This is a genomic window from Achromobacter sp. ACM02, assembly GCF_014851605.1.
Taxonomy (GTDB): domain Bacteria; phylum Pseudomonadota; class Gammaproteobacteria; order Burkholderiales; family Burkholderiaceae_B; genus Achromobacter; species Achromobacter aegrifaciens.
In genome coordinates this window covers 1-57,671 of record NZ_JACUZY010000001.1, presented here as the reverse complement: position 1 = coordinate 57,671, position 57,671 = coordinate 1, and the positions used below count along the sequence as shown (strand labels likewise).

The following is a 57,671-nucleotide window of genomic DNA, read 5'->3' as shown; positions in this document are numbered from 1 at the left end:
CCAGAACCTGATCGTCGACGGCGGACTGGTGAAGGGTTGAGCCGCGCTGCGCCAACACGGCGCGCCGCGCGCTATGCCTGCAATCGTCTTGCGCTGATTTCCACTGCGGCGTACTTGATGCCCTTGAGCGCGGCGTCCTCGCTCACGAAGGCGGAATCGCCCACGCCTATCCGCGTCCATTCGCGGCCTGGCGCGGTGCGCACCCAGGCTTCGTAGCCTTGCTGGGACGCAAGCGGCCTGAGTTCGTATTCGAGCTGATGCCCGTTGAGCCTGATCACTCCGGTTCTCATTGTTTTCTCCCCGGCGCCTCAACGCTGGCCCGCGATGGCGCAGGCGCGCATCAGGATGTGCCCAGGCCCCGCGGGCGTTGCGCGGTAGTCCTGCGCCCGCACCACTTCTGACACGCGCTGCCCGTCCGCCATCCATTGGCGGGCGACGCTGACGACATCGGTGAACTCGGGTTGCGGCCCGTCCAGCAACCAGCCGACGATGGGGACGCCAGGCATGACGGCCACACCAGGAGAAACCTGATCCAAATCAAGGGGCTTCATACTCCTCTCCGTTCAGGGAACTGTAGGGAGCGTAGACGCCGGGTCAATTCTCAGGCATTAGAAAACCGCAAAAAATAGAACATTTTGTGTATTCCCCGCCAGCGGCGCGAAGCAATCATCCCTGGCTGAGCACGCCACGCCGGGTGGAAATAAAAATTCACACATAAACTATCTGGGTGGCGCCGAGGAACGGCTGCCTCTCATTGCGCGGCAGCCAGCTCGGCGGGCGCCAAGGTCGCCGGATCGCGCGCAACCGTCGTTTCGATTGCCACGATCTGGCCATTCTCCATCCGTATCAGGCGGTCGGCCAGATGGAAATAGCGGTCGTCGTGGGAGATCACCAGCACCGCCTTGCCGCGGGCCCGCAACTCCGGCAGCAATTCGCGGTAGAACACGTCCTTGAACAGCGGGTCCTGATCGGCCGCCCATTCGTCGAACAACAGGAAAGGCCGATTCTCCAGGTACGCGACCACCAGGGCCAGGCGCTTGCGCTGCCCCTGCGACAGGGCTTGCGTGGTGAAGGCCCCGTCGCGCACCTGCACCTTGTGCTGCAAACGCAGCTTTTCAAGCAAGGCGTTGCCCTGCGCGTCCAGTTCGGCGGACGCGGCATCGAGCGTATGTTCGAACAGGTGAAAGTCGGAAAAAATGGCCGAAAACGTCTGGCGATAGCGATCACGGCTGCAGTCGTCCACCGGCTCGCCATTGAGCAGGATGGCGCCCTGCTCCGGCCGATATAGCCCGGCAAGCAGTTTGGCCAGCGAGGTCTTGCCGCTGCCGTTCCCCCCGACCAGATAGGTGATCTGACCCGGCGAAAAATCCAGGTCTACGGGCCCCAGGGTGAACATGTCGTCAGCCCCTTCGTGGTAATAGCGATGACAAACGCCCCGCAGCGCCACACTCGTCAAACCCAGTGTAGTCGCGGGGGCGCCATCGCCCTCATCATGTTCAAGCTGCGAGGTGATTTCGTCGATGCGCGCACCCGACACCTGAGCCAGATTGGCGCGCGGCAAGGCGATCAACAGATTTTCCAGGGGCCCCACGATGTAGACGAAGATCAGCGCGAAGCCGGTCATGACGCTGGCGCGGTCGGGCACATCGCCCACCAGCGCGAACAAGGTCAAGCCGATAAAGCCGTAGAGCAGGAAATTGCCCCAGGCCGACGACACCAGAAAGATCGACATGCCCAGCGCGCGTTCGCGTCGCACGGTCTCGATGGAGCGGCCCAACACGTCGTCGGCAAAGCGGCGGCGCTTGACGGCGTGCAGACGCAGTTCCTTGGCCCCCTCCACCAGCGAACGGAAATGGCCGAACAAGCGGTCCTGCTCCTTGGAAGCCACCTCCAAATGCCGGATCGCGCGCAGATGCGCCAGATGGTACCCAAGAGAACCGAGCCCGATGACGGCTACCGCCGCCAGAAACACCTGCCAGGATAGCCATGCCATATAGGCCAGGCATCCCGCCACGATGATGGCGTTGACCAGGATCGTCGGAAAGCTCACAAAGAACTCGGCCACCCGCGCGCTGTGTTCCGACAGGGCCGATTGCACCTTGGGACCGCCGATCTCCTCCAGCCGCCGGTAATCCGCGGCGACAACCCGCGCCGAGATGAAGCGCCGAAGGTCGGCATGGGCGCGTTGGTTCAACCGCTCGAACAGCACCGAGGCCGTCATCTGGCTCAGCATGGCCGCCACCGCGAAGGCCGCGAAGCGCCATGCCAGCGCCGCGCGCTCCGCCGAAGAGGCCGCGGTCAAGGCCGCATTGATCTGAGTGAGCAGCAGCACGCCGCACACGCCCTGGGCAATGCTGGCCAATGCCGCGGCCATCAGCAGCTTGCGCGACTGTCGAATCAGGTAAGAAAGCAAGGGAATCGCCTCGGACTGGGATGGAGAGGGACGCGGGCACGGCTCGCGCGGCCATGGCTTCGGGAACCATCTACACCTAGACGAGCGGCGCGGCCATATGTTTACGTGAGCGATGCGCCAACGGCATCAAGGAAGCAGACGCAACCGCTCCAGCGCAGGATCCCGCTCGATCTCCTCCTCATTGAATGGGAAAGACAGCCAAGCCTTGCGGGCGTACCGCAGCACGGGCCCCCAGCCCTGACCGTTGGCCACCGCGTTCTCATCCTGGCCGTGCGCCAGCAGCGTATGCGCCTGCATGCCGGACGGGCTGAAACGCACGACCTGAAGATAGCTGTTGCCCAGGGTGTCCGGGCCCATCCGGGCACCGCGATCTTCATTGCAAGCCACGGTGAAATAGCCCGCCGAGTCGCATCCGCCATAGAGGGGAAGGTGTCGCCCGCCGCTGGTCACAAAGCGGCGCGTTCCCAGCGCGCCATCCAACAGCCAACCCTTGTCGCTGAACTCGAGCACGGTCGCCGCCAATGCCCGGGCCGCCGCGCCCCGCCCCGCGCGCGGCTCGCGAGGAGTTTCCAGCGGCGATTCGCTGGCAAACGCCACCTCATAAAGATCGTCCGCCTGAATCCGTTCCAAGCGGGCCCAAAGCGCCTCCCACAGCAAGGCGCCCCGGTCATGCGCATCAGCCTTGTTCGGCCAACGACGCAGGATTTCGCACGCTGGCGCTATGTCGACCTTTTGCGAGACCGACTCCCCTTTACGCAATGCTCCCGGCTCCCCAGCCGCCAACGCATCGGCATCCAGCTCGACCTCCGACCGCACGCAAGCCTGGACCAGCACCTCGTCCTTGAACAACTCGGCGGCATGGTTCCTGGGCACGAGCACCTCCCGCATCAGTCGCCGGCTCAGGGCTTCCGAGGACTCGGCCTTGTCTTGAATCAGGTCGAGCGCCATGCGGTGCCCCAGTCTCCCCCGCAGCCCCAGCGGCTGGCGCTCTCCGCCCAACACCGCCGCGTATCCCTCCAGCGGCTGGGCGACATTGCTGAGCCAGTAGCTGTCGTTCATGTTCGCCACATAGTCCTCACGCAGCAGCGAAGGCATTGCCGCAGCCGGCATCGCGCCGGCCTGCGCCGCCGCCGGATCCGACTGCCATTCGCAATCCGAACGGCTGCCGTCGAGAACCGGCGTGATAGGGTCCACGCTGGCGAACGCTTCCGCCAGCGCCGTGACGCACGCTTTGCGCAGCGCATCCGGAACATTTGGCGCCGCGCCGACGTCTCCAAACCAGACCCGGCCGGCCCCACGCCCCTCGCCACGACCTATCGCCACCGTGTTGACCCAGGGAATAGCCGCCTCGCGGCGTTGGATGCCGATGAAGTCGTCCAGCGACTTCGCCTGGTTCCAGTAGAAGAAATTGCGAAAGATGCGAAAGTTGTCGGCGTTCACATCGCGGATCGCCAATGCGTGCGCCGTGCCCCAGCCAAATGCCGCGTGGTGTCCGCCCAGATCCACCACCGGCCCGTATCGGGTCCGGTAGAAGGTACGCGTCAGGCGCTGCGCACTTCCGTCTTCCGCGCGCACCTCGACGGCGACTTCGCGTGTCGTCATCGCCTCCATCTTGCCGTCGACCCGGTAGCGCGTCGGATCCGCCGCATCCAGCGCCAGGTCGAACAATCCGAAGCGGCGCGCCTGTGACACCGTATGGCTCCAGGCCACATCGCGGTTGAAACCTATCATGACTATCGGCAAGCCCAGAAAGGCCACGCCCGCCACGTCGAGCTTCCCAGGAATCGTCAGCTGCATCTGGTAGAAGCGATCCGGCCCGCCCCAATACCAGTGCGGGTTGCCGAACAGCACCGCGCCGTCGCCGCCGGTGGCCGCGCTTCCAAAGGCCAGTACATTGCTGCCGATGCCGGGCTGCGCACCGATGGTTTGAGCCAACCGGCTGCGCAACGCGGCGCGTCCGCCCGCCCCTTCCTGCGGCACGGCAGCGGGATCAGCGGGCCTGGAGTTGGCCATCTCTGTGACGAACTTGGCATAACCGGCGGCGATCTGGGCCGCATACATGCGCCGATGGACGTCGTCCGCCGAAATATCGCGCACCCAGGGCTGATTCAGACAAGGACGACCGACCGCCAACGCCCGACCGGCGCGGACATCGGCCAGGTAACGGTTGTAGCCCGCGGCGAACCCTTCGACGAGCTGGTTCAGTTCGGGCGGCTCCTGCTCCCGATAGCGGGCCAAGACCTCTCCATCGGCGTAGGCGCGAAAGAAAAAATCCAGATCGACGTTCTTCGGCCGCCCGAAGGTGGAGTCCCGCGCCGGCCGCTCTTCGGCGCCGAAGAACCACGCCCGCCTGCCCTCGTAGGTCACGAACGCTTCGGCCAGGGTGCACAGCGCATCCTGGGCCTGCGCGTAGCCGACGCCGACGCCGAGCCCTAGCCAGCTTTCCGCGCGAACATGAGGGATACCATCGGTGGTGCGTCGAATCTCGACGCCTGTTGCTTGCGCTCGAACTCCAGGTTCATCCGCCTTTGCATGGGCGCCGCCGGCCAGCGCCAACGCGCCGCCCAGCATCAATCTCCAGACACACGCAATGATCTGGCGCCGTTTCGCCGCAAACCGGTACGCGAAGCCCATCCTTCAAATCCTTCCTGTAGGTATGGCGCGCCGATGCCGACCATCCGGCTTCGGCGCCCTGAGGCGTCATGCCGCCAGCATCGCCGCCATGTGCGCCAGCCCCTGGCGCAGGGCCGGAAACAGGCTGTTGTTGAAGTTGTTCCAGCGCAGTTCCAGGATCGTGTCCCGCGGGTCGATGCGCGTATTGAGCACGTCCAGAATCACTTCGCCTGAATCGATGCCATTGTCGACGTAGTGAAACGACGCTCCGGTCATGTCCACCACCGGCACCTGCTTCGTTTCGCCGGTCTGCCAATCCACGACCTTCTGTCCGCGAGCTCCATGCAAGGCGTCCAGCGTCGCGTAGGCTCCTCGGCGCTCATAGGGCGATTCGATCCTGGTGATGCCAGGGTGGATGTTGACGATCTTCCGATGGAACGGCGCACCAGGGCGCACCAGTTCGTCCAGTATGACCAGCAGGCCATCGAGCACCACCAGTTCGGCGCCCAGGACCAGCAGTTTGTCCAGCAGGCGCGCCTCGAAGGCGCACTTACCAGCGGGCCGGTCCGCCGCGTCCAGCGGCAGCCGCCGATAGGTCGATGGAACCGAACAGAGCAGGTCGTTCACCCGCCGCCCACCCACCTCGAGCGCAGGCGGATAGAACCATTGCCCGCCGGGCCGCCATGAAAAGCCATAGTCCCCCACGCTCTCGCGGTCCCGGACCGAGCCCTCGTCGTCGTCGAAGATGACCGCTTCCAACGAATAGGCATCCCCCAGCTCGGTCCCGTTCAAGGTTTCAGCCAGGTACTCCAGCGGCGACTTCATATAGCGCCGTCCACCCTTGTACTCAATGTGCTGCCCGGCCCTGTCGGCCGCGGCATTTCTCAAGGACCAAACGTAAACCAGCTTCGTCTTCGTCATCTGCGCCAATAGAAAGAAGATTTGAAAAGCCACAAGACCCCGCACGCCACGCAAACAAGACGAAATAACCACTCGCTTGTTTAGCAGCAACTTCCCGGCCCGCCCTTCCGCGGTACGTCCCGGGTAAAGCTGGCTCGGCCCGCCTAAACAAAACCCGATGCGCAACGTCTAGTTCGCTACATCGATGCAGCCAGCGAACTCGCGAACCTACCCGCCGACGCATCGCCATTTCAACCGTCAAAACCAAAATGATGAGAATCCACTATCCGCTGCGTAACAGCGAACCGCCGGCGCGGCCTCTCGCACCCATAGCGCGCGTCGCCCAGGCCGGCCTATTGACCATCGCCGTCACCGGCACATCCCTGGCCCAAGAACCAGGCCAAGCCGACATCGTGGTCACTCTCCCCACAGTAAGAGTGGAGGCAGACCGGGATTCCGCCACCGGACCGGTGTCCGGCTATGTTGCCGAACGCAGCCTTACCGGCACCAAGACCAGCACGCCGATCACCGAAGTACCGCAGTCCATTTCCGTCATCGGCCGAGACGAGCTGGATGATCGTGGCGCCTTGTCCGTGGTCGAGGCGCTGCGTTACGTACCTGGCGTGGCCAGCCAGACGTATGGCGCGGACATCCGCGGACAAGACGACTGGATCAATCTGCGCGGTTTCTCGGGCTACGGCACGTCGCTATACCAGGACGGCTTGCGGATGAACACCAACGCAGGCACCTTTGCGAGTCAGCGCAGCGAATCCTACGGTCTGGAACGCATCGAAGTCCTACGCGGCCCCACCTCGGTGCTTTATGGAAAAGGCGACGCGGGCGGAATCGTGAACCGCGTCAGCAAGCGCCCCGCCGCCGACTCGCCGCGCGAAATCGAGGTCCAGATCGGCAACGAGGACCGGCGCCAGCTTGCTGTGGACGTGGGCGGCGCGCTGGACCAAGAGGAACGGATCCTGTATCGGATCATCGGCCTCGGGATGAACGCGGACACGCAGGACAGGTATGCCAGCGGTGATGAAGTCTCGAACACGCGCCGCTATCTGGCGCCATCGCTTACCTGGAAACCGACCCCGGACACCTCGCTGACGCTGCTGTCAGAATTCCTCCGCGATCGCAACGACGGGTTTGCATTCCGCTATGCACCGCCCGGTGCGTCGACCCGGAAATCCGCGTCGCTGCTCGAAGGCGAACCCGGGTATTCGGGCTTCGATCAGGACCAGGCTACCGTCGGCTACCTGTTCGAGCACAAGCTGAGCAGCGCCTGGACCCTGCGCCAGAACACGCGTTTGTCCGAGGTCGACGTGACCTATCGTCGCATCATGTCGCTCAGCCTGGAGGACGATGGCAGGACCATGCAACGCCAGGTACGCAAGTTCAAGGACGAAAACCGACAAATTGCGATAGACACGCAGGTCGAAGGCCAGGTCAAGACCGGCAGCATCGCGCACACGTTGCTGTTCGGCCTGGACGCAGAAAGGCAGAACAATGCCAGGCGGGTCTACACGGGCGAGACGGGACCGCTCGACATCTACGACCTCGTGTACGGCCAGCCCGTGACGGTGTCGCCGATCGCGGACTTCGACGACTCCAAGCAGCGCTTGCGTCAACTCGGGCTGTACGTGCAGGACCAGATCAAATTGACGCCACACTGGCTGATCACGCTGGGTGGACGCATGGACTGGACAACGTTGAGATCCCTCGATCGTCTGGCGGAAACCGATACCACGCAGAGAGACAACAAGTTCACCAAGCGCCTCGGGATCAGCTATCTCACCGGCACGGGTTGGACGCCATATTTCAGCTATGCCGAGTCGTTCCTGCCGACCGTCGGACGCGATGCCGACAATACGCCCTTCAAGCCTACGGAAGCCAAACAATACGAAGTGGGCCTGAAATTCACCCCCGACAACGGACGCAGCTTGTACACGGTCGCCTTGTACGACCTGCGCAAGACCAATGCGCTGACGGTGGACACGACGAACCCCGACTATCAGACACAGAACGGCGCCGTGCGGTCGCGGGGCATCGAACTGGAAGCAAAAGCGGCCTTGGCCCCCGGCATGGACCTCATCGCCACCTACACCTACGGCGCCGTCAAGATCACCGACAGCAACGGCCCCGATAAGGGCAAGGTGCCGACAGCGACGCCAAAGCAGATGGCATCGGCCTGGTTGAACTACCGCCTGCCGGACTCCGTGCTGCGCGGCCTCGGCATCGGGATTGGCGTGCGCTATGTCGGATCCGTCTACAACGACGAAGCCAACACCTGGAAAACGCCGTCGTTCACACTCTTTGACGCCGCCCTGCAATACGACACAGGACCCTGGCGCTTCGCGCTGAACGTCCAGAACCTGGCCGACAAGGAGTATGTCGCAACTTGCTACCAGTCGGTCGGCGATGGCAGCCAGTGCCAGTATGGCCAGGAACGGACCGTCGTGCTCAACGCACGGTATCGCTTTTGAGCCTCATCATGTCCGGAAAGCGGCGATGATTCCCCTGCTTTCCCCGTTGTTCCATGGTGACTGGGCGGCCTACGCAGAGGCACTGCACTGCGCCCCTGAATGGCCGGCAGGCGCGGTTCCCGTTACGCGCCTACTGGGCCGCGACCCGCTTTTTGGCGACACGATACGACGGTACGCCGCGCACCTGAACGTCTCGGGCAACGATTTGCGGGCCGCCGCCTCGGCCTGGAGCCTGGACTACCTGTGGGCCCTGTTGCCAGCGACTGCCGCCGCGGCGAACTTCTCTACACACGTTGGTTGCGCGCGGGCACATGCAAACGCATCCTTGCGGATGCCACGCTGATCGAGTTTGCTGCGCGGCAGGAGATGCAAGCCGCGCATGGCGGCATGGCGTCAATGGAGGCAGACGTGGCGAGAACAGGCCTGAAAACTAGGCCTTGCCGCCGAGGTCCTCGGCGCCCGGAACATCGATATCGTTCGCGGAAGGAACCAGACCCGCCATCAACCACAGGCGGCCAGCCTTGTCGTAGGCCTGGCGATGTGCCGCATCGGCGGCGAGCCATTGCACCAGCTCGGCTTCGTCGGTTGCATCGAAACTATCGTGCTCGTGCTGGCGCAGCACCCAGGACCAGGCAACATCCCAGACCGGGTCTTGCTTCGAATTGATGTCATCGCCCATAGGCTACCTTGGGGGCTAAAAGGCTGGTTGGCGCTATGGTAAAGGAAAAGGTTATCCACGATAACCTCTCTGAGGGACGACACGCTGTCCAAACCGCATGCCTGCGCCCACCTGGCCCAAGGGGCAACTGCGCAGCCTGATGCCTGCGGGCTCAGGCCTCCAGCAAATCGCGGCAGCTGGCGACGGCTTCGGTGGCATCCCGGAGCATGAAGTTCACAAGCGTGGCTGAGCAGCCCATTTGCCGCGCAACCTCCCGCTGCGTCAAACCGCCGAGCCTGTAGAGTTCGAAGGCGCGCCGCGTCCTGGGCGGCAAGGTGCCCAGGATCTGGTCAATGGCATCGATCACCTGCCGCTCCTGGAAGCGCCGGTCCGGCACGCAGCCGCCGGCGACCTGCGGCAACTCCCCGTCGTCGGTATAGATGCGATACGTAGATTCGACGGCCTGACGGCGACAGTGGTCCAACGCCAGATTGCGAACCACTTGGCAACAATAGCTATAAGGTTTGCTGACATCGCGCGCGCATGCCCCTTCCATGAGTTTCAGGTAGGCGTCTTGCGTGACTTCGTCCGCGATCTCCGGCGTGCCCACGATTCTTTGCGCGATGCGACGAAGCTGCGCCCGATGCGCAATGAATATGTCTCCAAGCCCCACTCCCTGCGTACCCATGGACATTGAAGCGCCTCCGCGCAAAGATTTATGGTGACTTGTAATAACTCAATCTATTGCGAAAAATTATCATTAATGAAAAATCGAATGTCTATCGCCGCGCCCTCGTTTTCGCCCTAACCTGGCGCTTTTTACAGGGATTCGAATCTGCTCCAGATTGCTTGCGGCACGAAGCCTCGAAAGCCTCTACGTCAACTTCAGAATGGACAGCCCGCCGGCTCGGGCTGCGCGGCCACGGTATCATCTGCGTCTGTCCCCGGCGACCGCCGACCACGCCCCGGATGTATGGCCAGATGATTAACTGGAACCGGGACCGTGGCAGGCGACGCCGCCGCAAGCCGCATGAATGAACGGTCTACAAAAACCATGAAATTAGCCACCTGGAACGTGAACTCCCTGAATGTGCGCCTGCCGCAGGTGCTGGACTGGCTGGCAGCCAATCCCGTCGACGTGCTGTGCATCCAGGAACTCAAGCTCACGGACGACAAGTTCCCCGAGGCCGCCTTCACCGAAGCCGGCTACCATGCCGTCTGGGCGGGCCAGAAAACCTATAACGGCGTCGCCATCATTTCGCGCGTGCCCGGCACGTCGATGGTGCGCAACATTCCCGGGTATGAGGATCCGCAGCAGCGCGTCCTGGCGCTGACTTTCCCCAGCCCTGAAGGCGATGTGCGCGTGGTCTGCGCCTACTGCCCCAATGGCCAGTCGGTGGGTTCGGACAAGTACGCCTACAAGCTGGACTGGTTCGAAGCCATGCGAGCCTGGCTGGCCGACGAGATCAAGCAGTATCCGCGGCTGGCCGTGCTGGGCGACTACAACGTCGCGCCGGCCGACGAAGACGTGCACAACCCCGAAAAATGGGAAGGCCAGGTGCTGGTGTCCGAGCCGGAGCGCAAGGCTTTCGGCGCCCTGCTCGACCTGGGACTGGCGGATTCCTTCCGCCTTTTCGAGCAACCGGAGAAATCCTTCAGCTGGTGGGACTACCGCCAGTTCGCGTTCCGCCGCAATGCCGGCCTGCGCATCGATCATGTCCTTCTGTCCGCGCCGCTGGTCAAGCGCTGCACCGCCTGCGTCATCGACAAGGAGCCGCGCCGCAACGAACAACCGTCCGATCACGCCCCGGTCGTTGCGACCTTGGCATTCGCCTGATTTTTTGTTCGGCGGCATATTGCGCAGGCCAAGAACATTCCTGTATAGTCTTGGTCTTGCTTCATTGGGGCGGTAGCTCAGCTGGGAGAGCGTCGCGTTCGCAATGCGAAGGTCGGGAGTTCGATCCTCCTCCGCTCCACCAAAATTCCCGCCAAGACAGGGCACTACATTTAACGATGTAGTGCCCTGTCTTGCTTTATGCGCCGGGTTCCGGCATCTGCCGAATCTCGATCCCGCAACGTGCGGAAATCGACTGGCTGCCAAGGCGCCGCCCACTTATCGTAGAAGTCCGAGCAACGCGGCGCGAGCGACGGCTGCAGTCCGATTCCGGGCGCCGAGCTTGGAAATGGCGTTTTTCGTATGGAATCTGACCGTCGACTCGGCAATCGCCAGTATTTCGGACACGTCGCTGCTGGTCTTGCCGTCCGCCGCCCATTTTAGAATTTCGGTCTCGCGACGCGTCAGCGGAGTATCTGGCGTTAATTTAAATCGCGGCAGCAAGACCCTGCTGAGCGCCAGGTGCGCAACGGTCACCAGCCATCGCATGCGCAATTCCTTGCTGAGCAGTTCCTCATCGGAGAGTTGCTCCTTCTGCCTGGCCAGCGTCAGCATTCCGCCGGTTCCGTACGCGTCCAGGTTCGACTGGGCCCATCCCACACAAAGCCCGGCTGCCTGCGCCTCGTCCCAAAGCTCTGGCGTTTTGGCAAACACCCTCTCCGACCAGACGATAGGCAGCGCAGACTGGCTGCAGTGTTTTACGGTAGGGTCGACTTCCACGTAACGCGCCTGCGCGTAGCGCTCCTGCCACACAGTCGGATAATTGCTGATCATGACGACCTGAGGGTTGGTAAACGGCAAGGCCGTCCCCACTGCATACCCGCAATAAGTAAACCCCAAATCCAATGCAGCGGCTGCCACCTTCGTGAAAACAGCTTGCTCAGTGGTTGCGCTATTAGTCGCCAATAGAAGGTCTTGTGCCCACGGCTTCATTCTGAATTCCGTCCCCGTGCATTTGCATCGCAATCATTTGAAAATCGCACGGCTGAAATCAAGAAAACGCCGCTGTCGCAATATAGTTAAACTCCTGAAATATTTCAAAATATAAACAAACATGATTACTTGTTTATATTTTATTTATTGACTGCCGGCATTCAAACGCTTGCGTCGGCGCGCACCGTCGTCGCAGCGACTCGCAGCGCATCCAGGAACAACGATGCCGCAGCCGCGGCGCGCGCATCTCGCCGCGTCATGATGCCCACGGGATGCAGCCGCGCCTGCAAGGCCAGCGGCAGGATGGCCAGTTGCCCGTTTGCCGCCAGAGAGCGCGCCACACGCAGCGGGATGGCCGACAGCAGCGAGGTCCGCTGCAACAACGAGACGATGGTCAGGATGGCGCTGGATTCGATGGCTACCTGCGGAAAGCCTGCGCCGCGCGCCGAGACGGCGGCGGCGACCATGCTGTAGAGCGCGGCGTTGCGCGACGGCAGCACCCAGCGGCAGTTGTCCAGCGCGGCGCCGCTCAGGCGGCTGCGCGAGGCCAGCGGATGGGCGGGGCCGCAGACGACTGCGGTAGCCTCGTCGTAAAGGATCTCGCATTGCAGATCCGCGTCCGCACCCTCCACCCCCAGCCGTCCCACGACGCAGTCCAGCTCGCCCGCACGCAAGGCGGGCAGCAACTGCTTTTCCAGGCCCTCGGACAGCTCTATGCGCAGAGCTGGATGGCTTTCTTGCAGGCCTTGCACCGCAAGCGGCACCAGCAGGTGCGCGACCACCGGAAAAATGCCTGCCCGGACCTTGCCGGTCGCGCCGTTGGCGGCCGCCGCGAGTTCGGCGTGCGTGGCGTCCAGCTCATTCAGCAGCAGACGCGCGCGATCGATCATCAGCAGGCCCAGCGCGGTCGGCGCGACGCCGTGATGCGAACGCTCGAACAAGGGCTGCCCTGCCAGCGCCTCGGCCTCGCCCAGGAGCTTGCTCAGCGCGGGCTGGCTAAGGTGCATGGCTTCGGCTGCCCGGTGCAGATTGCCGACCCGTCCCAGCTCGTCCAGCAAGACCAGGTGGCGGATGCGCAGGCGCGATCGCAGCTGCTGCAAAGTGGCGATTTCCGGCATGGAATGCGTCCGGCGAGTTGGTTATCGATTGATAAGGAATCGCAATTATCCAGTTATCGCCAACACGCCCATACTAGGGTCATCCCGCTAGCCGGGCGATATCCAGAAAAAAGGGGAATAGCCATGTTTCATCGTCTTGCCGCGCTGGCGCTGGCCTGCGCCCTGGCGCCTGCCGCCGCGTCCGCCGACATCCGCATTGGCGTGATCGCCAGCAGCACCGGACCCGGAGCCTCCATGGGTTCGCTGTACCGCAGCACCGTGCCGCTCCTGCCCAAGACGCTGGGCGGCCAGCCGGTGGAATACATCGCGCTGGACGATGCGACCGATCCGTCGTCCGCGGTGAGGACCGCCCGCAAGCTGATCACCGAAAACAAGGTGGACGCCATCATCGGCCCGAGCAACGTGCCAACCTCGATGGCGGTCACGGAAGTCGCCCGCGAAGCCCGCACGCCGCAACTCTCGCTGGCACCCATCGCGGTCAGCCCGGACCGCGCCGAATGGATCTTCGTGGTGGCCCACGGCATAGACCTCATGGTGGACTCGCTGACCGCCGACATGGTCAAGCGCGGCGTGAAGAGCGTGGCCTACATCGGGTTTTCGGACGCCTGGGGCGACGCTGTCTACCGCGCCTTGCAGGAATCGGCCGCCAAGCGCGGCATCAAGGTGCTCAGCAACGAACGCTATGCGCGCACCGACAACTCGGTCACGGCGCAGGTGCTGAAGATCGTCGCCCTCAATCCGGGCGCGGTGCTGGTCGGGGGCTCGGGCACGCCGGGCGCCCTGCCCCATCTGTCGTTGCGCGAACGCGGCTATCAGGGCGTTCAGTACAACACGCATGGTGTGATCAACAAGGATTTCCTGAAGCTCGGCGGCAAGGGAGTCGATGGCGTGATCGTGCCCAGCGGGCCCGTGCAGGTGGTGGAACAGCTGCCCGCGGACAGCCCGATCAAGCCGGTCGCCACGCGTTACGCCCAGCAGTATGAATCGACCTACGGCGCCGACTCTCGCAACGCCTTCGCGCCATATACCTACGACGCCTATCTGCTGCTGGACGCGGCCGTGGGCAAGATTCCGGCGGGCACCCAGCCTGGCACCCCGGCCTTCCGCCAGGCGCTGCGCGACGCCCTGGAAAGCCTGCAGGGAACCGTCGGCACACAGGGCATCTACATGATGTCGCCCACCAACCACAACGGCCTGGACGAGCGCGGCGTCGTGCTGATGCAGGCCCGTTCGGGCGCCTGGCAGTTCCTGCCGTAAGCCGCCCATTTGCAGCAGGAGTCCGCATGACCGGCGTACACATTCCTTATGGCGCGTATTGGAGCACGCCTTTCTCGCGCTGGCAGGGCAGCCTGTCACGCCTGCACAGCCTGCGTTTCGCGGCCTGGACCGCGAGCCGCGAACTGGAACGCCGCGGCATCGCGCCCGCGGCGCTGCAGAGCGCGGTGCTGGGCTGCTCGGTGCCGCAGCAGGGCTCGTTCTACGGCTTGCCCTGGGTGGCCGGCATGCTCGGCGCGCCCCATCTGGCGGGGCCGGTGGTTTCGCAGGCTTGCGCCACCTCGGCGCGGGGCCTGGCCACGGCCGCGGCCGAACTCATGCTCGGCAACGCCGAGACCTCGCTGGTCCTCATGGCCGACCGCGTGTCCAACGGACCGCAGCTCTACCATCCCGATCCCGCCGGCCCGGGTGGCTCCGGCGCGCATGAAAACTGGGTGCTGGACAATTTTTCCCACGATCCCTGGAGCGGCCTGTCCATGCTGCAGACCGGGGAGCGCGTGGCCGAGCGCCACGGCATTTCCACGGACGAGCAGAATGCGGTCACGCTGCGCCGCTACGAGCAATATGCGCAGGCCTGCGCCGACGGCCGCCGGTTCCAGCAGCGCTACATGACGCTGCCCTTCCAGGTGCCCGACGCGCGCTACGCCAAGACCGCATCGGTGCTGGAAGGCGATGAAGGCATCCACGCGACGACGGCGGAGGGTCTGGCGCGGCTGACGCCCGTGCTGCCCGGCGGCACCATTACCTATGGCGGGCAGACGCATCCGGCCGACGGCAACGCCGGCATGATTCTGGCAACCGCCGAACGTGCGCGTGAGTTGTCGCAACGTCCTGAAATCGGCATCGAGATACTGGGCTTCGGCCAGTCGCGCACCGAAAAGGGCTACATGCCGCAGGCGCCCATCGAAGCCGCCGGCCATGCGCTGCAACGCGCCGGCCTGGCCGCGGCCGACCTGCATGCGGTGAAGACGCACAATCCCTTCGTGGTCTCCGACATCGCGCTGGCGCGCGCCACGGGGTTGGACGTCATGGCCATGAACAACTATGGCTGCTCGCTGGTGTGGGGCCATCCCCAAAGCCCGACCGGCCTGCGGTCCGTCATCGAGCTTATCGAGGAACTGGCCGAGCGCGGCGGCGGACTGGGCCTCTTCACGGGCTGCGCGGCCGGCGACAGTGCAATGGCAGTGGTCCTGCGCGTGGACGCTGGCGGAGCTGCACGATGAGCCAATCCAGCCTCGAAGGCGTCCTGCGCATCCCCGCGCTGCTGGCCCGCGCGGTGCGCGACTGGCCCGAACGCACGGCCTTGGTCTGCGGCGCGCGGCGCGTCGATTACCGGCGCTATGCCGCCGAAGTCTGGGCGACGGCCCGCCGTCTGCAAGCATGTACGGTGTCCGGCGCGCGGATCGCAACCCTGCTGGGCAATTCGGACCTGGCCTGTGTGGTGACGCTGGCGTTGCAGTGCTCCGGTAACCAGCATGTGCCGCTCAATCCGCTCTATACGGCGCGCGAACTGGAATTCATCCTGCGCGACGCGCAGCCCGCGCTGCTGATTGCCGATGCCGCGTCCATCTCCGTTGCGGCGCCGCTGGCTGCGGCGCTGGGCATCCGCTTGGTCGCGGAAGACGAAGCCCGTGCGTGGCTGGAGCCTGGCATGGACGATGCGCCGCTGGACGATGCCGAGGCCCAGGCGCCGGCCCTGCTGCAATACACCGGTGGCACGACCGGACATCCCAAGGGCGTGATCCTCGGACGCGACGCCATCGCCACCAATGTGTTGCAGCGGGAACTGGCGCTGCCCACCCGCTACGGCGCCGACAGCGTGCTTTGCGCCATGCCGCTATTCCATTCCTATGGCATGGCCATGGGCCTGTTCCTGGCCGCCAGCGCCGCGGCCACGCTGGTGGTGCTGCCGCGATACCGGCCCGACGACGTCTGCGACGCGGTGGAGCGCGAGCGTATCACGCTGTTTCCGGGCAGCCCCACGATCTATACCGGCCTGCTGTCGCATCCGCGCTTTGGCGGCACCGACTGGTCCAGCGTGCGGGCCTGCTATTCCGGTTCCGCGCCGCTGGCCGAAGAGGTGCACCGGCGCTGGGAAGCTGCGGTAGGCGCGCCGATCTACGAAGGCTATGGCCAGACCGAGGCCGGCCCCATCCTGACTTACAACGGCCCGGCCGGAACCCGCCATGGCTCGGTTGGCACGCCCGTCGCGCGCACCGAGGTGCAGGTGGTCGACCTGGAAACAGGCTCGGTCGTGCTGGCGCCCGGCCAGCGCGGCGAAATCCGCGCGCGGGGGCCGCAGATCATGCAAGGCTATCTGGCCAGGCCCGACGCTACCGCTGAAACCCTGCGCGACGGCTGGCTGTACACGGGCGACATCGGCGAATTCGCGGAGGACGGATTCCTGTACATCCGGGACCGCAAGAAGGATCTGGTGATTTCCGGCGGCTACAACGTCTACCCGCGCGAGGTCGACGAAGTGCTGTACCTGCATCCCGACGTGGCCGAAGCCGCGGCGGTGGGCTGGCCCGACAGCTACCGCGGCGAGGTCATCCGCGCCTTCGTCGTCCTGCGGCCGGGCGCGGCAATCGACGAAGCCGGGCTGATCGCGCACTGCCAATCGAATCTGGCGCGCTACAAGGTGCCGGCGGTCATCTGCATACTCGACGCCCTGCCCTACACGGGCGCCAACAAGGTGGACAAGAAGGCGCTGCGCGCGCCATGAACGCAGCGCGGCGCTCGCTGAAAAGCGCCGCGCTGCAAAGCGGGCGCCTAGACGGGATCCCGATCCAGCCGGCGCACCGCCGCGCTCAGCGTCGAAAAATCGAACTCCTCGCGGCCGCGCAACAGGCAGCGCATCAGCACGGTCGTCACCACCGGCACCACCGCCGCCAGCAGGAAGGACTCCAGCAGGAACGAGGGCTTGTCGCCCGGCGCCGGGAAGTAGAACAGGCCGGCCGCCAAGCCGGAGATGGTGGCGACGGTGGCGGTGAGGCCGTCGTGCTTGCGGCTGAACAATCCGTAGAAGACCGGGAAGGCGGCTGCGGAGCACAGCAAGTCGGCCAGCAGGAACAGGTACAGCACGCTGTAGCCTTGCGAGGCCACGATCATGACCGGAATGGCCATCAACAGCACCAGCCAGCGCGCCAGCCGCTTCATGGTCATGGAGCTGGCGTTGGGCATCAGGCGGCGCATGTCGACCGCGATGATGCTGGAGACGGCGCTGATCGCCGTGTCGGCGGTGCTCATGACCAGCGACAGCCCCAATGGAATCAGCGCAATCACGAACCATGCGGGGGCATGCGGCATGATGACGCTGAAGAGCGCGATGGAGCTGTCTCCCTGCGGCGCCAGGCCGACGAAGGCCAGGCCGAACAATCCCATGAGGAAGATGAAGGGCGCGACCAGCAGGCCGCCCAGCAGGAAACCGTTGCGCATGGAGCGCGCGTCGCGGGCGGCATAGATGCGCTGCCAGTTGCCCTGGTGGAATATCCCGGTCAGCAGGATGGCGACGAAGAAGGTCAGCCCCGCCTTGATGCCCACCGGATCGGTCAGGTCCAGCAACTGCGGCGCCTTGGCCTGTAGCGCTTCGATGGTGGGCGTGGCCCCGCCCGCGGCTTGCCAGCCGACCAGGCACAGGATCACCAGCAGGGGCACGATCACCATCATCTGCACCTGGTCCGTGAAGATGGACGAGCGCAGGCCGCCGTAGGTGGTGTAGAGCAAGGTGGTGCCCATCACGATGGCGGCCGTGGCCCATAGCGGCACCGGCGCCAGCATGGTGACCAGCTTGGCGATCGCCGTGACTTCGGCCGACAGCGCAATGAAGAGATAGAACAGCATGATGAACAGCGCCAGGCCGTACATGGGCCGGCCGTAGCGCGCCATCAGGAACTCCGTCAGGGTGTGGCCGTGGGGGATCAGTTCGCGCATGCGCCGTCCCAGCGGAATCATGACCAAGCGCGGCGACATCGATCCCAGCGCGTAGCCGATGACCGCAGCCAGGCCGCCCCAGGTCGCCGCCTGCGCGGGCGAGAACAGGATCCAGGCGCCCAGGGTCGAGGCCATCAGCGTCAGGATGGTGCCGAAGGCGCCCTGGCTGTTGCGGGCGACGATGTAGTCTTCCAGCGTGCCGCGCTTGCGCCGCGTGTACAGCACGCTGGCCACGGCAAAGCCGCCCGAAAACAGCAGCAGCCACATCAGGGCGGTTGATTGGGTCAACATGGGTATCGGTCCTCCCGCTGCCGGCGGACAGCCGGACGCGCAACGCGGCGGCCCCGCCACGCTGGTGCGCAGGCCGCAAGATGAATGAAAGTCTAGGGAGGGCGCGCGGACTGCGCGATGTCCTTCCCTTCGCCGGCATTACCCGGATCAGGTTCAAAGGGTTACCGCGATGCCGCGGAATCTCAGCCCTTGCAGGGCTCCCCCAGGAATTGCCGCAAGATTAGGAGAGCGGCACGGCAATGTCAACGCGCCAGGCACGGACGACCGCCCACGGCTTTTGTGCTAAGTTCGCCCGCGTGCGGCGGCAGTTTTCCTGTCCGCCGCCGCAATCGTAGAGCCTGACCATGCCTATCGCGCCTTTTACCGCCCCTGCCCGGGCCGGATCGCCATGCTGCATCTGAACCTGTTCATCTTCGGCTGCGGCCACCATCGCGCCGCCTGGCGCCATCCGGATTCGGCCGCCGAGCGGCTGGGCGACATCGCCTATTACGAGGAACTGGCGCGCACCGCCGAACGCGGCAAGCTGGACGCCATTTTCTTTGCCGACGGACAATCGGTCGACAACATCGGCGACGGCCCGCGCTGGCACCTGGAACCGCTGACCGCCATGGCCGCGATTGCGCGCGCCACCTCCCGCATCGGCCTGATCAGCACGGTCTCCAGCACCTTCTTCACGCCCTTTCACGCAGCCCGCATGGTGGCCTCGCTGGACCATATTTCGGGCGGTCGCATGGGCTGGAACGTGGTCACGTCCATGTTCGACGCCGAAGCGCGCAACCACGGCTACGAGTCCATGCCGGGGCACGACTGGCGCTATGCGCGCGCCGAGGAGTTCGTCGACGTCGCATTGAAGCTGTTTGACTCTTGGGACGCGGATGCCCTGGCCATCGATCGCGCCGGCGACTATGGCGTGCCTGCGCGCGTACACAAGATCGGCCATCATGGCGAGCATTTCCTGGTCGATGGCCCCCTGACGGTGCCGCGTCCCCCGCAAGGCCGCCCGGTGCTGTTCCAGGCCGGCGCCTCGGACCAGGGCCGCGATCTGGCCGCGCGGCGCGCCGAAGCGATCTACGCCGTCGCCTACGACCTGCCCGCGGCGCAGGCCTACTACCGCGACATCAAGCGGCGCGTGCTGGCCGCCGGACGCCCGGATTTCGTGCCCATCATGCCGGGCCTGGTCACCTACGTGGGCTCGACCGAGGCCGAAGCCCGGGCCAAGCAGCGCGAACTGGACACGCTGCTGCCCAGCGACGCGTCGCTGCGCCAACTGGGCATGTTCGTGCTGCAGGATTGCTCCGCCTGGGAATTGGACGCGCCCGTCCCCACCCTGCCGCCCCTGGCCGAATTCACCGGCCCCAAGGGCCGCTACGCCACCATCCTGCGCATCATCGAAACCGAAAAGCCCACCGTGCGCCAGTTGCTCGGAAGGTTGGCGGCCGGCGGCGGCCACTGCACCATGGTGGGCACGCCCGAACAGATCGCCGACAGGATGGAACACTGGTACCGCAACGAAGGCGCCGACGGCTTCAACCTGATGCCGCCTTCCCTGCCCGGAGGCATCGACGATTTCGTCGAGCAAGTGATTCCGGTGTTGCAACGCCGGGGGTTGTTCCGCACCGAGTACCAGCACCGCACGCTGCGCGGGCACCTGGGGCTGGAATCCCGATAGGCCGGCGCAGCGGCCCCTGGCCGGCCATTTCGTTCCTGCGCGCAGGATTATCCGGCTTGCGTGACAGGCCGCCTGTGCTTGGCCTTCGCGGCATCGCGCGCGGCTGCCTCGACGATCAGGGCCTGGCGTTTGCGGAAAGTGGCCTGGCGCCTGGCCGCTGCGCGCGTCGCGATCCAGTCATAGAGCAGTACGCCCGGCTGGCGCAACAGCGCCGCGATCAAGATACCGGCGGCGGCGCCCAGCAGGCCGAACAACAACCCGTGCATCAGCGCGCTCCCTGTTCCAGCTGAAGCCGCAGAATGCGCCTGAGCTCCAGGATCGCCTGCGGCGTCTCCTGCACGCTGTGCGAGAACGGAATAATCTTCTCGGACTCGGCTCCGTCCAGATGCGCGCTGCGGTACGGCACCAGCCCGTCGTCCGAATCCGCCAGCGGGACGCCGGGCGTATTGTTCGCAATGATGCTGTGGTAGCGCACCGCCGGCGAAATCGGCATGGACTCGGTCAGTTTCACAAATCGGTCCTTTTCGCTCAGGTTGTCCACGCCATTGGGCACCCGGATCGAGGTTTCTGGCCGGGGCGGCCCATCGGCGTCGGCCAGCCTGTTGAGCTTGGCGAACTGCCTGACTACGGTCACAGGCAGCGTGATCAGGTTGGACAGCCAACGCGACAAAGTGTTCTCGGCAAATGGCGTACCCCGGTGCGGCGCCGCGATGAACACCGCGCGCGAGATGCCGGGAAATGGCTCGAAGCTCAGCACCGGGTCGAATTCAGCATGCGCCTCGGCCAGGCGGGTCTCGTCCAGCTTGGCGTGGTCGCGCAATGCGTCCCAGAGCACGGTGCCGGACGAGGATACCAGCAGCCGGCTCAGCACGCCCCCCATGCTGTGCCCGATGATAACGGCGTCGCGTGAAGCCTGCGCCGCCCCCATGGGATCGAAATGCTCGATCGTCTGGCGCAGCGCATCGCGGATGGCGCGGTTGTTCAGCGCCAGCGGCGTGTTGGTCGGGTAATAGACCTGCCAGATCTGGTAATTCTGGCGCAGGGTTTCATCGCCCAGCACCTCGTTGGCGACGTTGATCCAGGCCTCGGGGCTGCTCGCCAGACCGTGCAGCATGACGACGGTGCGCCGGTCCGGGTCGTAGGGCTGTAACAGGTATACGTGCGGCGCCTCGATGCCCTCTTCCTTGCCCAGCACGTTGCGCAGCGCCTGGGTGGCGAAGCCCGACCGCGCCAGCCACAGGCCGTAGCCCGACGTGAAGTTGGCGGCCAGCGGCACCTTCGTGCCGGCCAGTTCGACCGAGTCCCGCTTGTATGGATCGTAGGCCGCCAGGGTCGCATTGTGCGTGGCCATGACTTCCTCCAGCGTGCCGCCGGGAAAAGCCATGATGACGGTCACTGCCGGAAACGGCGTTTCACTGTACGGCGTCTTGAAGGTGTCGGCATCGTTGACACGGCGCGCCGTGACCGCCACCAACTCGGCGCCGAAGCCGTCGCGCCGGTACATGCTGCGCAGCCCCCGGAAGGTCAAGTTAGCCGCGGGCACCAGTTCGTGCGGAAACTGCTTGCCGCCGGGCAGCTTGACATCGGACATCTCGCCCACGACCTGCCAGGGCCCCGCCGCCATGCTGGCCCCGGGTTCCGGCGGACGGCCGCGATGCTGCTCGAACAGGCGCGTGACGGCCTGCTGCACCGCGTAGTTGTAATAGTCGCGCACCTGGGTCTGGCGGTCCTCGAAGGCGCGGTCGCTGGGCGAGCGCGGCGTGAAGAACAGATAGGCATAGGCGGCCCGCGCCGTCTGCAGATAGGCGTCCAGCAGCTCGTCCTGGCCGGCCTGGCCGTCGGGGCGCTGCTTCTCCGTGGCCAACGCCTCCATCAGCCAGACTTCGGACAGCGTGGAGAGGCGCCGTTCGCTGTCCAGCCCATCCATGGTGGCAAGCGCGCGGGTACAGGCGTCGCGATCCTTGCGGCATTCCTGCGCGTTCAGGCCCAGCACGGCCATGGACTCGCGCGCGGACGCGCTCAACTGGCCGGTGGTGAGCACGTCGCCGCGGCGCTGGGCGATGTAGTCCTGGGTGCTGACGGAAGACACCTTGACGCCTGCGCAGCCGGCGCACAGCAGCAGGGCCAGGATCGCGCCGCCCTTCGCGCCGACCGCCCGGATTCCGCTCACTGCGCGGCCCCAGCGGATGCCGGCTGGCGGATGGCCCGCGAAAACTCGACCGGATCGGGGCCCGGCAAAGCGGGCTTGCCAAGGTAGGCTTGTTCGCGCAGCTTGGCCAGCGGCTTGCTGGTATCCAGCCCGCCTTGTTCGTAGAGGTATTCCGGCAGGTAGCCGGACAGGAGGATGCGGTAATCCATCGGCAGGCCCGGCACGATGGCGCGCACCATGCTGTAGACCAGCGTCGTGCAATTGGCGGTCACCGTGTGATAGAAGCGCGGCGCGTCGGCCAGTTCATTCGCGGTGCGCACATAGGACAAGAACAATTCGCGCATGGCGGGCACGGGCATGTCGACGGGATACAGGTACACGCGTTCGGCGCGCGGCCCGGCCCGCACGTAGAGGATGTCGCGCTCCTGCGCGGCGATCACGCTCAGTTCGAACTGCTTGAAGAAGCCGCCGATCTCGGAAAACTGCTCGCCGCGTTCCTTGCGGATCTCGACCGAAAACACGACGTGACGGCCGTCGGTGAAACCGAAGGAGACCAGCGTGTGGGCGATGGCCGGGCTGCCCCAGTACGACAGGACCATGTCCACGGAAACGAGCTCGTTCAGGTTGTACTGCTGGATTTCCCAGCGCGCCGTGTAGCGCGCGTCGGTATCGGCCTGCCAGTCGAAGTTGCGCACGCTGTCCAACGTGACGATAGAGCCGGAGACGCTGCCGCGCAGCGTGCGCGCCACATCGTCCGCCCAGATCCGGTCGTTGGACGGGGCCAGAGTCTGCCACCAGACGCACAGCGCGGCCATGCCGATCAGCCAGGTCCAGGCGGATCGCCGCGTGCGTCCGCGCCACAGCGCGACGGCCGCATACAGGCACAGCGCGGCCCAGGCCAGCGCCGCTGCGCCTTGCACCACTGTGCCGCCCGGCATGCGGTAGAACAGCGCCAGACCGCCCCACAGCGCGGACAGGATAAGAACAAGACTGAAGATGACGCGTCCGGCGATCGCCAGGCAGCCGCGCCCGGGTCGATTACATGCCGCCATGCTGTTGCACGATTTCCAGAACGCCGTTGATCACGAACTGCACCGCCATGCACACGAGCAGGAAGCCCATGATGCGGGAGATGGCTTCCACCCCGCCCTGCCCGATCACGGCCACGATGCGCCCGGCCGAACGCAGGCATATCCAGAACAGCAGGCCCAGCAGGGAGAACACGAGGATGGGAGTCACCGCCAGCACCCAGGGCGCATAGGTCTGCGTCACCGAGGCATCGAGGGTCGCCGCGCCGCTGATGATCATGGCGATGGTGCCGGGGCCCGCCGTGCCAGGCATCGCCAGCGGCACGAAGGCGATGTTGGGCGTCTGCCGATTGGCCTGGGCATCAGCCACGTCGGCCTCGGAGGCGGTCGACGGCGCGGATGGGAACACCATGCTGAAGCCGATGCTGGCCACGATCAGCCCGCCGGCGATGCGCAGCCCCGGGATCGAAATGCCGAAGGTATGCATGATCCAGGCGCCGGCGTAGTAGGTGACCAGCATGATGCCGACCACGTAGAAGGCGGCCTGCCTGACCTGGCGTTCGCGCTCTTTATAGGGAATCTGCTGGCCCAGGGACAGCAGCAATGTCATGGAGGTCAGGGGATTGGCCAGGGGCAGCATCAAGGCCAGCCCCAGGCTGACCAGTTTTCCCAATTGAACCAGGTCGTCGATCATGGTGATGAGCGCTGCGGGCGCCGGCGTTGCGGCGGGTCACAGCTGCTTGGATGATGTTGCAAGCGCGTAATGTACTATACATTACACAAATTCAACCAGACATCCGCCTGGTGCAAGAGAGTCCGCGACCGATACGCGGCCATGGGAATGAAGTGAATACGATTCCAGACGATACGGCGCCGCGCGCGCTGACCAGCCGGGGCGAGGCGCGCCGCGAGCGCCTGCTCGAAGCCGCAACCCAGTCACTGCTGGAGCACGGCTACGCGCAAACTTCCATCCAGCGCATCGTGCGCCAGGCGGGCGGGTCGGCGGCCACCGCCTACCTGCTATTCGGCAACAAGGAAGGCCTGCTGGTCGCGGTGCTGGAGCACGAATTGAACGGCATGCGCGCGGCGGTCTTCGCCGACGCCATGCTGGACCAGCCCGTCGGTCCCGCTCTGCATGAACTTGCGCGACGCCTGCTGACCTACGCCCTGCAGCCCAAATCGGCTGCGCTCTACCGCCTGATCGTGTCGGAATCGCATCGCCTGCCGCACCTGGCCGAATCCCTGCGGCAGGCGGTGGAAGTGCAACTGCACGCGCCCCTGGAACAATGCCTGACACGCGCTTGCGCGCGCGGCGAATTGCGCATCGACGATCCGCGCCTGGCAGCGCGTACCCTGGGCAACCTGATCAACGGCATCGCCTCGCACGCGCGGCTGACCGGCGGCCGCGCCGACGGCCCCGACGCAGACCATCTGGCCACCTGCCGCTACGGGGTGGATACCCTGTTGCGCGCCTTCCGCGCGTAATCGCCGCGCCACTCGCCCCACCCAGCCCGCGCCAGCATCAGCGCCGGCCAGAGCATGCAGGCCGCGGCCAGCCATAGATTGGCCCGCAGCCCCAATGCGTCCACGCTGGGCACGCCCAGCAGCGAACCTGCCGCGATGCCCAGGTTGAACACCGCGACGAACAGCGATGTGGCGGCTTCCACGGCATCCGGCGCAGCCTTCATCATCCAGGTTTGCAGCGACACCGACACCGCGCCATAAGCCAGGCCCCACAGCAAGAGCAAGACCGCGACGGCCGGGCGCAACTGCCCCAGCATGCCCAGCAGCAGCAAGACCATCAGCAGGCTGACCGCGATCATCAGCAGCGTCGCGGCCGGCCGCCTGGCGGCCGCAGTCCCGCCCAGGAAGTTGCCCGCCACACCCGCCGCGCCGTAGGCGAAAAGCAGCGGTCCGATCCAGTTCTCTCCGAACGCCGCGTGGATCTGCAGCAGCGGACGGACGAAGGTGTAGGCCATGAAATGGCCCGCGACCAGGAACAGCGTGATCAGGAGACCCCGCCGCAGGCCCGGATTGGCCAGCTGCGACACCAGTTGGCGCGGACGCAGCGAACGCGCGGTGGGCAACGGCGGCAGGCTGAGCAGATTCAGCAGCAGCACGGCGGCGCACAGCGCGGCCATGGCGCCGAAGGCCGCGCGCCAGCCGGCCAGCTCGCCGATGAAGGCGCCCAGCGGTACGCCCAGCACGGACGCCACCGCGACCCCGCCGAAGATGATGGACGTGGCCAGTCCCACCGAGCCCGCCCCGACCAGCCTGCCCGCCAATCCACCCGCGATCGCCCAGATGCCGCCGATGCAAAAGCCCACCAGCACCCGCGCCGCCAGGAACCACGCCATGCTGGGCGCCCAGGCGCTGGCCGCGTTGGCGCAGGCCAGCAGCGCCAGCAAACCGCAAAGGATCACGCGGCGGTCCGCCCCCTTCGCGCCGATGACGACCAGCGGCGCGAACAGCGCCGCCAGGATGGCCGGCACGAACAGCATGAAGCCGCCCATGCCCACCGAAACGTCGAGCGCAGCGGTAATGGGCACGAACAGCCCCACCGGCAGCATTTCGGTGGTGACCACGCAGAAGGTCGCCAGGCCGACGGCGATCACGCCCAGCCACGCACGCCAGCCAGCGCGCTCAGGCATGGGTTCGGTATACGAAGCGCCGGCGATGGCGTGGTCTTCAGGGGAAATGCCGCGAGTCATGGTCAAAGGTTCCAAGCAAGGCCCAGGCCGGGCCGACTCCTGGGCAGTCTACTGTTTCCATTTCGCTGATAAAGTAGGAAAACCAATAAACACAAGGGACGAATCGTGCGCAATTCATCCTACCCAGCCGCCCGTCTGGACCACATCGGCGATCTGCTCGCGTTCGTGCGCGTGGCCGACACCCAGAGCTTTACCGCCGCGGCCGAAAAGCTGGGCCTGTCGCGTTCGGCCGTCGGCAAGTGCATCGCGCGCCTGGAACTGGGCCTGGGCGCGCGGCTGCTCCACCGCAGCACGCGCAGCGTCAGCCTCAGCGACGAAGGCCGCGTCTTCTACGAACATGCGCAGCGCATCCTGTCCGAAGTGGACAACGCCACCGACGCCATGGCCAGCCGCAAGCAGGCGCCGCGCGGCCGGCTGCGCATCGACCTGCCGGTATCGCTGGGACGGCTGCACATCATGCCGCTGCTGCGCGACTACCTGCGCGATTGGCCCGAAGTGGAGGCGGACGTCAGCTTTTCCGACGACTACATCGACCTGGTGCGTGACGGCGTGGACGTCGCCATCCGCATCGGCGGCGAAATCGACAGCCGGCTGGTGCGCCGGGTGCTGGCGCCGCATCGCCTGATCACCTGCGCCGCGCCCGGCTACCTGGCCCGCCACGGCGCGCCAGCCAGCCCGGATGACCTTGCTGGCCACCGCACCCTGGCCTACACCCATGCCGGCGCACTGGTGCCCTGGCGCTTTGCCGTCAACGCACAGGAACGCAGTGTTCATGTCGCTGGACGGCTGAGGCTGGGCAACACGGAAGCGCTGCGCGACGCCGCGCTGGCGGGCGAAGGCATCGTCCAATTAGGCGCCTTCCTGGTGGGCGAGGATCTGCGCGCCGGCCGGCTGGCGCCGGTACTGGAATCGGTAGCGCCGGCCGGCGCGCCGGTGTGCGCGGTCTATCCGCACCGGCGCCACCTGGCGCCCAAGGTGCGCGTCCTGATCGACGCCATCGCCGGCAGATGGCGCGGCGGCGCGCCCTGGACCAGCGACGCCGCGCCGCCGCGGCCATAGGCGCGCGCCCGATCCACTATGATTGCCGGCATTGCCCCGCCGGGCGCAATACCGGACACCCAGGGACGCTGCCAGGCATGCCCTTGCCTGCGCCCCGCCATTTCCCCCGGAGTTTTACTTGAGCGACATCTACCAATTCAGCCGCGGCACGGCGCCGCTGCTGATCTCCATTCCCCATCTGGGCAGCATGATCCCCGACTCGCAGCGCGCGCAGATGACGCCGCTGGGCCTGCAGTCGGGCGACACCGACTGGCACCTGGACACGCTGTACAGGTTCGCCGAGGCGCTGGGCGCGTCCGTCATCGGCGCGCGCTATTCGCGCTACGTGGTGGACCTGAACCGCCCGCCCAACGATGAAAGCCTGTATCCCGGCCAGACCAAGACCGGCCTGTGCCCGACCCAGACCTTCCGCGGCGACGCCCTCTACCGCAACGAGGCCGTCCTGACCGACGCGGAACGCGAGCACCGGCTGCAGACCTACTGGAAGCCCTACCACGCCAAGCTGTGCGAGGAGATCGACCGCATCAAGGCCGAGCACGGCACCGTACTGCTGTGGGAAGCGCACTCGATCGCCAGCGTGCTGCCGCGCCTGTTCGAAGGCAAGCTGCCCGACCTGAACATCGGCACCGCCGACGGCGCGGCCTGCGCGCCCGACATCCTGGCGCCCGTCGAAGAGCGGCTGCGCGAAAACACCGCCTACACCTGGGCGGTGAACGGCCGCTTCAAGGGCGGCTACATCACGCGCCACTACGGCAAGCCCGCCGACAACGTCCACGCCATCCAGCTGGAAATGTGCCAGTCCACCTACATGGACGAAACGCATCCCTACGCCTATCGCCCCGACCTGGCGGGCCAGGTCATCCCGCTGGTCGAAAGCATGGTGCAGTCGGCGCTGAAACAGACCGAAGCGCGCCAGCGCTAACCGCAAGCCGGTCCCCACCCCGAACCGCCCCAGGCGCTTGCCGCCTCGGGGCGGTTTTTTTTGTCTCGGCGCTCGGGTATTCCCCAATTTTTCACATCACAATCCAAAACGTAGTATCTCAACCGCGCTACGTAAAACATTACGAGCCATGACGAAAAATACGCGGAGACAGAAAATGAAGACATGGAGTCACGCCGCCTGCGGCGCGCTGGCGCTGTGCGCCCTGTATGCGACAGGGGCGCGCGCCGCCGATCCCGACACGTTCAAGATCGGCGGCGTGGTCTCGCTGTCGGGGACCTACGGCATCTTTGGCGAAGACATGCGCAAGGGCGTCACCATCGCCATCGAGCAGCGCGGCGGCAAGGTGCTGGGCAAGCCCATCCAGGTCACCTGGGAAGACGATGAAACCAAGCCGCAGCCCGCGGTGCAGAAAACCACCCGCCTGATCTCCGATGGATCGCAGATGATCTTCGGCGCGGTCAGCTCGGCCAGCACGCTGGCCATCATGAACATCGCCAAGCAGCGCAAGATTCCCCATCTGGTCACCATGTCGGCCGACGACAAGATCACGGTGCCGGGCGGCTCGCGCTATACCTTCCGCACCTCCAACACGCTGGGCATGGAGCAGCGCATGGCGCTGGCCTACTCCAAGGAGCAGAAGCTCAAGCGCATCTACGGCGTGACGGCCGACTACCAGGCCACGCGCGACAGCTGGGACTGGTACCGGCGCGAAGCCGAGAAGGCCGGCATCGAGATCGTGGGCGCCGATTTCCCGCCGCTGGGCAATCGCGACTATTCCTCCATCGCCGACAAGATCGCGCGCTCCAACGCCGACGGCGTGGCGCTGTTCATGACGGGCTCGGACGCCGTCACCATGGTCAAGCAGGCCGGCCAGATCGAACTGGGCAAGACGCGCAAGATCTTCGGCCCGGTGATCGCCGACGAGACCATGGCGGCCGGCGTCGGCCCCACCGCGGTCGGCGTGCAGTCGGGCGTGAGATATCACTTCACCGTCGAGAACGACGCCAACAAGGCATTCGTCGAGGCTTTCCGCAAGAAATACAACGAGTTCCCCTCGGCCGCCGCTGGCGAAGCCTACGACGGCATGAGCTGGTGGCTGGACGTGGTCGACAAGACCGGCACCTGGGACAAGGAAAAGTGGGTCGAGGCGTTTGCCGCCAGCGAGCGCACCAACTCCGTGGAAGGCAAGAAAACCATGCGCGCCTGCGACCACCAGGCCATGCAGAACGGCCTGTGGGGCGTGGTCGACACGGGCAAGCCGCCGCAGCCCGCCTACGTCATGGACATCGTCAAGGTGTTCCCGCCGGATCAGGTTTTCGAACCCTGCGCGGGCTGAAGCCGCCGAGTGACGCACCCGCCGGTCCTCGTGGACCGGTTTTCCCCCCGGCGCGCCCCTGCGCGCCGCCTGACGGATTTTTGCCATGTCCACCGTGATCATCGGCCTGAGCCTGGGAATGCTGCTGTTCCTGCTGGCGTCCGGCCTTACGCTTATCTTCGGCATGCTGGGCGTCATCAACTTCGCCCATGGCGCGCTGTACATGCTGGGCGCCTACCTGGCCTTCGACATCCAGCTGCGCACCGGTTCCTTCATCGCCGGGCTGGTCGTGGCAACGGTGGGCGTCGGCCTCGTCGGCGTGGCGATGGAACGGCTGGCCCTGCGACCGCTGTACAACCGCCCGCACTTCTATCAACTGATCCTGACCTTCGGCTTCATCCTCGTCATCAGCGAGGCCGTGAAGTTCGTCTGGGGCCTGGGCTACCAGGAAACGCCGATGCCGGCGCTGCTGGCGGGCACGGTCGAACTGGCCGGCAGCACCATCCCTGTCTACCGCCTGTTCGTCATCGTCTTCGGCCTGCTGGTGTCGGCCGCGCTGTTCTTCGTGCTGGAAAAAAGCACCTTCGGCATGCTGGTGCGCGCGGCCAGCAGCGACGGCGAAATGGTGCGCATCCTGGGCCTGCCGGCCGCCACCATCCGCAGCGCGGTGTTCGGCGTGGGCGCGGCGCTGGCCGGGCTGGCCGGCGCCATCTCCGCGCCGTTGTTCCCGATAGAGCTGGGCATGGCCACCAACACCATCATCGACTGCTTCATCGTGGTGATCCTGGGCGGGCTGGGCAATATCCGCGGCGTGGTCGCGGCGTCGCTGTTGATCGGCATGGTGCGTGCGGTGGGCTACACCTTCATGCCCAGCTGGGTCGACATCCTGACGTTCGCCATGCTGATCGCCACCCTGCTCACCCGTCCGCAAGGACTGTTCTCCCGCCAAGCGAGGCTGGCATGACGACTTCCCGCCAAGATGCCGCCATCGCGGCAGGCGTGGCCGCCGCGGTGATCGCGGTGCCCTTCTGCACGCAAAACGACTTTCTCCTGAACCTGACCATCCTGATCATGGTGTGGTCCATCTTCGCCGTGGGTTTCGACCTGGTGTTCGGCCTGCTGGGCATGGTGTCCTTCGGCCACGCGGCCTTCCTGGGCACCGGCGGCTACGCGCTGGCGCTGGCCACCCAGCGCTACGGCCTGCCATTCGAGGCCGGGCTGGCGCTGGCCGTCGTGGCGGGCGCGGCCTGCGCCTGGATCTTCAGCGTGTTCGCGCTGCGGGTCTCGGGGATCTTCTTCGCCCTGGTCACGCTGGCGCTGTCACAGCTCATGTACATCCTGGCCGACAGCAAGTTGCGCGAATGGACCGGCGGCGCCGACGGCCTGCCCGGCATCGGCCGGCCGGAACTCGCGGGGATAGACTTCTTCGATACCGTGAACTTCTATTGGTATGTCGCCGCCGTGTTCGCCCTGGTGATGGCCTTGATGGCGATGCTGCGCGCTTCACCCTTCGGCCGCGCGGTCGCGGGCGTGCGCCAGAACGAGATCCGCGCCGCCCAGCTGGGCTACAACGTGCAGCGCCTGAAGCAGATCACCTTCCTCGTGTCCGGCGCCGTCGGCGGCCTGGCGGGTGGACTGCTGGCCGCGGTGCTGATGTACATGAACCCGCAGATGCTGCACTGGACCACCTCCGGCGACGTCATCATCATGACCCTGCTGGGCGGCGCCGGCACCCTGTGGGGACCGGTGGCTGGCGTGCTGCTGTTCGAGGCGCTGAAGGAATGGCTCAGCGGCTGGACGCCCTATTGGTACGGCATCCTGGGCCTGGTCTTCATCCTGGCCACGCTGTACTTCCCGCAAGGAGTGCTGGGCGCGCTGCAGGCCCGCTGGAGCCGCAAGCGCCCCGCGGCGCCCGCCCCCGCCAGTCCACCCGCGCCCGCCGTGCCGCTGGCGCCGCGCGAAGGGAGCCCGTCATGAGCGATATCGCACTGCAATGCGCACAGGTCAGCGTCACCTTCGGCGCGCTGCGCGCCATCGAGGACTTCAGCTACGCCTTCGAAACCGGCCGCGTCTACGGCCTGATCGGCCCCAATGGCGCGGGCAAGACCACCCTGCTCAACGTGCTGTCCGGCAACCTGCCCGGACATGGCGGGCGCATCCTGTGCCACGGCGCGGACATCTCGCGCCTGCGGGCCCATGAGCGCGCCAGGCATGGCATCGGCCGCAGCTTCCAGATCACCAAGATCTTTCCTGAAATGACGGTGCTGGAGAACCTGCGCATCGCCGCGCAGATCAGCCATTCGCATCTGCTGCCGTTCTGGCTGGCGCCGCGCTACGACCGCCGCCTGGCGTCCACCATCGACGCCATGCTGGAACTGACCGACCTGACGGCATGGCGCGACACCGTGGCGGGTACCTTGTCTTACGGCTTGCAGCGCGCGCTGGAGCTGGGCCTGACGCTGCTGCCAGACCCGCGCATCCTGCTGCTGGACGAACCGCTGGCCGGCGTCGGCCACCATGAGATAGCCGCCGCCACCCGCCTGATCCGCCACGCCGCCGCCGGCCGCACGGTGCTGCTGATCGAACACAACATGGACGTGATCATGACGCTGTCCGAACACATCGTGGTGCTGTCCAACGGCCGCAAGGTGGCCGAGGGACCGCCGGCCGCCATCCGCGACGACGCCACCGTGCGCGCCGTCTATCTGGGCGAGGAGGTGGCGGCATGATCGAACTGCAACATGCCAGCGTGCACTACGGCCAGGCGCTGGCGCTCAAGAACATAGGCTTGCGCGCGGCCCAGGACGAGATCGTCGCCATCGTCGGGCGCAACGGCGCTGGCAAGTCCACCGTGCTCAAGACGCTGATCGGGCTGCTGCCGCTGTCCGCCGGCAACCGCCTGATCGCCGGCCAGGACGCCACGCGCCGCGCCGTCGAACAGATCAGCCGCGACGGCATCGCGCTGGTGCCTGACACGCGCCGCATCTTCCCCAACCTGACGGTGCGCGAAAACCTGCGCATGGGCGCACTGGCGCACCAGCCCGGCTACTGGACGCAGGACCGGGTGCTGCAGGTCTTTCCGCGGCTGGGCGAACGCATAGGCTTCCATGGCGACCAGCTATCCGGCGGCGAACAGCAGATGCTGTCGATCGCGCGCGCCCTGCTGGGCAATCCGCGCGTCCTGCTGCTGGACGAGCCGACCGAGGGGCTGGCGCCGCGCATCGTCAACGAACTGATCGAGGTCTTCGCCGAAGTCCACCGTCAGGGCACCGGCATCGTGCTGGTCGAGCAGAACCTGAAGGTGCCTGCCCGCCTGGCGCACCGCCAGTACGTGCTGGACCACGGCGAAATCGCCTGGAGCGGATCGGCCGCGGAAGTCCAGGCCGACCGCCACATCATCGAATCCATCCTCACCACGGGCATCCAAGCATGAGCAACGACACCACCTACATCGCGGGCGTGGGCATCACCCGCTTCGACAAGCAGCCGGCCAAAAGCGTCAAGGACCTGGTGCGCGACGCGGTCACGCAGGCGCTGGCCGACGCGGGTTGCGACGCCGCCGACCTGCAGGCGGCCTATTTCGCCACCGCCGGCCAGGGTTCCATCGAAGGCCAATACATGGTGGCCGGCCAGGTTGCGCTGAAGGCCATGGGCATCGCCGGCATCCCCGTCGTCAACGTGGAGAATGCCTGCGCCAGCTCCAGCACCGCGCTGAACGCCGCGCACTTGTACGTAGCCTCGGGCGCGGGCGACATCTGCCTGGCCGTGGGCGTGGACAAGCTGTTTTCCGAGGACAAGGCCAAGAGCTTCGCCGTGTTCGACGGCGCCTGGGACGTGCACGACGCGCCGGCGCAGATGGCGCGCCTGATGGCACTGGCGCCCGACGTGACGCCCCCGCCCGGCTTCGAAGAGCCGGGCAAACGCAGCGTGTTCATGGACATCTACGCCAGCCTGGCGCGGCTGCACATGAAGACCTTCGGCACCACCCAGCGCCAGCTTGCCGCCGTGGCCGCCAAGAACCACATGCATTCCACCCGCAATCCGCTGGCCCAGTTCCAGTACCCCATGACGATAGACGAGGCCCTGGCCGCCCGGCCCGTGTCCTGGCCGCTGACCCTGCCCATGTGCGCCCCCATCAGCGACGGCGCAGCCGCCGCCATCGTCTGCAACGCCCAGGGCTTGAAGCGCCTGCAACGCGCCCGCGCCGTGCGCTTGTACGCCAGCGTGCTGCGAACCGCCACCGACCGCCCGGCCGACCGCTACGACCGGCACCTGTGCCATCTGGCCGCGCTCGAGGCCTACGAGCGCGCCGGCGTCGGCCCGCAGGACATGTCGCTGGCGGAAGTGCACGACGCCACCGCCTTCGCCGAGATCCAGCAGACCGAGGCGCTGGGCTTCTGCGCCTTCGGCGAAGGCGGACCGATGGCCGAGTCCGGCGCCACCAGCCTGGGCGGCCGCATCCCCATCAACGTGTCCGGCGGCCTGTTGTCGCGCGGCCACCCCATCGGCGCGACCGGGCTGGCGCAAGTCCACGAAATGGTGATCCAGCTGCGCGGCGAAGCCGGCGCCCGCCAGGTCGAAGGCGCGCGCTTCGCCATCGCCGAGAACGGCGGCGGCTTCAACGGCGTGGAAGAGGCGGTGACCTGCATCACCCTGCTTGGCCGCTGATCCGCGCCCCCATCAACCCAGAGACCGCCATGCATCTCAGCTCTCTCTTTCACCGCAGCGCCACTATTTACGCCGATCAGCCCGCGCTGGCCGCCGGCACCCGCGATCCCCTCAGCTACGCCCAGCTTCAGGCCCGGGTGCAGGCGCTGGCCGGCTGGCTGCGAGGCCCGCTGGGCCTTTTGCCCGGCCAGCGCGTCATGCTGGCGCTGCGCAACCACCCCAGCTACATCGAATCGATGCTGGCCATCTGGCACGCCGGCCTCTGCGCCGTGCCGGTCAACGCCAAACTGCATCCCAACGAACTCGAATACATCCTGCGCGACAGCGATGCGCGCCTGTGCCTGTCGCAAGGCGAATTGCTGCAGGCGCTGGCGCCCGTCGCCCGCAGCTTGCCAGCGACGCGCGTGGTGGACGTGGAGTCGGCCGAATACGCGGCCGGCGCCCTGGGCCAGCCCTTGCCCCTGGAAACGCGTCCGCCCCAGGACCTGGCCTGGCTGTTCTATACCAGCGGCACTACCGGCAAGCCCAAGGGCGTCATGCTCAGCCATGCCAACCTGGTCGGCATGTGCCTGAACTTCTATGCCGACGTGCAGCCGGTACAGCCCGGCGACGCCATGGTCCACGTGGCGCCGCTGTCGCACGGCGGCGGCCTCTACAGCATTCCGTACTGGCTGCACGGCGCCTTGCAGATCGTGCCCGACAGCGGCGGCCTGGACGAAGAAGAACTGTCCGGGCTGCTGACGCACTACCGCAACGTCAGCCTGTTCGCCTCCCCCACCATCGTGCAGCGCATGGTGCGCCACGCCCGTCAGGCAGGCGGCCCGCCGCCCGGCCTGCGCACGCTGATCGTGGGCGGCGCGCCGTTCTACATCGAAGACATCAAGGACGCGGTGGCCTGCTACGGCGCGCGCGTGGCGCAGATCTACGGACAGGGTGAAAGCCCCATGTCGATATCGGCCTTGTCCGCCGTCCAGATCGCCGACGCCGTGGCCCGCAACGATGACGCGCTGCTGGGCTCGGTGGGGTACATCCAGTCGGCCATGGACGTCGAAATCCGCGAGGCCTCCGGCCGGCCGGCAGCCCCTGGCGAATTGGGCGAAGTCGTCGTCAGCGGGCCGACCGTAATGCAGGGCTACTGGAACAATCCGCGCGCCACCGCCGACACGCTGGCTGACGGCTGGCTCCATACGGGCGATATCGGCATCCTGGACGAACGCGGCCTGCTGCACCTGAAGGACCGCTCCAAGGACGTCATCATCAGCGGCGGCACCAACATCTATCCGCGCGAAGTGGAAGAGGCGCTGATGCGCCACGACGCCGTGCAGGAGGTCTCGGTGGTCGGCAGCCCCGACCCCGAATGGGGCGAGTCGGTGCTGGCCTTCGTGGTGCTCAAGCCCGGCGCCCGGACCTCCGAGCAGGATCTGGACCGGCTCTGCCTGGAATCCATCGCGCGCTTCAAGCGCCCCAAGCGCTACGTCTTTCTGGAGGAGCTGCCCAAGAACAGCACCGGCAAAGTGTTAAAACGCGAACTCCAACAACGCGCGCTTCCGACTCCATGACCCAAGCTTTCCCCCTCTTTGGCCGCACCGCTGTCAGCCAGACCGAAAAGGCCTATTGCGCCCTGGAGGAAATGATCGTCACCGGCGAACTGCCGCCTGGCAGCCAGTGGTCGGAAACCACCCTGAGCGAACGCGTCGGCATCGGCCGCTCGCCCGTGCGCGACGCCCTGCAGAAGCTGGCGTTCCAACGCCTGGTGGAAATCGCCCCGCGCCAGGGCATCTTCATCTCCGAGATCGACTACCAGGGCCAGTTGAAGATCATCCAGGCGCGCCGCGAGATCGAACGGCTGATCGTGGCCCAGGCCGCGCAGTGGGCCGACGACGGCGAACGCGCCGAATTGGCGCAACTGGCCCGCGAACTCGAAGACCTGAAGGCCGTCAACGACATGCGCATGTACATGCGCCTGCATTTCACCCTGACCAGCCAGATCGGCGCCGCCTCGCGCAACAGCTACGCGGCCGAGTTCCACGCCATGCTGCAGACGCTGGCGCGGCGTTTCCTGTACTTCCACCAGAAGCGCCATCCGGACCTGGTGCAGATCTGCGAGCTGCACATCCAGCAGATCAACGCCATCGTGGAGGGATCGGTGGAGCGCGCCATCGCCACGGCGGAGGCGCGCAACGACTATGCCGAGAACCTGGCGCGCAACATCCTGATGGAGCTGATCGTCACCTCGGCGGTCACCATCAGCAAGCCGCCGCGAGGCCGCAGCGGCGCGGACTGACGCCCCGGCGCGGTCTCAGCGCCCCGCGTCCGCCAGGTTCTGCCAGGCGCCGGTGCTGCGCCCCTCTTCCGCCAGGAACTCCACCAGCGTCGGCAAGGCGGCGTCCATCGGCCGGTTGGCCTGGATCCGCATCACGTAGCCCCAGGAGCCCGGCATGCGCAGGTGCGGCACCAGGGGCACCAGCCGGCCGCTGGCCAGTTCCTCGTCAATCAGCGGCGCGCGGCCCAGCGCGATGCCGACCCCGGCAGCCGCGGCTGCGGCGACCGTGCTCAGGCCGCTCAGCACCATGGGTTCCTGCCAGTCGGATTCGGCCAGGCCCAGCCGCGGACTCCAGGTGCGCCAGTCGGTCTCCGGGCTGTCGACGTGCTTTTCCTCCAGCCAGCGATGGCGCAGGAACACGCCAGGATCGCCGCGCTCGGCCGGATCGACCAGCGACGGACTGCACACGGGCACCACGGTTTCGGTCATCAACGGGATGTCGCCGGGCTCGGCGATATGCGGCCCCATGGCGCGCACGTGCAGGAACGCCAGGTCGATGTCCTGGCTTTTCCAGGCCGGGTCCTGGCTGGCGTGCAGGTACACCTGGATGTCGATGCCGGGATGCAGCTCGATGAAGCGTCCGATGCGCGGGGCCAGCCACATGGCGGCCAGCGACGGGTTGGCGGAAACGTTCAGGGTATTGCGCCGTTTGCCCCGGGCGGAGGCCCGCACGTTGCGGCAGGCGGTCTCCAGCAGGGTCAAGGCCTGTTGCACGGATGCCAACAGGTCCGCGCCCGCCGCGGTGGTTTCTGCGCGGCGCACCGTGCCGCCGCGGCGCAGCAGCGCCACCCCCAGGTCCGCCTCCAGCGCCCGCAGTTGATGGCTGACGGCGCTCTTGGTCACGTGAAGTTCGGCGGCGGCGCGGCTCAAGCTGCCCAGGCGGGCTACGGCCTCGAAGGCGCGCAGGGCCGCCAGGGGCGGCGTGTGGTTGGGAAGATCGGCCATGGGTCAAGTCTAGCTCAACCCTAGATTGAAAAACTATCGCTATCGCCGGGTCGCGGGATCGGGGACCATGCAAGCACTGAAAGGAGTTTGCTATGTATTTCGATTCGCGCCTTTGGCAGTTGACGGCGGGCTTGCGCGCCAGCATGGCGGGCGGCATTTTCCTGGGCCTGCTGGCCCTGGCCGCCGGCATCGCCCGTTACGTGTTCCTGGGCCAGTTGCTGGCCCGCGTATTCGATGGCGCACCGTCGCAGGACTGGCTCGCGCCGGCGCTGTGGGCCGCCGCCATGGTGCTGCTGCGCGCCTTCCTGGACCATTGGCGCACCGTGCAGGCCAACCGCTGCGCCGCCACCGTGCAGCATGCGCTGCGCGCCCGGCTTTATGACCGCATCGTGAGCCTGGGCCCGGCCTGGTTCGCCAACCAGCGCACGGGCGGCGTGATGCTGACGGTGGTCGACGGAGTCGAGCAGTTGCAAGCCTTCTTCGGCCAGTACCTGCCGCAAGTCGCGATCGCCGCCGCAGCGCCCTTCGCCATCTTCGCCGTGATCGCGTTCTGGGACGTGCCCACCGCGCTGGTGTTCCTGGCGGCGGCGCTGTTCGCGCTGTTCGGCCCCATGGCCGTGCACATGCTGGACCGCCGCGCCAGCCTGGCCCGCAGCAAGTCCCTGAACGATTTCGGCGAGGACTTCCTGGACGCCGTGCAGGGCCTGCCCACGCTGAAGTCCTATGGCCAGGGCAAGGCCTGGGGCCAGCGGCTGGCCGCCCGCGCCCGCAGCCTGTCCGACAACACCTTCTGGGTACTTTCCGTCAGCCTCTTGACGCGCGGCATCAGCGACCTGGGCGTGGCCCTGGGCGCGGCGCTGGCGCTGACGCTGGGCGCCTGGCGAGTGGCTCACGGCGACATGAGCGTGGAAGCCCTGCTGATCGTGCTGATGGCCGGCACCGAGATCTTCCGCCCGCTGCGCGACCTGCGCTCGGTACTGCACCGGGGCATGCTGGGCCAGTCGGCCGCCGCCAGCATCCATGCGCTGACGGATGCGCAGCCGCTGACACCCGCCCCCGCCGCCGGCGGCAAGACCCCGGGCCGGCTCGCGCCCACCATCGAATTCGACAACGTGGCGTTTTCCTACACCCCCGAGCGCCGCGCCCACCAGGGCTTGAGCTTCCGGATCGCCGCGGGCGAACGCGTTGGCGTGGTCGGCCCCAGCGGCGCCGGCAAGTCGACCATCGTGCGCCTGCTGCTGCGCGAATGCCTGCCCCAATCCGGCAGCATCCGCATCGGCGGCCATGACGTGAACGAACTGGATACGCAGGCGCTGCTGTCGCACATCGCGCTGGTAAGCCAGGACATCACGCTGTTCCATGGCACCATCGACGACAACCTGCGGCTGGGCCGCCCCGGCGCCACCCACGAACAGGTGCGCGCCGCCGCCCGCGCCGCCAATATCGACGACTTCATCATGGCGCTGCCCGAGGGCTACGCCACCCGCATCGGCGAGCGCGGCCTGCAGCTGTCCGGCGGCCAGCGCCAGCGCGTGGCGATCGCCCGCGCGCTGTTGCGCGACGCGCCCATCCTGATCCTGGATGAGGCGCTGTCGTCGGTGGATACGGAAAACGAAGCGCTGATCCAGCAGGCGCTGGACCGCCTGATGGCCGGCCGCACGACCTTGATCCTGGCCCACCGCCTGGCCAGCGTCATCGGCGCCGACCGCTGCCTGGTGCTGGACCAGGGCCGGGTCGCGGAGGAAGGACCGCACGCAGAACTGATGCGGCAAAACGGCCTGTACTACCGCCTGATGCACGAACAGGCGGCCGCGCACCGCAATCCGTCGGCGGGATCGCCTGCCTCCGCCGCTGCCGTCCCCGCGGAAACGACCGACCGCAAGGCCTCCGCCGAAGAGTCCGGCGCGCAAGGCCCGGCCCTGCGCTCGCTGGACGCGGACGCGGTCCAGGTCGGCTGGCGCGCCACGCTCGGCACCCTGCTCTCGGTGGTCCGGCCGTGGCGCGGCACGCTGACCGCCACGATCCTGCTGGGCGTGGCGCGGGTCGCGGCCTACATCGGCGTGGGCGTGTTCAGCGCGCTGATCGTCGCCGCCATCCGCGACGGCCGCGACTACTCGGCCCTGATAGCGGGCCTGCTGGTCGCCGCGCCGCTGGCCGCGCTGTTCCACTGGCTCGAATCCTGGCTGGCCCACGCCATGGCGTACCAGCTGCTGGCCGACATGCGGGTCAAGCTCTACGACAAGCTGGAGCGCCTGGCCCCGGCTTACCTGTTGCAGCGCCGCTCCGGCGACCTGGTGGCGCTGGCCACCCAGGACGTGGAAATGGTGGAGTACTTCTACGCGCACACCATCGCCCCCGCCATCGTCTCGGTCCTGGTGCCGCTGTCGGTGCTGGGTTTCCTGGGCATCTACAGCTGGCCGGTGGCGCTGGCGCTGCTGCCCTTCCTGGCCTATGCGCTGGTGTCGCCGGTGCGCGGACGCCGCAAGGTCGACGCCCTGGGCGACAAGGCGCGCGAGGCGCTGGGCGAGATGAGCGCCCACACCACCGACACCATCCAGGGCCTGGCCGACCTGACCGCCTTCCAGGCCACCGGCCGCCGGCGCGATGAATTCCTGCGGGTGGCGGACCATTACCGTACGCGCCGCCTGGACATCCTGGACGACCTGTCGCGCCAGACCGCGGGCTTTGAAATCGCGATGGGCCTGGGCGGCCTGGCGGTGGCCGTCGTGGGCGCGCTGCAGGTATCGGCCGGCGCGCTGTCGGCCGGCATGCTGCCTTTGCTGGTGCTGATCGCCCTGGCGACCTTCTTGCCAGTCTCCGAGATCTCGCAGGTCAGCCGGCAATTGGCGGACACCATCGCCGCCACCCGCCGCCTGCATGTGGTCGCCAACGAGCCCGAACCCGTGACCGACGGACCGCTGCCGGCGCCCGTCTCCGCCCACGGCCTGTCGCTGGCCTTCGACCACGTGAGCTTCGCTTATCCAGGCAAGACCGCGGACACCTTGCGCGACCTGAGCTTCAAGGTGCCGGCCGGCGCCACCGTGGCGGTGGTGGGCGCATCGGGCGCGGGCAAGAGCACCGTGGCCAGCCTGCTGCTGCGCTTCTGGGATCCGCGCGCGGGACAGGTCAAGCTCGATGGCGTGGACCTGCGGGAACTGCAGCTGGACGGCCTGCGCGAACGCGTAGCGCTGGTGACGCAGGACACCTATCTGTTCAACGACACGCTGGAAGGCAACATCCGCCTGGCCCGCCCCGAAGCCAGCCCCGAGGACCTGGCGCGCGCGCTGGAACAGGCTGCGCTGGCGGACTTCGTGCGCGCCCTGCCGGAAGGCCTGGCGACGCGCGTGGGCGAACGCGGCATGCAGCTATCCGGCGGCCAGCGCCAACGCATCTCGATTGCCCGCGCCTTCCTGAAGAACGCGCCCGTGCTGATCCTGGACGAAGCCACCTCGCACCTGGACACCTTGTCGGAAATGCAGGTGCGCGGCGCGCTGGACGTGCTGATGCGCCATCGGACCACGCTGGTCATCGCGCACCGCCTGTCGACGATACGCGATGCCGACCTGATCCTGGTGCTGGATCGCGGCACGCTGGCGGAGGCCGGCACGCACGACCAGTTGCTCAGACGGCAAGGGGTCTATGCGCGCCTGGCCAGCCACCAGGGCGGCTACGCCGTCAATAGCGCAACGTCTCTACCGACTTAGCGTTGGCGCGCACTTCCGCATCCGTGAACCAGACCCGCTTGTTGCCGAAGCTGGTGTACAGGTCGAACTGGTCGCGGATGTGGGGCGACGGCGTGCCGTCCGGGGCGACAAAACCGCTTTGCCCCGGCGCCACCACGTCCACCGCGCGCACGCCTTTGCCATCGAACACCGTCATGTTGTTCTCGGTGCCGCGGTTCTGCGTGGCCGGAAAGCTCAGCACCGCCTTGTCATCCGCCTGCGGCACGCCCAGGAAATTCTTGGGCGCGAACACCATGGGCGGCGCGGGTATGCGCCAGCTTGCCGGATCCTGGCCGTAGGTCTTCTGCAAGGCCGCCAGCGCATCGTCCAGCGCGGCCAGGCTCACGTCCCGCGGCCGCTGGCCATTGAAGAAGTCGTACTTCTGCGGCACGCCCGAATCGCGGCCGGCCAGCGCATTGAACAGCGCCTTCACCCCCACCGTCAGGTTGACCGAACCCGTGGCGGGCGCCGCCTGCGTCGGATAGCCGGTGGCGCTGTACCACTTGAAAAAGTCCGCGGGCATCTCGTCGGCCAGCGTGCGCTTGAGCATGGCGCGCAGCCAGGCGTCCATCACGGCAGGTCCCGCGTTGTCGTAGTAGCCGGCCTGCTTGTCGCTGGTGGCCATGCCGTCCCAGGACGCCAGCCCCGCAACCAGCCCGGCCCGCGCATCGTCCGCCGGCAAGCCCTGCACCGCCTGCTGCAGATACGGCAGGAAGTGGCGGCGGTTGACGTCGGCATAGCTGGTGGTGCGGATCAGGTCCCACATCTGCTGCGCGCTGACCTTGCCGCCGTTGGCCGTCATGACTTTCAGGCGGGTCTCGATCTCGGCGTAGCGGTCGGCCTGGCCCCACACGATGGCGAACAGGTCAGTGGACGGATAACCGCGCATGGGCTGGTTGTTCCAGTTGGCGATGAAGCCCTGGCGCGGGTTGTAGACCTGCGGATTGGTCGAGAACGGCAGCATGCCGTCCCAGTCCATCTCGCCCGTGCCCGGCACGGGCAGGCGCGGATCATGGCCCGGACGACGCTTGGGATAGAAGCCCGTGTGCGCGTAGCCGATGTTGCCCTTGTCGTCGGCGTAGTACCAGTTGATGGTCAGCGCGTGGCGCGCCGCCTGCTGCTTCCACTGGTCCCAGTTGCGCGACTGCGCCTTGTGGGTCCAGGCCATCAGCGATTGCAGCTCATAGCCTTCCCAGGCGCGCGCCTTGGCATAGGCCACGTGCTGCTTGTCGTCGAACTTGGTGACGATGCCGTGCACCGTGCGGTACACGTCCATCACCACCGGCTGCCCATCCTTGACCTCGATGAGCTCGGTGCGCTTTTCCATCGTCTTCCAGACGCCGTCGTGGAAGTAGCGGGTGCGGTCGTTCGGGTCGAGCTTTTCGGCGTAGATGTCCACGTCGTCGCCAAAGCCCGCGGTCGAGCCCCAGGTCACGTGCGCATTGTGGCCGAACAGGATGCTGGGATAGGCGAACGGCGTGTTGCCCACCACGTCGAAACCCGCGCCGTGCAGGCCAATGCCGTAGGTGTAGGCGGGATTCCACCAGCCGAACTGCGGCCCGTTCAGCAGAATGGAACGAGCGTCCTTGGCGTGGTCGCGGCCCACGATCCACATGTTGCTGGTGGTCGGAAAACCGGCGATGCCCGGCTGCCCCGATTCCGCGAACTGCGCCAGCAGGCGCGCCGACGCGGCCGCGGGCGTCTCATCCAGCGCGCCGCGCGTCTGCGGATCGCGCGCCACGCGTTCCAGCATGGGCGGCGTGCCGTCGTAGCGCGGCAGCGCATAGGACAGCCTGGCGGACGGCTTGGCGCCATCGGGCCGGTACACGCCCTCTTCCTCGGGCACGGTGGTGGGCGCGCGGCTGTCGGTCATCCAGCGCAGCTGGTTGAAGATCTGCATGGCGCGCTCGTCGCCATGCTGGTCCTTCAGGGCAGTCAGCAGCGCCAGGTTGTCGATCTCGCTGTTGGCATCGGAAAAACGATTGGCCATGGTGCCCACGAACACCATCGCCACGTCATAGACCGTCCAGTCCGCGGGCTGGAAACGCAGATCGTTGAATTCCTTGGGCATCAGGCTGCCGGGCTCGGCCCGCACCCGCGCGATCCAGGCGTTCATGCCGGCCGCATAGCCGTCCAGGATCTGCCGCTCGGATGCGGGCAGCGCGGCCAATTGGCGCTGGATGCGCTCGGGCGAGAAATTGCCGCGGATGGATTTGTCGAACGCCACCATGGGCTGGCCCAGCACCTCGGCCACGCGGCCCTGGGTACTGCGCCGCGCCATTTCCATCTGGAACAGGCGGTCCTGCGCCACCGCATAACCGTAGCCGTAGAAAATGCCGTACACGGTGTTGGCGTACACATGGGGCATGCCATAGCCGTCGCGCCGGATCGTGACCTGGCCGCTGGCCGCGCCGGCCGGACGCAACGCGGCCTCGGACTGCTTCTGATCGTGCTGCTGGACTTCCTGGGCATGGGCTTGGGCGCCCATGGCCGCGCAGGCCGCGAGGATGGCGGCCGACAACAAGTGCTGCTTCATTCGAATCTGTCTCCGTATTTGACGAGCCGCGCCGCGGTGCGAGTCCCGGGCACGGTTTGCGGCGCCTCTGCGGGCGCCGTCTGGGACCATGATACGAACAGCCTATTTATAATTCCAATGCATTTATTTCATAGTATTTATGCGGCTTGGACATGGATTTCCAGAAACTCAAACACCTGCTGGCGGTGGTCGAACACGGCACTTACTCGCGCGCCGCAGAGGCGGTCAACCTGTCGCAACCGGCGCTCAGCCGCAGCATCCAGGCGCTCGAAGCCGAACTGGGCCTGCCTCTGCTCGACCGCGGCACCCGTCGCGTGCGCCTCACGCCCTACGGCGCCTGCGTAGCCGAACGCGCGCGCCGCATGCGCTTCGAAGAAGCGGAGCTGCAGCGCGAACTGAAAACACTGCACAGCGGCGAATCGGGCACGCTGTCCATCGGCCTGAGCCCGGCGCCCGCATCGCTGCTGCTGTCGCCCTTCCTGGCCCACATGGCAGAGCGCCATCCCCAGGTACGCGTGGGCGTCGAACTGGGCGCCACCGCCGCCTTGCTGGAAATGCTGCGCGACGAACGCATCGACGCCATGGTCTGCGACGCCCGCATGCTGTATGACGCGGCCGACCTGGAAACCCGCGCCCTGCCCCCGCTGCGCGCGGGCCTGGTGTGTCGCAAGGGCCATCCCATCCTTGCCCACAAGCGGCCCGGCATAGAACAGGTCCGCCAGTACCCCGTGGCATCCACCACTCTCAGCCCGGAAGTCTCGCTGCGGCTCGCGGAAACCCTGGGGCCGGGCGGCGCGCCGGAACAAATGGTCACCCACCGCTGCGAGAATCTGGACGCGCTGGTGGAACTGGCGCTGCGCACGGACGCCTTGCTGCTGGGCGTGATCTGCGTCACGCGGCAGCAGCAGGAAGCCGGGCTGCTGGTCGAAGTGCCGATCCCGTCCGACCCGCAGCGCCAGGGGCACTATGCGCTGGCCCGGCTGGCGGGGCGCACTCCGTTGACGGCACAGGATGCGCTGTATGAGTTCACCCGGGAATGTTGGAACGGATTCTTGGCGCCTATCGGCGCGTCGCCAGCCTGAAAAGGACGAAGCTGAGCAGCGCAGCCGCAATGTTGTAAAGCATGGCCGCCGCCAGCGCGCCTCCGTAGATCGATGCGCCGTCGCTGGCGGGCAAGCTCCCCGCGGCCTCAAGCATCGTGAAGATGACGCCGCCCACTACCGCCACGCCCGCGGAAGTCCCGACGACTTGCAAGGTGCTGAGCATGCCGGAAGCCATGCCGGCCTGTTCCTCCTGCACCGCCCCCAGAATGGCGTTGAATGCCAGCGGGATCACCAGCCCTTGCCCCGCGCCATTCAGCACCAGTGACGCCACCAACAGCGCCAGATTCTGGGGCTGCGTGGCGGCGGTAACCGCGGACAGCGCCAAGCCCGCGGTAAAGACCAGCACACCGAACAGCAGCGCCCCGCGTCCATAGCGGGTGGCCAGTTTCGGACCGGCAAGCGACGCGCCAAAGAACGCCAGCGCCGAAGGCGTGAACACGGCGCCCGCCGCCAGCGGCGCGAACCCCAGCCCGAACTGCAACAGCAGCGTCAACGCGAAGAAGAACGAACTGATGGCTGAAAAAAAGAAAAACACCGCGCCTATGCCTGCCACGAATGGCCGGTTGGCAAACAAGCCCATATCCAGCACAGGCACGCCACCGCGCCGGGCCAGCGCTTTCTCATAGCGGACGAAATACGCCAGCACACCCAACGCCAGCACGGGCCCCGCAAGCGACCACCAGGGCCATCCATGCTCTCGTCCCTCCATGACAGGCACCAGGATCAGGGCCAGCCCGGCAGCGCCCGCAAGCGCGCCGCGCAGGTCCACCCGCGTCGGAACCGGCGCGCGCCATTCGGGAAGCGCCCGCCGCCCCGCCAGCAATGCAGCAATGCCGATCGGGACGTTGATGAGAAACACCAGCCGCCACCCCAAGTCCAGCGGATTCAGCGTGATGAGCATGCCGCCCAGCAACTGCGAAATGCTTGCGGCCACGCCCTGCACCGCGCCCATGATGCCGAACGCGCGCCTGCGCGCCTCGCCCTCGAACACCACTCTTATCGAAGCCAGCACTTGCGGCATCAGCACGCCCGCTCCCACGCCCTGCAGGGCGCGCGCCAGGATGAGCTGCCACGGCGTGACCGCCACCCCGCATAACGCCGAAGCCACGGTGAACAGCCCCATGCCGGCCAGGAACAAGCGCCGCCGCCCGAACAGGTCGCCCAAACGCGCGCCATTGATCAGGCACAAGCCATAAGCCAATGCGTAAGCCACCACGATCAGCTGCAAATCGGTATCCGATGCCGACAAGCCGCTCTGGATGCTGGGCAATGCGACATTGACGATGAAGAGATCCAGGATCGTCACGAAGTTGCCCGTCAACAGCACAGCGAGGGCGCGCCAGGGGCGGTTCTTTTCAGCTTGCAGCGCAAATTCAGCGTTCATTCTTCACATTTATATATGTACGATCGTATTTATAGTATCGTGAAAGAATGAAACCCGTGCAAGCAGAAAAACAAGGTCCGATGAAACCGTTGCCCCCCTCTCCCCCATCCGATGGCCGCCGCTTGCGCGGCGAGCGCGCGCGAGCCCGCGTGCTCGACGAAGCCGTAAAGCTCCTCTCCGTCGAAGGACTGGGCGGCCTGACCTTCGGCCAGGTGGCCGACTTGGCTGAAGTGGGAAAAAGCAATCTTCAGGTTCTGTTCGGCGACAAGGAAAACCTGCAACTGGCGGCCTTGGCCCATGCGATAGGCCTGTACCAGACCCAGGTTGTCGAGCCAGCCATGCGCAAGCGCACGCCGCTGACGCGGCTGCGCGCCCTGATGAACGGCTGGTTCGACTTCGTGGAAACCCGCCAGCTTCCGGGCGGCTGCGTCATCACCGCGGTAAGCAGCGAATATCGTGCGCGTCCCGGCCCCTTGCGCGACGCCATCCAGCAATACCGCGAAGCAGGACGCACGCGTCTTTACGGATTGATCCGCGAGGCCCGGGCGCAGGGACAAATCGCAGCCGACGCCGACGAGGCGAAACTGGTCATGGAGCTGCTGGCCTACCAGGCATATGCCAACGTCGCCGCGTCGATGGACGACCATGCGGAGTTCGGCCGCGCCAAGGCGGCTGCCATGGAAGTGCTTGCAAAAGCGGCTCGCTGACAACGGCGAACCCGGGTTCCGGCCAGGCCGCCTACGCTTTCTTGCGGCCCGGTTCTTGCGCCGCCGCCTGCATGCTCAACCAATGCGCAACCGCCTGGACAGGCGCCGAGGGCGGCCGGTCGGCGGGCATGGCCAGATGGTAGGTATGCCCGGCGATCTCCGGGCCGAAGGGCTGCACCAGATGGCCCGCTTCCAATTCTTCGGCGATCAACGCCAGGCTGACCAGCGCCACGCCATGGCCGGCGACGGCGGCCTGTATGGCGTGGCCTTCATCGGAAAAGCGCAACTGGCCCGCCTGCCGCGGCAAGGAACGCTGCGCGACCGCGAACCAGCGCTCCCAGGTCGGATTGTCCGGATGGGACCACTTCCAGTTGAAACGGATCAAGGGCACGCCGGCCAGATCGTCCGGCGATGCCACGCCCAGCCGCGGATTCGCCACGGGCGCGAAGCGGTCCGTGAACAGCGGCTGCGCGACGAGGCCCGGATACGGCCCGCGGCCATAGCGGATCGCGATGTCGACCGCGGCCGATCGCAGATCGACCACGTCGTCGCTGGCTTGCAACTGCAGATCGATGCCCGGATGCTTGCTGCGGAAATCCGCCATGCGCGGCACCAGCCATTTCACCGTGAACGCGTTGGTCGCGGAGATGGTCACCTGCATCCGCGTGCGCTGCTGCGTCAGGCGCGCCAGCGCCGCCTCGAAGGCATCGAAACCATCCCGCAGCACAGGATAGAGCTGCGCGCCCGCCTCGGTCAGCGACACCCTGCGCACGTGGCGATCGAACAGCGCCAGCCCGGTCTGCGCTTCCAACGCGCGGATCTGATGGCTGACGGCGGTCGGCGTGACGGCCAGTTCCTCGGCGGCGGCCTTGAAACTGCCCAGGCGCGCAGCGGCCTCGAATACGCGCAGTCCAGAGAGCGGAAGAGATCGGCGTTGCATGGTAATGGATGAGATTTTCTCATCTTATAGCTGATAAATGAACCTTTGTCAGCGTCCCGGCAGATTCCTACATTTACGGCATGGACCAGCGATTCTCGCGCTGATTCACAGATCAACCATAAATGAAGGAAATCGCATCATGCTACAGCGCGTCATCACCCAGCCCGACAACTACGAACCCTTCCTGCTGTCGCAAGGCATCCAGTTCGGCAATCTGCTGTTCATCTCCGGCCAGGCTGGCGCCGGCGATGACGGCAAGATCGTCGAGGGCGGCTTTCTGGCCCAGGGCGAACAAGCCTTCCTGAACTTGCGCCGTGCGCTCGAAGCCGGCGGCTCCAGCCTGAAGGACGTCATCAAGGTGACCATCTTCGTCACCGACATGGGACATTTCGAAGACGTGGTGACGCTGCGCCGCCGCTTCTTCTCGGCCCCCTACCCGGCCGACACGATCGCGGAGATCAAGGCGCTCTACGACCCGGCCGCCATGATCGAGATCGAGGCCATCGCGGCCGTCCGTCCGCAGGAGGGCCGTTGACATGGGCGCGCTCGACTATCGTACGAACGACGCGGCGCAGGCCGGACTGTTCACGCCGCTGCAGCTGGAAAGGGGCCTGACCCTGGCCAATCGTCTCGCCGTCGCCCCCATGACCCGCGTCAGCGCCACGGAAGATGGCCGCGCTACGCCGCAGATGGCCGATTACTACGCAGCCTTCGCGGCCGGCGGCTTCGGCCTGGTGATCACCGAGGGCATCTATACCGACCGGGCGCATGCGCAGGGCTACCTGTTCCAGCCCGGCCTGACCGACGACGCCCAGCGTGACGCCTGGCGCGCCGTGGTCGACCGTGTACATGCGCACGGCGGCCGCATCGTCGCGCAGCTCATGCATGCGGGTGCGCTGTCGCAGGGCAACCCATACCGCGGCACGACGAAGGGTCCCTCGGCCGTACAGCCCAAGGGACAGCAGATGGCGTTCTATCGGGGCGATGGGCCGTACCGGACGCCTGAAGCCATGTCGGACGAGGACATCGCGGAGGCCATCGACGGCTTTGCCCAGGCCGCGCGCCGGGCGCAGGAGGCCGGCTTCGACGGCGTCGAGATACACGGCGCCAACGGCTACCTGCTGGACCAGTTCCTCACCACCCACACCAATCTGCGCACAGACCGCTATGGCGGCAACCTGGACAACCGGCTGCGCTTGACGCTGGAAGTCATCCAGGCCGTACGCCAGGCTACGGGGCAGCGCTATGTCGTGGGCGTGCGCAGCTCCCAGGGCAAGGTCAATGACTTCACCCACAAGTGGGAAGGCGGCGAGGCGGATGCGGCGCAGATCTACCGCACGCTGGGCGCCCAGCCCATCGACTATCTGCACACGACCGAGTTCGAGGCCTGGCGTCCGGCTTTTGGAGATCAGGGCCCAAGCCTCGCGGCATTGGCGCGGCGGCACGTCGCGGTCCCGGTGCTGGCCAACGGATCGCTGCATGACCCGATGGCGGCCAACGGGATGATGGCGCGGCAGGAAGCGGACTTCGTTTCGCTCGGGCGTGGCGCGCTGACACATTCCGATTGGCCCGCAAGATTGCGCGCGGGCGCGGCGCTGGAGAGTTTTGATCGGGGGTTGCTGGCGCCGATTGCGGATCTGGCCAATGCGGCGCGGCATCGCGAGGAACGCCCGGAATGATGATCCTATACAATTAGCAATCATTCCCATTAGCGTTTGAACGGAAGCCCCCTTGCCCAGCGCCGACTTTGCCTCCTCCGACGACTTCGTCAGCCTGTATCGAGAGCATCACGGCTGGCTCGTGCAGATGCTGCGCCGCCGGCTCAGCGGCAACACCGAAAACGCCGCGGACCTGGCGCACGACACCTTCGAACGCGTCATGCGCAGCGAGTCGCGCGCGGCGTTCGCCGAGCCGCGCGGTTTCCTCACCACCGTCGCCAAGCGCCTCCTTATCGACCAGTCGCGCCGCCGCGCGGTGGAACAGGCCTATCTGGAAACGCTGGCCTCGCGCAGCGAGGCCGTCGAGCCCAGTCCCGAAACGCATGCCCTGGTGATGGAGGCGCTGAACGCCGTATGCCGCATGCTGGAGCAGTTGCCGCCGCGGGCGCGCCGGGTCTTCGTGCTGGCGCAGGTGGAAGGCCTGCCCTACCGCGACATCGCCCAGCAGCTCGACATTTCGGTGGCGGCCGTGCAGCGCGACATCGTCAAGGCCTGGGAGCATTGCTACGCGGTGCTGTACGCATGAGCGCCGCCCAAGCCGAACGGCTGCATCCCGACATCATCAAGCAGGCGGCGCTCTGGATGATGCGGACCGGGGACGCGCCCGATGCGGCCACGCAAGCCGCCTGTGCGGCATGGCGTCAGGCAGACGCGCGCCACGAACTGGCTTGGCAGCGCCTGCAGGGTATCGGGCGCGAGGTCCACACCATCAACACCGGCAAGGTGTCCGAAGGCGCCGCCAGCCAGACCATCCTGCGTTACTGCGAGCAGCGTTCGCGCCGCAGCGTCATGAAATGGGCCGCGGGCGGCATCTGCCTGGGCACGCTGGCATGGGCGGGCGCGCGCGAAGGCTGGTGGGAAGGCAGCACCGTCTATCGCACCGCCACCGGCGAGCAGCGGACCATGACCCTGCCTGACGGCACCCTCCTGACGCTGAACACCGACACTGCCGTGGCGTTGCGCTACGACGCGCAGCAACGCCGCGTCACGCTGCGCAGCGGAGAAATCCTGATCGCAACGGGCGCGGATGGCGCCGGACGCCCCTTCAGCGTGCAGACCCGGCACGGCCTGCTCACGCCGCTGGGCACGCGCTTTACCGTCCGCCAGCTGGACGACAGCGATGGCTCGACGCGGCTTGCCGTCTTTGAAGGGGCTGTGCGCGTGGATCCCGCCGGGCGGGTCGTGCATGCCGGCGAACAGGCGGAATTCGACGGACGCACGCTGGCCCCCGCAACCCGTGTCGACGGCACGGAGCCTGCCTGGGCCGCCGGCATGCTGGTCGCGAACCGCATGCGGCTGGACCAGTTCCTCGCGGAACTGGGGCGCTACCGCGTCGGCATCCTGCGTTGCGACCCCAGGGTGGCGGACCTCGAAGTCACCGGGGCGTTCCGCATCGACGACACCGACCGGGCGCTGGAAGTCCTGGCCGGCGTGCTGGACCTGAGGCTGCGATACCGCACGCGCTACTGGGTCAGCGTCGATCGCGCCTGACGTGCAGAGCCTCAGCCTGGGCGGTCTTCCAGGAAATTTGTAACGACGGCGAAGATTTTCGGATGTGGTTCGTTAGACATAGAGACAGACCCGAGGCGCCCGCGGTCTGGCCTTACCCATCGACGAACCAGGAAGCCCTCATGGCAGCACGCCATACACCCTCTACTCTTGCCGCGCCCCAGACCCCCGGGGCAGTCCCGGCGCGCTTGCGCCTTGCCGTCCATCTGGCCTTGGCCGCAATGACCCCGCTCGCCGCGCCCGCCGTGTCCTGGGCCCAGCCCGCGGCCGCGCAAGGGGTCGCCTTCGCCATCGCCCCCACGACGCTGGACGAAGCGCTGGGCCAGTTCGGCGTCGCCGCCAACGTCACCGTGGCCGCGTCGCCGACACTGACCCGCGGGGTGATGACGCAAGGGCTTACCGGCCGCTACACCGCGGAACAGGGCCTCACGCGCCTGCTCGCAGGCACGGGCCTGCAAGCCGTGGCCAACGCCAACGGAGAGGGTTATCACCTGCGCCGCATTCCGCAGGGCGACGCGACCACGCTCGCGCCAGTCACGGTGACCGGCATGGCCGATCCGGCCGTCACCGAAGGCACGGGCAGCTATACCAGCGGGTTCGTGACCATAGGCAAGGGCGAGCAGACCCTGAAAGAGATTCCGCAATCGGTCACGGTGGTGACGCGCCAGCGCATGGACGACCAGAACGCCAACACCCTGGACGACGTGCTGGCCAATAGCACCGGCATGACGCTCTACAAGAGCCCGATGGGCGGCAACTACGTGTTCTCGCGCGGCTTCCGCGTCGACAGCTACCAGTTCGACGGCGTCAACCGCGCGTTCTATTACCCCCAGGCCAACAGCTTCACCAGCAGCACCGTGATCCTGGACCGCGTCGAAATCATCCGCGGCGCCACCGGCCTGTTGCAGGGCGCCGGCTCGCCCAGCGCCGCGGTCAACCTGGTGCGCAAGCGCCCGCTGGCCGAAAACCAGGTGCAGTTGTTAGCCAGCGGCGGCTCCTGGAACAACTACCGCGCCGACATCGATGCGACCGGCCCCTTGAACGCGTCGGGCTCCCTGCGCGGACGCGCCGTGGCCAGCTACAACGACCGGGACTACTTCTACGACAACGCCGACAGCCGCACCGGTGTGCTGTATGGCGTACTCAGCTACGACCTGGGCCCCGCCACCACCTTGACCGGCGGCGTCAGCTACGAAGAACTGCGATCCACGCCGTTCTTCCACGGCCTGCCCCACTACACCAACGGCGACGACATCGGGCTGAAGCGTTCGACCTCGCTCTCGCAAGACTGGAACCGCTGGAACGGCAAGCAGACCACCGTGTTCGCCGAGCTTGCGCACCGCTTCAACCAGGACTGGTCGCTGAAACTCACCGGGACTTCCACCCAGGAGTCCAACGATTCCAAATACGCCTTCACCGAAGGCGCGGTCAATCCGGCCACCGGACTGGGGCCGACGATGTACGCCGGCATCTTCGATTTCTCCACGCACAACAAGGCGCTCAACCTGGATGTGGACGGCGCGTTTGAGGCCCTGGGCCGCAAGCATTCGATCAGCGTGGGCGCCAGCATCAACGAACTGACCAGCAAGAACGATTTCGCGACCGCGCGACTGAACCGCGCCGTAAACGTCTGGGACCCGGATCACCATGTGCCCGAACCCACCGACGACTGGCTGCGCGAGAATGCCTACCGCGGCGCCGCGACCGTCATCACGATGAAGCAGACCGGCGTCTACGGCGTCGGCCGCTTCAAGCTGGCCGATCCGTTGACGCTGGTGGCGGGCGCCCGCGTCAGCTGGTACGAGAACACCGGCAAGTACCGCGACGACGGCAAGCAGTACACCGACCCCTACAAGGAAAACGGCGTCGTCACACCGTACGGCGGCCTGATCTACGCCTTCAATCCCCAGTGGTCCGGCTATGTCAGCTTTGCGGAAATCTTCGAGCCGCAGAACGCCGTGGACGCGTCGGGGCAGATACTCGACCCCATCATGGGCAAGAACTACGAAGCCGGCATCAAGGGCGAGCTGCTCGACGGCCGGGTCAACGCCTCGGTCGCTCTCTTCCGCGTCGACCAGAAGAACCGCGCCCAGCAAGACCTGGTCAGCGCATGCACCGTGGGCGACATCTGCTATCTGTCCAGCGGCAAGGTACGCAGCCAGGGCGTGGACGCCGAAATCAGCGGCGAGGTGGCCCCGGGCTGGCAGCTGTTTGCCGGCTACACCTTCAACACCCTGAAGTTCCTGGACGACACCGAGGTATCGAGCACCAACTTTGGACGCACGGTGACGCCCAAGCACATCCTGCGCCTGTGGTCCGACTACCGCCTGCCCGGCGAATGGTCGGCGTGGACCTTGGGCGGCGGCGTGAACTACCAGACCGGCAGCTACACGGAAACGCGCTCGGTGCGGGTCTCGCAGGCGCCTTACGCCGTCTGGAATGCACGCATCGGCTACAAGATCAACAAGAACTGGTCGGCGGCATTGAACGTGAACAATCTGTTCGACAAGACCTACTACCAGACGATAGGCGCGCCGGGCTGGGGCAGCTTCTACGGCGAGCCCCGCAACGCGACGCTGACGGTGCGCGGGACCTTCTGATAGAGCGAAACGATTAAGTAAAATGGTTTTATCTCAATAAACCATGAATTTTTATCATGCTTGATCGTGTCCATCTATCCATCGTGCAGGAGGTCGAAAAGCAGGGTTCGCTGACTGCCGCCGCAGGCGTCCTGCACGTGACGCAGTCGGCCCTGAGCCACAGCATGAAAAAGCTGGAGCAGCAACTGGGCACCGACATCTGGCTGCGCGAAGGCCGCAGCCTGAGGCTCACGCAAGCCGGCCAATACCTGTTGGCGGTGGCCAACCGGGTATTGCCGCAACTGACCCTGGCCGAAGAACGACTGCGCCAGTTCGCCCAGGGAGAACGCGGGTCGCTGCGCATCGGCATGGAATGCCATCCCTGCTATCAATGGCTGCTGAAGATCGTCTCGCCGTATCTGGCAGCCTGGCCGGATGTGGACGTGGACGTGAAGCAGAAATTCCAGTTCGGCGGCATCGGGGCGCTGTTCGGCTACGAAATCGACCTGCTGGTCACGCCTGACCCGCTGAACAAACCCGGGCTCGTGTTCGAGCCCGTGTTCGACTACGAACAAGTGCTGGTCGTCGCCGGCAACCACCCTCTTGCCCGGGAGGAGTACGTCACTCCCAAACAGCTTGCCAACGAAGTACTGGTGGCTTATCCGGTGCCGGTGGACCGGCTCGACATCTACAACATGTTCCTGACGCCGGCCGGCATCATACCCAAGCGCCACAAGGCCATCGAGACCACCGACATCATGCTGCAAATGGTCGCCAGCGGCCGTGGGGTGGCGGCGTTGCCGCGGTGGCTGGTGCTGGAGTACGCGGACACGATGCATGTGGTGCCAGTCCGCTTGGGCAAGAAAGGCATTGCCAAACACATCTATCTAGGTGCACGCGAGGCAGATATCGGCATCGACTATCTGCGCGCATTCATTGAACAAGCGAAAAAGCCTGCCACGGCTTGATTCGCGGCTGCGGCTGCTCGTCAGGAGGTCTGATCTTCCGGCAGATCGACCGCGCGCTCATCCATGAATTAGACTAATTGATCCATTAGATCAATTCACTTTTATTCATGGATTGCCCGACATAAACTACGCCCCCTGTACCGCCAAAGTCAAGACTGCTGAACAAAGAAAGAAAACAGGCAGCGCTGGAAAAGCAGGAAATAGACGCGGGTTTTATCTCAGGATTCAGGGCAGCAGAGCACCATGAGTAAAGAGTTTGCATTTGCCATCAAGAGCATATGTTTCGATGAGGACTATCGTCCTTCAGACAATACGCGGATCACAACCAACTTCGCCAATCTGGCCCGGGGCACGAGTCGCCAGGAGAACCTGCGCAACACCCTCCGGATGATCGACAACCGCTTCAATGCCCTGGCGCATTGGGACAATCCCAAGGGCGACCGCTATGCCGTCAACCTTGAGATCATTTCCGTCGAGATGAGCATCCCCGGCGCAAGCAGCGGCAATGCCCTCCCCTTGATCGAAATACTGAAGACGAGCATCGTCGACAAGAAGACCAACGAACGCATCGAAGGCATCGTCGGGAATAACTTTTCCTCGTACGTGCGGGACTATGACTTCAGCGTGCTGCTGCTGGAACACACCAAGAACCAGCCGGTATTCAGCGCTCCAGAGAACTTCGGAGACCTGCACGGGAAGCTGTTCAAGTGCTTTGTAAATTCAAGCACTTACAGGCAGCACTTCAGCAAGCCGCCCGTCATATGCCTGAGCGTATCGAGCAGCAAGACCTATCATCGGACTGAAAACCAGCACCCTGTACTGGGCGTTGAATATCAGCAGGATGAATATTCCCTGACTGACGAATATTTCAAAAAAATGGGCATGAAGGTCCGCTACTTCATGCCGCCGAACAGCGCCGCGCCTTTGGCTTTTTACTTTTCCGGCGATTTGCTGAGCGACTACACCAATCTGGAGCTGATCAGCACCATCAGCACGATGGATACCTTCCAGAAGATATACCGGCCAGAGATCTACAACGCGAACTCCGCGGCAGGAAAATCCTACCAGCCCAGTTTGAAGCATCAGGATTATTCCTTGACCCGGATTGTCTACGATCGAGAGGAGCGTAGCCAATTGGCTATCGAGCAGGGAAGGTTTGTCGAGGAACACTTCATCAAACCGCACCAGGCGATTCTTGAGCAGTGGTCCGCCAACTACCCTCTTTGACCAATCAAAAATATCAAGGCATCTATTGTGAAAAAATTGCTCCCTACTTCCACTGCCGGCAGCTTGCCTAAACCCTCCTGGCTTGCTGAACCCGAGAAACTCTGGTCGCCCTGGAAATTGCAGGACGAGGGCTTGGCCGAAGGCAAGCAGGATGCGCTGCGTCTGTCGCTGCAGGAACAGCAGCACGCCGGCATCGATATCGTCAGCGATGGCGAACAAACGCGTCAGCATTTCGTGACGACGTTCATCGAACACCTGGAAGGCGTGGACTTCGAGAACCGCAAGACCGTCAGGATCCGCGACCGCTACGATGCGAGCGTGCCGACGGTTGTGGGCGCCGTGGCGCGCCGCAAGCCGGTGTTCGTCGAAGATGCCAAGTTCTTGCGCCAGCAGACCAAGCAACCGATCAAATGGGCCTTGCCGGGCCCCATGACGATGATCGATACGCTTTACGACGGCCACTATCAAAGCCGCGAAAAGCTGGCGTGGGAATTCGCCAAGATTCTCAATCAGGAAGCCAGGGAGCTGGAGGCTGCGGGTGTCGACATCATCCAGTTTGACGAGCCCGCATTCAACGTGTTCTTTGACGAGGTGAATGATTGGGGCGTGGCCACGCTGGAAAGAGCCATTGAAGGGCTCAAGTGCGAAACCGCCGTCCATATCTGCTATGGCTATGGCATCAAGGCCAATACGGATTGGAAGAAGACGCTGGGATCGGAGTGGCGGCAATACGAAGAGGCTTTTCCCAAGCTGCAAAAATCCAGTATCGACATCGTCTCGCTGGAATGCCAGAACTCGCGCGTCCCTATGGATCTGATCGAACTCATCCGGGGCAAGAAAGTGATGGTGGGCGCCATTGATGTGGCAACCAACACCATTGAAACTCCCGAGGAAGTCGCCGACACCCTGCGCAAGGCGCTTCAGTTTGTCGATGCCGACAAGCTCTATCCTTGCACCAACTGCGGCATGGCTCCCTTGTCCCGCGCAGTCGCACGAGGCAAGCTGAGCGCCTTGAGCGCCGGCGCGGAAATCGTCCGCCGGGAACTCTCGAACTGATTCCCAGGCGGAAATGGTCGTCGCGCGGCTCGCGACGACCAAATCGAGCTGCACCCAGTATTCAACCCCCACTATGTCACTTTCCAGTACTGCGATCGAGCCCAGGCGCTTTCGCGAAGCTCTCGGGCACTACGCGTCCGGCATCACGGTAATCACATCGCAGATCGAAGGCGAGCCGATAGGCTTCACCTGCCAGTCATTCCACAGCGTTTCGATGAATCCGCCGTTGGTGTCGTTCAATGTGATGTGCAGTTCGGCCAGTTATCCCAAAATTCGCCAGGCGGGTCGATTCGTAGTCAATATTCTCTCCGACGAGCAAGTCAGGATTTCCAACCAATTCGCGCAGCGCGGCACGGACAAGTGGCACGACGTGGACTGGCAGGAATCGCCGCTGGGTAACCCGATCATTGCCGGCAGCCTGCATTGGCTTGATTGCGAGATTTATGCCGAACACGCCGCAGGCGATCACCTGATCGTGATTGGCGAGGTGAAAGCGTTGGATCTGCAAATCGCTGCTTCCACGCAGCCATTGCTGTATTTCAAAGGGCAGTATCGGAATATCGCCGCGCATGGCGCGATATAAGGTCTCGCCTCCTCCGCCCGGACACCGGCTTACAGCATCTGCCCATGAACGGGGTCTGAAGCCACCGCATTAGGCGACTGCAGCCGAGGCAGCCCGGAGCCATCCGAAGCGCAGCCCCCTTTGGGGCGAGCATCGGAATGGCGCAGGGCAGCCTCGGCGGCTAAAGAACGCCGACGTCCGCAAGCCCGAGACCCTGCCGCTTCGGTGTTGTGAGGCGGGGTTCTTGAGTCGCCGGCGTCCGGACTGCGGGATTCCGATGCTCGCCCCGGTGGGGCTGCGCTTCGGATCCCTCCGTCCGGCCCCCGCCTCACGGCATCT

General features: G+C 65.8%; 48 protein-coding genes, 1 tRNA gene, 1 pseudogene and 1 riboswitch (1 of these 51 running past the window's edge). Of the genes and pseudogenes, 31 read left to right on the top strand and 19 right to left on the bottom strand.

The annotated features are described in order from the left end of the window. Positions 1-40 carry the final stretch of a 3-oxoacyl-ACP reductase gene (locus tag IB258_RS00250; RefSeq protein ID WP_119449118.1) on the top strand. It extends 746 nt beyond the left edge of the window, so the window shows 40 of its 786 coding nt (coding positions 747-786); its start codon lies beyond the left edge, outside the window; the stop codon is at positions 38-40. 31 nt (positions 41-71) lie between these two features. Here the strand turns inward: IB258_RS00250 and IB258_RS00245 are convergent, their stop codons facing one another. The 5 genes from IB258_RS00245 to IB258_RS00225 all read right to left on the bottom strand — a co-directional run bounded on the left by IB258_RS00245 (position 72) and on the right by IB258_RS00225 (position 5,947). Continuing rightward, positions 72-290: a hypothetical protein gene (locus IB258_RS00245; protein WP_125472666.1), complete on the bottom strand. Its 219-nt coding sequence runs from the start codon at positions 288-290 to the stop codon at positions 72-74. Positions 291-308: 18 nt separating this feature from the next. Next, positions 309-551 carry a hypothetical protein gene (locus IB258_RS00240; RefSeq protein ID WP_054456554.1) on the bottom strand — a complete coding sequence of 81 codons (243 nt, stop codon included), beginning with the start codon at positions 549-551 and terminating at the stop codon, positions 309-311. A gap of 200 nt (positions 552-751) precedes the next feature. Further along, positions 752-2,413, bottom strand: a complete 1,662-nt coding sequence (locus IB258_RS00235; RefSeq protein WP_192351966.1) for a cyclic peptide export ABC transporter — start codon at positions 2,411-2,413, stop codon at positions 752-754. A 126-nt stretch (positions 2,414-2,539) separates the two neighbouring features. Further along, a complete protein-coding gene (locus tag IB258_RS00230; RefSeq protein WP_225588705.1) occupies positions 2,540-5,047 on the bottom strand; it encodes a penicillin acylase family protein in 2,508 nt (835 codons plus the stop codon). 66 nt (positions 5,048-5,113) lie between these two features. Further along, positions 5,114-5,947 carry a N(5)-hydroxyornithine transformylase PvdF gene (locus tag IB258_RS00225; protein WP_192351965.1) on the bottom strand — a complete coding sequence of 278 codons (834 nt, stop codon included), beginning with the start codon at positions 5,945-5,947 and terminating at the stop codon, positions 5,114-5,116. Positions 5,948-6,282: 335 nt separating this feature from the next. On the opposite strand from IB258_RS00225, the gene IB258_RS00220 reads away from it, so the two are divergent. Beyond that, positions 6,283-8,409: a TonB-dependent siderophore receptor gene (locus IB258_RS00220; protein WP_225590232.1), complete on the top strand. Its 2,127-nt coding sequence runs from the start codon at positions 6,283-6,285 to the stop codon at positions 8,407-8,409. Positions 8,410-8,839: 430 nt separating this feature from the next. On the opposite strand, the gene IB258_RS00215 is transcribed toward IB258_RS00220, so the two are convergent. Beyond that, on the bottom strand, positions 8,840-9,088 hold the full coding sequence (locus tag IB258_RS00215) for a DUF4880 domain-containing protein (RefSeq protein ID WP_175214466.1): 249 nt from the start codon (positions 9,086-9,088) through the stop codon (positions 8,840-8,842). 151 nt (positions 9,089-9,239) lie between these two features. Continuing rightward, the gene (locus IB258_RS00210) at positions 9,240-9,761 is read right to left on the bottom strand and encodes a sigma-70 family RNA polymerase sigma factor (RefSeq protein ID WP_119449087.1); all 522 of its coding nucleotides are present in this window, start codon (positions 9,759-9,761) and stop codon (positions 9,240-9,242) included. A gap of 360 nt (positions 9,762-10,121) precedes the next feature. Here IB258_RS00210 and xth point away from each other — a divergent pair, with 360 nt between their 5' ends. Beyond that, entirely contained in the window at positions 10,122-10,904 is a 783-nt protein-coding gene (gene xth / locus IB258_RS00205) for an exodeoxyribonuclease III (protein WP_054456551.1), read from the top strand. Positions 10,905-10,970: 66 nt separating this feature from the next. Further along, a tRNA-Ala gene (locus IB258_RS00200) sits at positions 10,971-11,046 on the top strand. A 134-nt stretch (positions 11,047-11,180) separates the two neighbouring features. Here the strand turns inward: IB258_RS00200 and IB258_RS00195 are convergent. Next, positions 11,181-11,894 carry an autoinducer binding domain-containing protein gene (locus IB258_RS00195; RefSeq protein ID WP_192351964.1) on the bottom strand — a complete coding sequence of 238 codons (714 nt, stop codon included), beginning with the start codon at positions 11,892-11,894 and terminating at the stop codon, positions 11,181-11,183. 161 nt (positions 11,895-12,055) lie between these two features. Then, on the bottom strand, positions 12,056-13,012 hold the full coding sequence (locus IB258_RS00190) for a LysR substrate-binding domain-containing protein (protein ID WP_054456549.1): 957 nt from the start codon (positions 13,010-13,012) through the stop codon (positions 12,056-12,058). Between the two features lie 123 nt (positions 13,013-13,135). Between IB258_RS00190 and IB258_RS00185 the strand changes: the two genes are divergently transcribed. The 3 genes from IB258_RS00185 to IB258_RS00175 are packed head-to-tail and all read left to right on the top strand — an operon-like array spanning position 13,136 to position 17,012. Further along, complete coding sequence (locus IB258_RS00185) at positions 13,136-14,269, top strand: ABC transporter substrate-binding protein (RefSeq protein ID WP_192351963.1); 1,134 nt, start codon at positions 13,136-13,138, stop codon at positions 14,267-14,269. Between the two features lie 26 nt (positions 14,270-14,295). Further along, on the top strand, positions 14,296-15,510 hold the full coding sequence (locus tag IB258_RS00180) for a thiolase family protein (RefSeq protein WP_119449091.1): 1,215 nt from the start codon (positions 14,296-14,298) through the stop codon (positions 15,508-15,510). Then, positions 15,507-17,012, top strand: coding sequence for an AMP-binding protein (locus IB258_RS00175; protein WP_192351962.1), 1,506 nt, complete (start codon positions 15,507-15,509; stop codon positions 17,010-17,012). The genes IB258_RS00180 and IB258_RS00175 overlap by 4 nt, the downstream gene beginning before the upstream one ends. A 47-nt stretch (positions 17,013-17,059) precedes the next feature. On the opposite strand, the gene IB258_RS00170 is transcribed toward IB258_RS00175, so the two are convergent. Continuing rightward, positions 17,060-18,511, bottom strand: coding sequence for a sodium:solute symporter family protein (locus tag IB258_RS00170; protein WP_192351961.1), 1,452 nt, complete (start codon positions 18,509-18,511; stop codon positions 17,060-17,062). Positions 18,512-18,618: 107 nt separating this feature from the next. After that, positions 18,619-18,725, bottom strand: a riboswitch (TPP riboswitch). A gap of 174 nt (positions 18,726-18,899) precedes the next feature. Between IB258_RS00170 and IB258_RS00165 the strand changes: the two genes are divergently transcribed. Beyond that, on the top strand, positions 18,900-20,180 hold the full coding sequence (locus IB258_RS00165) for an LLM class flavin-dependent oxidoreductase (RefSeq protein ID WP_054456544.1): 1,281 nt from the start codon (positions 18,900-18,902) through the stop codon (positions 20,178-20,180). 47 nt (positions 20,181-20,227) lie between these two features. On the opposite strand, the gene IB258_RS00160 is transcribed toward IB258_RS00165, so the two are convergent. From IB258_RS00160 to IB258_RS00145, 4 genes are read right to left on the bottom strand one after another with little or no spacing between them, the layout of a single operon-like run. After that, positions 20,228-20,446: a hypothetical protein gene (locus IB258_RS00160; protein WP_175182255.1), complete on the bottom strand. Its 219-nt coding sequence runs from the start codon at positions 20,444-20,446 to the stop codon at positions 20,228-20,230. After that, positions 20,446-22,350: a triacylglycerol lipase gene (locus IB258_RS00155; RefSeq protein WP_192351960.1), complete on the bottom strand. Its 1,905-nt coding sequence runs from the start codon at positions 22,348-22,350 to the stop codon at positions 20,446-20,448. Before IB258_RS00155 ends, IB258_RS00160 begins: the two co-directional genes overlap by 1 nt. Further along, complete coding sequence (locus tag IB258_RS00150) at positions 22,347-23,381, bottom strand: DUF4105 domain-containing protein (RefSeq protein WP_192351959.1); 1,035 nt, start codon at positions 23,379-23,381, stop codon at positions 22,347-22,349. The genes IB258_RS00155 and IB258_RS00150 overlap by 4 nt, the downstream gene beginning before the upstream one ends. Further along, the gene (locus IB258_RS00145) at positions 23,368-24,051 is read right to left on the bottom strand and encodes a MarC family NAAT transporter (RefSeq protein ID WP_054456540.1); all 684 of its coding nucleotides are present in this window, start codon (positions 24,049-24,051) and stop codon (positions 23,368-23,370) included. Before IB258_RS00145 ends, IB258_RS00150 begins: the two co-directional genes overlap by 14 nt. A 152-nt stretch (positions 24,052-24,203) precedes the next feature. On the opposite strand from IB258_RS00145, the gene IB258_RS00140 reads away from it, so the two are divergent. Then, entirely contained in the window at positions 24,204-24,842 is a 639-nt protein-coding gene (locus IB258_RS00140) for a TetR/AcrR family transcriptional regulator (protein ID WP_192327280.1), read from the top strand. Here the strand turns inward: IB258_RS00140 and IB258_RS00135 are convergent. Further along, a complete protein-coding gene (locus IB258_RS00135) occupies positions 24,803-26,068 on the bottom strand; it encodes an MFS transporter (RefSeq protein ID WP_192351958.1) in 1,266 nt (421 codons plus the stop codon). The two genes, IB258_RS00140 and IB258_RS00135, sit on opposite strands and share 40 nt — an antisense overlap. A gap of 105 nt (positions 26,069-26,173) precedes the next feature. Here IB258_RS00135 and IB258_RS00130 point away from each other — a divergent pair, with 105 nt between their 5' ends. The 10 genes from IB258_RS00130 to IB258_RS00085 all read left to right on the top strand — a co-directional run bounded on the left by IB258_RS00130 (position 26,174) and on the right by IB258_RS00085 (position 36,337). Continuing rightward, positions 26,174-27,127: a LysR family transcriptional regulator gene (locus tag IB258_RS00130; protein WP_192351957.1), complete on the top strand. Its 954-nt coding sequence runs from the start codon at positions 26,174-26,176 to the stop codon at positions 27,125-27,127. Positions 27,128-27,245: 118 nt separating this feature from the next. Further along, complete coding sequence (gene hutG, locus IB258_RS00125; RefSeq protein ID WP_192351956.1) at positions 27,246-28,049, top strand: N-formylglutamate deformylase; 804 nt, start codon at positions 27,246-27,248, stop codon at positions 28,047-28,049. 175 nt (positions 28,050-28,224) lie between these two features. After that, positions 28,225-29,406 (top strand): ABC transporter substrate-binding protein, encoded by a 1,182-nt coding sequence (locus tag IB258_RS00120; protein ID WP_054456536.1) that lies wholly within the window; start codon positions 28,225-28,227, stop codon positions 29,404-29,406. A gap of 85 nt (positions 29,407-29,491) precedes the next feature. Beyond that, a complete protein-coding gene (locus tag IB258_RS00115) occupies positions 29,492-30,349 on the top strand; it encodes a branched-chain amino acid ABC transporter permease (protein WP_054456535.1) in 858 nt (285 codons plus the stop codon). Continuing rightward, a complete protein-coding gene (locus IB258_RS00110) occupies positions 30,346-31,362 on the top strand; it encodes a branched-chain amino acid ABC transporter permease (RefSeq protein ID WP_054456534.1) in 1,017 nt (338 codons plus the stop codon). The genes IB258_RS00115 and IB258_RS00110 overlap by 4 nt, the downstream gene beginning before the upstream one ends. Continuing rightward, positions 31,359-32,114 (top strand): ABC transporter ATP-binding protein, encoded by a 756-nt coding sequence (locus tag IB258_RS00105; protein WP_175162579.1) that lies wholly within the window; start codon positions 31,359-31,361, stop codon positions 32,112-32,114. Before IB258_RS00110 ends, IB258_RS00105 begins: the two co-directional genes overlap by 4 nt. Further along, entirely contained in the window at positions 32,111-32,818 is a 708-nt protein-coding gene (locus tag IB258_RS00100; protein ID WP_054456532.1) for an ABC transporter ATP-binding protein, read from the top strand. Before IB258_RS00105 ends, IB258_RS00100 begins: the two co-directional genes overlap by 4 nt. Beyond that, positions 32,815-34,053, top strand: a complete 1,239-nt coding sequence (locus tag IB258_RS00095) for a thiolase family protein (RefSeq protein WP_054456531.1) — start codon at positions 32,815-32,817, stop codon at positions 34,051-34,053. The genes IB258_RS00100 and IB258_RS00095 overlap by 4 nt, the downstream gene beginning before the upstream one ends. 29 nt (positions 34,054-34,082) lie before the next feature. After that, complete coding sequence (locus IB258_RS00090; RefSeq protein ID WP_192351955.1) at positions 34,083-35,612, top strand: AMP-binding protein; 1,530 nt, start codon at positions 34,083-34,085, stop codon at positions 35,610-35,612. Then, a complete protein-coding gene (locus IB258_RS00085; RefSeq protein ID WP_054456529.1) occupies positions 35,609-36,337 on the top strand; it encodes a GntR family transcriptional regulator in 729 nt (242 codons plus the stop codon). The genes IB258_RS00090 and IB258_RS00085 overlap by 4 nt, the downstream gene beginning before the upstream one ends. Positions 36,338-36,352: 15 nt before the next feature. On the opposite strand, the gene IB258_RS00080 is transcribed toward IB258_RS00085, so the two are convergent. Further along, positions 36,353-37,321, bottom strand: a complete 969-nt coding sequence (locus IB258_RS00080) for a LysR substrate-binding domain-containing protein (protein WP_054456528.1) — start codon at positions 37,319-37,321, stop codon at positions 36,353-36,355. Positions 37,322-37,413: 92 nt separating this feature from the next. On the opposite strand from IB258_RS00080, the gene IB258_RS00075 reads away from it, so the two are divergent. Next, positions 37,414-41,025, top strand: a complete 3,612-nt coding sequence (locus IB258_RS00075) for an ABC transporter ATP-binding protein (protein WP_192351954.1) — start codon at positions 37,414-37,416, stop codon at positions 41,023-41,025. Here IB258_RS00075 and IB258_RS00070 read toward each other — a convergent pair. Beyond that, complete coding sequence (locus IB258_RS00070) at positions 40,997-43,579, bottom strand: penicillin G acylase (protein WP_192351953.1); 2,583 nt, start codon at positions 43,577-43,579, stop codon at positions 40,997-40,999. The genes IB258_RS00075 and IB258_RS00070 overlap by 29 nt on opposite strands. A gap of 152 nt (positions 43,580-43,731) precedes the next feature. Here IB258_RS00070 and IB258_RS00065 point away from each other — a divergent pair, with 152 nt between their 5' ends. Continuing rightward, the gene (locus IB258_RS00065) at positions 43,732-44,661 is read left to right on the top strand and encodes a LysR family transcriptional regulator (protein WP_054456525.1); all 930 of its coding nucleotides are present in this window, start codon (positions 43,732-43,734) and stop codon (positions 44,659-44,661) included. On the opposite strand, the gene IB258_RS00060 is transcribed toward IB258_RS00065, so the two are convergent. Beyond that, positions 44,639-46,066 (bottom strand): MFS transporter, encoded by a 1,428-nt coding sequence (locus tag IB258_RS00060; protein ID WP_175162573.1) that lies wholly within the window; start codon positions 46,064-46,066, stop codon positions 44,639-44,641. The two genes, IB258_RS00065 and IB258_RS00060, sit on opposite strands and share 23 nt — an antisense overlap. Positions 46,067-46,081: 15 nt before the next feature. Between IB258_RS00060 and IB258_RS00055 the strand changes: the two are divergent. Next, positions 46,082-46,773: pseudogene (locus IB258_RS00055) on the top strand (TetR/AcrR family transcriptional regulator). Positions 46,774-46,804: 31 nt separating this feature from the next. On the opposite strand, the gene IB258_RS00050 reads toward IB258_RS00055, so the two are convergent. After that, entirely contained in the window at positions 46,805-47,713 is a 909-nt protein-coding gene (locus tag IB258_RS00050; protein ID WP_054456522.1) for a LysR substrate-binding domain-containing protein, read from the bottom strand. A 139-nt stretch (positions 47,714-47,852) separates the two neighbouring features. Here IB258_RS00050 and IB258_RS00045 point away from each other — a divergent pair, with 139 nt between their 5' ends. The 9 genes from IB258_RS00045 (at position 47,853) to IB258_RS00005 (ending at position 57,353) form a co-directional block, all read left to right on the top strand. Further along, on the top strand, positions 47,853-48,248 hold the full coding sequence (locus IB258_RS00045; RefSeq protein WP_192351952.1) for a RidA family protein: 396 nt from the start codon (positions 47,853-47,855) through the stop codon (positions 48,246-48,248). A 1-nt stretch (position 48,249) separates the two neighbouring features. Then, positions 48,250-49,392 (top strand): NADH:flavin oxidoreductase, encoded by a 1,143-nt coding sequence (locus IB258_RS00040; RefSeq protein WP_192351951.1) that lies wholly within the window; start codon positions 48,250-48,252, stop codon positions 49,390-49,392. A gap of 52 nt (positions 49,393-49,444) precedes the next feature. Further along, a complete protein-coding gene (locus IB258_RS00035) occupies positions 49,445-49,957 on the top strand; it encodes a sigma-70 family RNA polymerase sigma factor (RefSeq protein WP_054456519.1) in 513 nt (170 codons plus the stop codon). Then, the gene (locus IB258_RS00030; RefSeq protein WP_192351950.1) at positions 49,954-50,922 is read left to right on the top strand and encodes a FecR domain-containing protein; all 969 of its coding nucleotides are present in this window, start codon (positions 49,954-49,956) and stop codon (positions 50,920-50,922) included. The genes IB258_RS00035 and IB258_RS00030 overlap by 4 nt, the downstream gene beginning before the upstream one ends. Positions 50,923-51,161: 239 nt before the next feature. Then, on the top strand, positions 51,162-53,540 hold the full coding sequence (locus tag IB258_RS00025) for a TonB-dependent receptor (RefSeq protein WP_225590231.1): 2,379 nt from the start codon (positions 51,162-51,164) through the stop codon (positions 53,538-53,540). Positions 53,541-53,596: 56 nt separating this feature from the next. Next, positions 53,597-54,487: a LysR family transcriptional regulator gene (locus tag IB258_RS00020; protein ID WP_054456516.1), complete on the top strand. Its 891-nt coding sequence runs from the start codon at positions 53,597-53,599 to the stop codon at positions 54,485-54,487. Positions 54,488-54,730: 243 nt separating this feature from the next. Next, the gene (locus IB258_RS00015) at positions 54,731-55,714 is read left to right on the top strand and encodes a DUF1852 domain-containing protein (protein ID WP_192327254.1); all 984 of its coding nucleotides are present in this window, start codon (positions 54,731-54,733) and stop codon (positions 55,712-55,714) included. Between the two features lie 27 nt (positions 55,715-55,741). Next, positions 55,742-56,770 carry a methionine synthase gene (locus tag IB258_RS00010; protein WP_125472632.1) on the top strand — a complete coding sequence of 343 codons (1,029 nt, stop codon included), beginning with the start codon at positions 55,742-55,744 and terminating at the stop codon, positions 56,768-56,770. A gap of 73 nt (positions 56,771-56,843) precedes the next feature. Next, positions 56,844-57,353, top strand: coding sequence for a flavin reductase family protein (locus IB258_RS00005; RefSeq protein ID WP_054456513.1), 510 nt, complete (start codon positions 56,844-56,846; stop codon positions 57,351-57,353). The last annotated feature ends 318 nt before the right edge of the window (positions 57,354-57,671 follow it).

Coding starts and splice junctions, on each gene's coding strand:
- IB258_RS00245 (WP_125472666.1), bottom strand. CDS start 290: ATGAGAACCGGAGTGATCAGGCTCAACGGGCATCAGCTCGAATACGAA.
- IB258_RS00240 (WP_054456554.1), bottom strand. CDS start 551: ATGAAGCCCCTTGATTTGGATCAGGTTTCTCCTGGTGTGGCCGTCATG.
- IB258_RS00230 (WP_225588705.1), bottom strand. CDS start 5,047: ATGGGCTTCGCGTACCGGTTTGCGGCGAAACGGCGCCAGATCATTGCG.
- IB258_RS00225 (WP_192351965.1), bottom strand. CDS start 5,947: ATGACGAAGACGAAGCTGGTTTACGTTTGGTCCTTGAGAAATGCCGCG.
- IB258_RS00215 (WP_175214466.1), bottom strand. CDS start 9,088: ATGGGCGATGACATCAATTCGAAGCAAGACCCGGTCTGGGATGTTGCC.
- IB258_RS00210 (WP_119449087.1), bottom strand. CDS start 9,761: ATGTCCATGGGTACGCAGGGAGTGGGGCTTGGAGACATATTCATTGCG.
- xth (WP_054456551.1), top strand. CDS start 10,122: ATGAAATTAGCCACCTGGAACGTGAACTCCCTGAATGTGCGCCTGCCG.
- IB258_RS00195 (WP_192351964.1), bottom strand. CDS start 11,894: ATGAAGCCGTGGGCACAAGACCTTCTATTGGCGACTAATAGCGCAACC.
- IB258_RS00190 (WP_054456549.1), bottom strand. CDS start 13,012: ATGCCGGAAATCGCCACTTTGCAGCAGCTGCGATCGCGCCTGCGCATC.
- IB258_RS00185 (WP_192351963.1), top strand. CDS start 13,136: ATGTTTCATCGTCTTGCCGCGCTGGCGCTGGCCTGCGCCCTGGCGCCT.
- IB258_RS00180 (WP_119449091.1), top strand. CDS start 14,296: ATGACCGGCGTACACATTCCTTATGGCGCGTATTGGAGCACGCCTTTC.
- IB258_RS00175 (WP_192351962.1), top strand. CDS start 15,507: ATGAGCCAATCCAGCCTCGAAGGCGTCCTGCGCATCCCCGCGCTGCTG.
- IB258_RS00170 (WP_192351961.1), bottom strand. CDS start 18,511: ATGTTGACCCAATCAACCGCCCTGATGTGGCTGCTGCTGTTTTCGGGC.
- IB258_RS00165 (WP_054456544.1), top strand. CDS start 18,900: ATGCTGCATCTGAACCTGTTCATCTTCGGCTGCGGCCACCATCGCGCC.
- IB258_RS00160 (WP_175182255.1), bottom strand. CDS start 20,446: ATGCACGGGTTGTTGTTCGGCCTGCTGGGCGCCGCCGCCGGTATCTTG.
- IB258_RS00150 (WP_192351959.1), bottom strand. CDS start 23,381: ATGGCGGCATGTAATCGACCCGGGCGCGGCTGCCTGGCGATCGCCGGA.
- IB258_RS00145 (WP_054456540.1), bottom strand. CDS start 24,051: ATGATCGACGACCTGGTTCAATTGGGAAAACTGGTCAGCCTGGGGCTG.
- IB258_RS00135 (WP_192351958.1), bottom strand. CDS start 26,068: ATGACTCGCGGCATTTCCCCTGAAGACCACGCCATCGCCGGCGCTTCG.
- IB258_RS00120 (WP_054456536.1), top strand. CDS start 28,225: ATGAAGACATGGAGTCACGCCGCCTGCGGCGCGCTGGCGCTGTGCGCC.
- IB258_RS00115 (WP_054456535.1), top strand. CDS start 29,492: ATGTCCACCGTGATCATCGGCCTGAGCCTGGGAATGCTGCTGTTCCTG.
- IB258_RS00110 (WP_054456534.1), top strand. CDS start 30,346: ATGACGACTTCCCGCCAAGATGCCGCCATCGCGGCAGGCGTGGCCGCC.
- IB258_RS00105 (WP_175162579.1), top strand. CDS start 31,359: ATGAGCGATATCGCACTGCAATGCGCACAGGTCAGCGTCACCTTCGGC.
- IB258_RS00100 (WP_054456532.1), top strand. CDS start 32,111: ATGATCGAACTGCAACATGCCAGCGTGCACTACGGCCAGGCGCTGGCG.
- IB258_RS00095 (WP_054456531.1), top strand. CDS start 32,815: ATGAGCAACGACACCACCTACATCGCGGGCGTGGGCATCACCCGCTTC.
- IB258_RS00090 (WP_192351955.1), top strand. CDS start 34,083: ATGCATCTCAGCTCTCTCTTTCACCGCAGCGCCACTATTTACGCCGAT.
- IB258_RS00085 (WP_054456529.1), top strand. CDS start 35,609: ATGACCCAAGCTTTCCCCCTCTTTGGCCGCACCGCTGTCAGCCAGACC.
- IB258_RS00080 (WP_054456528.1), bottom strand. CDS start 37,321: ATGGCCGATCTTCCCAACCACACGCCGCCCCTGGCGGCCCTGCGCGCC.
- IB258_RS00075 (WP_192351954.1), top strand. CDS start 37,414: ATGTATTTCGATTCGCGCCTTTGGCAGTTGACGGCGGGCTTGCGCGCC.
- IB258_RS00070 (WP_192351953.1), bottom strand. CDS start 43,579: ATGAAGCAGCACTTGTTGTCGGCCGCCATCCTCGCGGCCTGCGCGGCC.
- IB258_RS00065 (WP_054456525.1), top strand. CDS start 43,732: ATGGATTTCCAGAAACTCAAACACCTGCTGGCGGTGGTCGAACACGGC.
- IB258_RS00060 (WP_175162573.1), bottom strand. CDS start 46,066: ATGAACGCTGAATTTGCGCTGCAAGCTGAAAAGAACCGCCCCTGGCGC.
- IB258_RS00050 (WP_054456522.1), bottom strand. CDS start 47,713: ATGCAACGCCGATCTCTTCCGCTCTCTGGACTGCGCGTATTCGAGGCC.
- IB258_RS00045 (WP_192351952.1), top strand. CDS start 47,853: ATGCTACAGCGCGTCATCACCCAGCCCGACAACTACGAACCCTTCCTG.
- IB258_RS00040 (WP_192351951.1), top strand. CDS start 48,250: ATGGGCGCGCTCGACTATCGTACGAACGACGCGGCGCAGGCCGGACTG.
- IB258_RS00030 (WP_192351950.1), top strand. CDS start 49,954: ATGAGCGCCGCCCAAGCCGAACGGCTGCATCCCGACATCATCAAGCAG.
- IB258_RS00025 (WP_225590231.1), top strand. CDS start 51,162: ATGACCCCGCTCGCCGCGCCCGCCGTGTCCTGGGCCCAGCCCGCGGCC.
- IB258_RS00020 (WP_054456516.1), top strand. CDS start 53,597: ATGCTTGATCGTGTCCATCTATCCATCGTGCAGGAGGTCGAAAAGCAG.
- IB258_RS00015 (WP_192327254.1), top strand. CDS start 54,731: ATGAGTAAAGAGTTTGCATTTGCCATCAAGAGCATATGTTTCGATGAG.
- IB258_RS00005 (WP_054456513.1), top strand. CDS start 56,844: ATGTCACTTTCCAGTACTGCGATCGAGCCCAGGCGCTTTCGCGAAGCT.